We start from the raw sequence: 56,526 nt of genomic DNA, 5'->3' as shown, positions 1-56,526 counted from the left end.
CGAGGCCGTCCTGATCCCGACGGGACTGTGGTGCGAGGACGCATGGCTCACCGCCGCGCTGCTGGCCGACGCCACCGACGAGCTCAAGTTCCTCGTGGCGCTGCGGCCGGGCCTGACCAGCCCGCTCCTCGCCGCCCAGATGGCGACCACGCTGCAGTGGCAGACCGGCGGCCGCGTGCTCCTCAACGTGGTCACGGGCGGAGAGTCCTCCGAACAGCGTGCCTACGGCGACACGCTCACCAAGGACGAGCGGTACCAGCGCTGCGGCGAGGTGCTCGACATCACCCGCCAACTGTTCGACGGTGCCGGCCCGGTGAACGTGGCCGGGAAGTACGCCTCCGCCGAGAACGCGCTGCTCGCGCGCCGCCCGGATCCCGCTCCCCCGATCTTCTTCGGCGGCAGTTCCCCCGCCGCCGGCGATGTCGCGGCGAAGTACGCCGACACGTACCTCACCTGGGGCGAGCCGCCCGCGCAGGTGGCGAAGAAGCTGGACTGGATCCGCGGTCTCGCCGCCGCACAGGGCAGGACGCTGACCTACGGCATCCGCCTGCACGTGATCTCGCGCGACACCTCGGAGGAGGCGTGGGCGGAGGCCAACCGCCTGCTCGGCAACCTCGACCCCGCGGCGGTGCGCGCGGCGCAGGCGAACCTGGCCCGGAGCGAGTCCGAGGGGCAGCGCCTCATGCGTGAATTGCACGGCGCAGGAGCGGCCTTCGACGAGGCCGCCGACGCCCGGTCGCTGCAGGTGTACCCGGGCCTGTGGACCGGCGTGGGCCTCGTTCGCGGTGGTGCGGGCACCGCGCTCGTCGGCTCGCACGATGAGGTCGCCGACCTCATCGCCGAGTACGCCGCCCTCGGCCTCGATCACTTCATCCTCTCCGGGTACCCGCACCTGGAGGAGGCGTACCACTTCGGCGAGGGCGTGCGCCCCCGCCTCGCGGCCCGCGGCCTGCTCGGCGCCTCCGCCGCACCGTCGGAGCCCGTGCGCGGCGCCTTCCTGCCCGACCTCTCCCCCACCTCCTGATCCCAGCTCCCCAGCTCTCACCCGAAGGACGAACCGTTGACCACTGAGAAGATCGCCGATGAGATCAAGTTCGCCTACTGGGTCCCCAACGTCTCGGGCGGACTGGTCACCAGCGACATCGAGCAGCGCACCAGCTGGGACTTCGAGTACAACAAGAAGCTGGCGCAGACGGCCGAGCGCGTGGGTTTCGAGTACGCCCTCTCGCAGGTGCGGTACATGGCCAGCTACGGCGCGGAGTACCAGCACGAGTCGACCTCGTTCAGCCTCGCACTGCTCGGCGCGACGGAGAAGCTGAAGGTGATCGCGGCCGTGCACCCCGGGCTGTGGCACCCCGCCGTGCTGGCCAAGTTCGGCGCGACCGCCGACCACCTGTCGAACGGGCGGTTCGCCATCAACGTGGTCTCGGGCTGGTTCGCGGGCGAGTTCAAGGCGCTCGGCGAGCCCTGGCTCGAGCACGACGAGCGCTACCGGCGCAGCGCCGAGTTCCTCGAGGTGATCCGCAGGATCTGGACCGAGGACAACGTCGACTTCGGCGGCGATTTCTACCGGATCCGCGATTTCACCCTCAAGCCCAAGCCGCTGAACACCCAGGAGCGCCCGAACCCGGAGCTCTTCCAGGGCGGCAACTCCTCGGCCGCCCGGGTCAACGGCGGCAAGTACGCCGACTGGTACTTCTCGAACGGCAAGGACTTCGACGGCGTCACCGACCAGCTCGACGACCTGCGCCGCGTGGCCCGGGAGGCGCAGCGCGAGGTCAAGTTCGGGCTCAACGGTTTCATCATCGCCCGCGACACCGAGAAGGAAGCGCGGGACACCCTCCGCGAGATCGTCGAGAAGGCGAACAAGCCCGCGGTCGAGGGCTTCCGGGACGCCGTGCAGCAGGCCGGCAAGTCCACCTCGGACGGCCGCGGCATGTGGGCGGACTCGTCGTTCGAGGATCTGGTGCAGTACAACGACGGTTTCCGCACGCAGCTGATCGGCACGCCCGAACAGGTCGCGGAGCGGATCGTCGCCTACAAGGAGCTGGGCGTCGACCTCATCCTCGGCGGTTTCCTGCACTTCCAGGAGGAGATCGAGTACTTCGGCGACAAGGTGCTGCCGCTGGTCCGCGAGATCGAGGCGAGCCGCTCCGGGGCACTGGTGTGACCCTCGCCTCCGCGATCGACTCGGCCGAGGCGGCGATCGCCACGGCGCGCGAGCTCGCGACGCGGTTCGCCGACGGTGCCGCGGAGCGCGACCGGGAGCGGCGCCTGCCGCACGCCGAAGTCGAATACCTCTCCGACGCCGGGCTGTTCTCGCTGACGGTGCCCGCCCGCTTCGGCGGGCCCGACCTGCCGCCATCCGTCGTCGCCGAGGTCTTCCGCACCCTCGCCACCGCCGACGGCTCGCTCGCGCAGATCCCGCACAGCCACTACGTGTACCTCACCGCGCTGCGCCTGGCGGGGCCGGAGGGGCTGCAGCGCAGGATCTTCGAGCAGGTGCTCGACGGGGCCCGGATCGCCAACGCGCAATCGGAACGGGGCGGGCGGACCGTCGCCGACGTCGCCACCACGCTGACCAGGACGCCGGACGGCGCACACCTCGACGGCGAGAAGTTCTACTGCACGGGCTCGCCGTACGCACACCTCCTCGCGGTGCTCGCCCGCGACGCGGACTCCGGCGAGCAGGTCATCGCCTTCGTGCCTGCGGACACCCCCGGTATCGCGATCGCCGACGACTGGAACGGGCTGGGCCAGCGGACCACCGGCAGCGGCACCGTCCGCTTCGACGACGTCGCCGTGCCCCTGGACGCGGTGTTCACCCGCTCCCCAGCGGTGGCCGAACCCACCGGCTACGGCGCGTTCGCCCAGCTGCTGCACGTCGCCATCGACGCCGGGATCGCGCGGGGAGCGCTCGGCGCCGCGGCCGAGTTCGTCCGCACGACGTCCCGGCCCTGGTTCGAGGCCGGCGTCGACCGGGCGCAGGACGATCCGCTCGTGATCCAGCGTTTCGGCGAGCTGACGGTGGCGGTCCGCGCCGCGGAGGCGGCACTCGTCGTCGCCGCACAGGCCGTCGACGCAACCTTCGACGCTCCCGGCCCGGACACCGCCGCCGAGGCGTCGCTCGCCGTCGCCACCGCCAAGGTGCTCGCGGACCGCGCGGCGACCGAGGTTCCGTCGGCGCTCTTCGAGGTGAGCGGCACCCGGAGCGCCGCGGGCGATGCGGGCCTCGACCGGTATTGGCGGGACGCGCGCACGCACACGCTGCACGACCCGGTGCGGTACAAGGTCCGCCACCTGGGCCGCTTCACCCTGAACGAGGAGCGTCCGCCGCTGCACGGCGTCGTCTGACCGACCGGAATAGATTCGGACTTCAGTCCGTTTGCATCGGTACTATGACTGACATGAAGATTCCCGAGTTCGGTGTGGACACCTTCGGCGGCGTCACCAAGGACGCGCAGGGTGAGCCGCTGCCCCATCCGCGGGTGATCCGCGACCTCGTCGAGGAGGCCGTCGCCGCCGATGAGACGGGTCTCGACTTCTTCGGTGTCGGTGAGCATCACCGCGCGGACTTCGCCGTCTCGAGCCCGGAGATGGTGCTCGCGGCGATCGCGTCGCGCACCGAGTCCATCCGGCTCGGCTCGACGGTGACCGTCCTCAGCTCCGACGATCCGGTGCGGGTCTACGAGCGGTTCGCGACGCTGGACGCGGTCTCGAACGGCCGCGCCGAGATCGTCGCGGGCCGTGGCTCGTTCACCGAGTCCTTCCCCCTGTTCGGCTACGACCTGCAGGACTACGAGGTGCTCTTCGAGGAGAAGCTCGAACTGCTCGCCGCGCTCCTGAAGGAGGAGCCGGTCACGTGGTCCGGCACCACCCGCGCCTCGCTCACCGAACAGCGGGTCTACCCGACAACGGCGAACGGCGTCCGCGCATGGGTGGGCGTCGGCGGCAGCCCGGAATCGGTCGTCCGCACCGCCCGGTACGGCTTCGGCCTCTTCTTGGCGATCATCGGCGGGCCGGCGGAACGGTTCGGGGCGTACACCGACCTGTTCCGTCGAGCCGAGAACGAGTTCGGCGGTGCGCCGCAGCCGATCGCGGTGCACTCCCCCGGCCTGGTCGCCGAGTCCGACGAACAGGCCCGCGAACTGGTTCACGACGGTTGGCTGCGGATGCGCCGGCGCATGGGCGCCGAGCGGGGCTGGCCGCCGCCCGCACCGGGCGACTTCGAGCGAGAGGTCGAGACGGGCTCGCTGTACATCGGCTCCCCCGAGACGGTCGCGCGGCGGATCGCCGCCACGATCCGCACGCTCGACGTCGACCGGTTCGACCTCAAGTACGACCAGCCGGTCACGCACGCCGACCTGATGCGGTCGATCGAGCTCTACGGCGAGAAGGTGGTCCCGATGGTCAAGGACATGCTCACCGCCTGACGCGCGCGATCACCGGGTCGCCGCCCAGCTCGACCGCGGACCGCACGTTCTCGCTCAGCGGAACTCGGACCCGGCCCCAGCGGGCGAACCGCACATATCCTGGTCCGGTGCCCCCACCTCGCGCCCTGCGCGGCGCCCCACGGCGCCCCCTCCTCATCGGAACGGCCCTCGCCGCGGTCGTCGTCATCCTGGCCGCGTTCGCGGCGTGCGGCCCGATCGGGCGGGGCGGCGCACCGTCGGTCCAGCGCACCGACCAGATGCTCGACGGGGCCGGGGTGCGCCTCGACACCTCCTTCTTCCGGCCCGACGGTGCCGGGGCCTCGCCCGCGGTGCTCCTCGCCCACGGCTTCGGCGGGTCCAAGGACGACGTGCGCGACGAGGCGGAGCAGCTGGCCCGGCACGGATACGCCGTCCTCACCTACACGGCTCGCGGATTCGGGACGTCGACCGGACTCGTCGGTCTCAACTCCCCCGACGCCGAGGTAGCGGACGCGAGCAAGCTCGTCGACTGGCTCGCGACCCGCTCCGAGGTGCGCCAGGACGCACCCGGCGACCCGCGCGTGGGCGTCGCCGGCGGCAGCTACGGCGGAGCGCTGGCCCTGTTGCTCGCCGGCCACGACAAACGCGTCGACGCGATCGCCCCGCGGATCACCTACTGGAACCTCGAGCAGGCGCTCTTCCCCGGCGGGGTCTACAAGAAGCAGTGGGCGGGCATCCTGTTCACCATGGGCGGCGGCTGCGCGAAGTTCGAGCCCGCGGTCTGTGAGATGTACACGCGGATCGCGCAGGGCGGTGCGCTGAACGACGCGGACCGCGCACTGCTCGCCGCCCGCAGCCCGGCGTCGGTGGGCGCGGACATCCGCGTCCCCACCTACCTCGCGCAGGGCGAACTGGACTCGCTCTTCCCGCTGGAGCACGCCGACGAGGCCGCGAAGCGCATCTCGGCCAACGGCGCCCCGGTCGCGGTCGACTGGATCGCGGGCGGGCACGACGCCGGCAGCGCCGAGGACGCGCGGGTGAACGCCCGCACCGTGGAGTGGTTCGACCGGTACCTCAAGGGCACCGACGCCCCCGCCCTTCCCGCCTTCCAGGTGTCCCGCTCCGGCGGCGTCGACAGGGAGACCGGCGAACGGACGGTGCGCTCGTCGAGCGCCGACGCCTACCCCGGGCTCTCCGGGAGCAACACGCGCACCGTCGGGCTCGACGGTGCGCCGCGGACCGCCGATAACCCGGCCGGCGGCACGCCACCGTCGATCTCCGGCGTCCCCGGGCTCGGCGCGCTCGCGTCCTCCGCCGCCGCACTCGGATCGGGCGGGCTGTCGCGCGACCTGCCCACGCAGGCAGCGGTGTTCGACTCCGCGCCGCTCGCCGGCCCGGTCACCGTCACGGGCACCCCGACGGTGACGATCAGGGTCGACTCCCCCGCGCCCGACGCCGTGCTGTTCGCCAAGCTCTACGACGTGGGTCCCGAGGGCTCACAGGTGCTGCCGCAGCAGCTCGCCGCACCGATCCGCATCCCACTCACCGGCGGCACCGCCACGACGACGGTGCGCCTGCCCACCATCGACCACGAGTTCGCGGCCGGGCACCGGATGCGCGTCGCGTTCGCCACCACCGACCTCGCCTACCTCTCGCCGTCCGCGCCCGCGACGTACACGATCGCGCCCACGAGCCCGCTGACGATCCCGGAGGTTCCGGGGCTGAGGACCGCCCCGCTGCCCTTGCCCACGTGGGTGTGGGTGCTGCCGATCATCGCTGTCGTCGTCGCAGCAGCGCTGCTGGCCGTACGGCGACGGCGCACCGTCGGACCCGCCGACCCGGAGCTGGCCGACGTGGCCCTCCAGGTGACGGGGCTGTCGAAGAAGTACGCCGGCGGCGACGGGTACAGCGTGCGGGACGTGACCTTCCGTGTCGAGCGGGGCCAGGTCCTGGGCCTGCTCGGGCCGAACGGCGCCGGCAAGACCACGACGCTGCGGATGTTGATGGGCCTCATCACGCCCGACGAGGGCGGGATCCGGGTGTTCGGCCACCCGATCCGGCCGGGTGCGCCGGTGCTCTCCCGGGTCGGCGCGTTCGTCGAAGGCGCTGGCTTCCTGCCGCACCTGTCGGGTCGGGCGAACCTCGACCTGTACTGGCGCGCCACCGGGCGACCGGCTGACGAGGCGCATCTCGACGAGGCCCTCGCGATCGCCGACCTCGGCTCCGCGCTGGAACGGCCGGTGCGCACCTACTCGCAGGGCATGCGGCAGCGGCTCGCCATTGCGCAGGCCATGCTCGGCCTGCCCGACGTTCTCGTTCTCGACGAGCCGACCAACGGGCTCGACCCGTCGCAGATCCGGGAGATGCGCGACGCGATCGTCCGGTACGGGGCGACCGGGCGCACCGTGATCGTCTCGAGCCACCTCCTCGCCGAGGTCGAGCAGACCTGCACGCACGTCGTCGTGCTGCGCCGGGGTCGGCTGATCGCGGCGGGCACGGTCGAGGAGATCGTTGCGGCCGGGACCGGGAACCTCGAGGACGCATTCCTCCAACTGACGGGAGACGGGCGATGACCTCCACCGCCGACTCGGTGACCGCCGGCTCGGGCGCGGCCCCGGGGTACTCGCCGGGACGCACGCTGACGGTACGCGTCGAACTCGCCCGGCAGCTGCGGCGCCGGCGCACCCTGGTGATGGCGGCGCTGCTCGCGGCGCTGCCGATCGTCCTGATCGTCGCCCTCGCCGTGGGCACCGACGACAGCGGCCGCGGCAGCGGGCGTCCCTCGATGTTCGACGTCGCCACCGCGTCGGGGCTGAACCTCACCGCGACGGTACTCATCGCGGGGACGGGGTTCCTGCTGGTGATCCCCGTTGCCCTGTTCTTCGGCGACGCCGTGGCCTCCGAGGCGGACTGGTCGTCGCTGCGGTACCTCCTGGCCGCGCCCGTGCCCCGTACTCGGCTGCTGGTCACGAAGGCGATCGTCGCGCTGATCCTGTCCGTCGGTTCCGTCGCCCTGCTGATGGGCGTCGCTCTCGCCGCCGGCACGCTCGCCTACGGCTGGGGGCCGCTGCAATCCCCGACGGCCGTATCGCTGCCCGCGGGGGAAGCACTGTGGCGGCTGCTGCTCGCCGCGGGCTTCATCATCGTCTCCGAGCTCGCCACCGCCGGCCTCGCGCTGTGGCTCTCGACCCGCACCGACGCGCCGCTCGCGGCGGTCGGTGGGGCCGTCGGCCTCACCGTGATCGGCAGCGTGCTGGACCAGGTCACCGCGCTCGGCGGCCTCCGCGCCGCGCTGCCCGCGCACTGGCAGTACGCGTGGACCGACCTGCTGCAGCCGAGCATCGAGTGGTCGGCGATGGCTCAGGGCGTCTCACTGTCGGTGAGCATCGCCGTCGTCTTCTTCGCCCTCGCGGTGCGCGGCTTCCGGACCAAGGACGTCGTCAGCTGACAGCGGGCTTCCGAAGCGCCGCTATTTGTCGCGAAGCGCCTGCCACGACAAATAGCCCTCCCAGACTTCTGACATAATTGACGCTCGATGGGATCCGAGCCAAGTTGAAGAGGGAGCCGCCGTGGCGTATCGCACCCTGAAGTCGGTGTTCTACCAGCGCGATGCCGCAGGGGCCGACTCGGAGGAGAGAGCGCGCCGAACGTCGCCCGCTGCCATCAGTTGGGACTTCGAGCTCAGCAAGAACCAGCTGTTCTGCATGACGACTCCCTATCTGTCGGTGGTCACCGAACGAATCATGTCGCTCAACGCGAGGGCGGAAGCCATCTGGGCGACGATCCCCCCCATCGCACAGAGCCACTACTTCTCGACGATGATTGTGGAAGAAATCCAAGCGACGAACGAGATCGAACAGGTCAACTCGAGCCGGCGCGAGATCACTGACGCGCTCCGCTCACTCAAGCATGACTCCGCGCGCGACCGTCGATTCCGCGAGATGGTCCGTCTATACGCCGCGCTCGGCGACCGTACGGCCGCCGCACCTACAACCCTCGACGATATTCGAGCGGTCTACGACAACGTGACGCGTGGCGAGGTCGACCCCAAGGACTCACCGGACGGTGACCGATTCCGAGCAGGCATCGTCGAGATCACATCAGGCCAGAGAGTGCTTCACAGAGGGTTGGTCCCGGAACAGGCGATCGCTTCCGGGCTGACGGTGATGCTCGCGCAGCGCCGCGACGACGGAGTCCCTCACCTGATCCGGGCAGCCGTATCCCATCTCATCTTTGAGGTCGTCCACCCGTTCTACGACGGCAATGGCCGGACCGGCCGCTTCCTCTTGGCACTGGACCTTGCCGAACAACTCTCACCAGTTTCGTGGTTCTCATTGTCCGCGACCATCTTCGAGAACCGGGACCGGTACTACCGAGCGTTCACCGACCTCGAACATCCGCTCAATCGCGCGGACGCGACGCCCTTCATCGAGGTGATGCTGGAAATCATCGCAGAGTCACTCCACAGAGTGACCGTCGACCTGAGCACGAGGCGCGAATCACTTGAGAGACTGCACCTCGGCGTGCGCGATATCGACCTCAGCAACTATGCGATCACCGCGGATGACGACCTTCGCGACATCCTCTTCGCACTCGGGCAGGCTGCGCTGTTCGATATCGACGATGCCTTCACGCTCAACGATCTCACCGCAGCCGGAAGCCGCTCAAAGCGCTACATCCGAGATAAGGCACAAACGCTCGTCGACGCCGGTCTAGTCGACATCGTCTCCCGCAAGCCCCTCCGATTCCGGCTCAGCACGGCGGGGAGAGCGGTCTGCGCCATCGACGACCTCTCAAGCTGAAAGCGAGCGCAACACCCAGGGCGCGTCCGGCACCTCGGCACCGCCGGCAACTGACCGCCGACTCTTGCCTCCCCCGGCCCGAACGGCCCGGGCGCCTGTCAGGCCCTGGAGAGAATGGATCTGCTGTCGCCGCGGAACTCGGCCACGACCTCGTCGCCCAGCCGGACGGTGACATCGTAGATACCACTGCGCCCGAACCTGTTCCGCTCGACGGCCTCCGCCACGAGCGCGTCGCCCGCGCGGGTGGGGCGCAGGAACCGGATGTCGCCTCGCGCGGCCACCGCGGGCACCCCGTGCCCGTTGCACGCCACGGCGAACGCGGTGTCGGCGAGGGTGAAGACATAGCCGCCGTGGGTGATCCCATGGCCGTTGACCATGTCCTCCCGCACCGTCATCGCCACCACGGCGCGGCCCGGCCGGAGCTCGGTCAGCTCCATCCCGAGCGCCTGGGAGGCGACGTCGGCGGCGAACATCGACTGCGCGGGTTCGCACGCCTCGATGGTCATGCGCCCGCTCCCCCGTCGAGGGTCTTGGCGACGAGGGTGAGCACGTCGTAGGTGGCCACGGGCGCGTCGTCCTGGTTGGTCACCACCGCGTCCCAGCGCACCTCGCCGTACTCCGCCCCCGACCGCGGCGTAATCTGCTTCGCGGTGAGCGTCACCGTCAGCGCGTCGTCGGCCTTCACCGGGGTGAGGAAGCGCAGCGAGTCGACGCCGAAGTTCGCCAGCACGGGCCCCGGAGCGGGGTCCACGAACAGGCCGGCGGCCAGCGAGACCACCAGATAGCCGTGGGCGACGATGCCGCCGAACAGCGGGTTCGCCGCGGCCGCCACCGGATCGGTGTGGGCGTAGAAGGTGTCGCCGGTGAACTCGGCGAAGTGGTCGATGTCCGCGAGACGCACGGTACGCGGGCCGCCGACGATGGTGTCGCCGATCTGCAACTCCGCCAACGACTTCCGGAACGGGTGCACGCCCGACGCCGTCCGCGGAGCGCCGGCCAACCACTGGCCCGTCGTGGCCGCGAGGATCGCGGGCGTGCCCTGGATCGCGGTGCGCTGCATGTGGTGCAGCACGCCGCGGATGCCGCCGAGCTCCTCGCCGCCGCCGGCGCGGCCGGGCCCGCCGTGCACCAGCATCGGCAGGGGCGAGCCGTGGCCCGTCGACTCGCGGGCGTCCTCGGCGTTGAGCACCAGCAGGCGGCCGTGGTACGGCGCGATGCCGAGCAGGACCTCGCGGGCCAGCGCGCCGTCGGCCGTCACCAACGACGCCACCAGGCTGCCGCCGCCGCGCCTGATCAGCCCGACGGCGTGCGCGGTGTCGCGGTAGCCGACCACCGTCGCGACCGGGCCGAAGGCCTCGATCTCGTGCACCTCGGGGGCCTCAGGATCGGTGCTGCGCAGCAACATCGGGGGCAGGTAGGCGCCGACCGTCGCGTCACCGCCGACCACCTCGAAGTCCTGCGGGTCGCCGACCACGAGCTCGGCCGAGGCGCGCAGCTTGTCCACGGCCGCCAGCACGTCGGTGCGCTGGGACAGGGAGACGACGGGGCCCATGGTGACGCCGTCGGCGAGGGGCGCGCCCACAACCACCCGGTCGAGCCGGGCGCGGGTCGCGTCGATCACGGCGTCGACCATGCCCTCCGGCACCAGGGCGCGCCGGATCGCGGTGCACTTCTGGCCGGCCTTGGTGGTCATCTCCGCCACCAGCTGCTTGACGTACAGCTCGAACTCCGGCGCGTCGGCGGCCACGTCGACCCCGAGCACCGAGGCGTTGAGCGAGTCGGCCTCGGCCGTGAAGTGAACGCCGCGCTCGACCAGGACCGGGTGGGACCGCAGGACGGCCGCGGTGCGCGCCGATCCGGTGAAGGCCACCGAATCCTGCCCACCCAAGGACGTCAGCAGCTGCTCGGGATCGCCCACCAGCAGCTGCACGGAGCCCTCGGGGAGGATGCCGGACTCGATGATCCGGCGGAAGACCAGCTCGGTGAGATAGGAGGTCTGGGTGGCGGGCTTGACGATCGTCGGCACGCCCGCGATGAACGCCGGCGCGAGCTTCTCGAGGAAGCCCCAGACCGGGAAGTTGTAGGCGTTGATCTGGACGGCGACGCCGCGGCGGGAGGTGAAGACGTGGCGGGCGACGAACGTGCCCTTCTTGCCCAGCTGCTCCACCGGGCCGTCGAGGTGGATCACGTCGTTGGGCAGTTCGCGCTTGGCCTTGCCGGCGTAGCTGAGGAGGGTGCCGAAGCCGCCGTCGATGTCGACACCGGAGTCCCGTTCGGTGGCGCCGGTGCGGGCGGATTCGGCGTAGAACTCGGCCTTGCCCGCCATCAGTGTCATGGCGAGGGTCTTCAGCGCGGCGGCGCGTTCGTGGAAGGTGAGCGCAGCCAGGGCCGGGCCGCCGACCTCGCGGGCGTAGGTGGCCATCGCGGCCACGTCCAGACCCGTCGAGGACACCCGCGCCACCTCGGCACCGTCGACGGGGCTGTTCACCGGCCGTCCCTCGTCGGCCGCCCGGTACCACCGGCCGCACGCGTAGCTCTCGAGCATCCTGCTGTCCATGATTCCACTCCTGATTACCGTCTATTCGGTCGGTAATCAGAGTGGCCGGAATCGTCGGCCGTGTCAAGGGCACGACCGGATCAGCTCCGACGGAGCCCGGAGAAGGCGATGGTCACGAGCGCGTCCGCCACTTCGTCGACCGGATGATCGGAGCGCGGGCGGTACCACTCGATCAGCGAGTTGACCATGCCGAACAGCAACCTACTGGTGACGGCGGGGTCCGCGTCCGCTCGCACATCGCCCTCGACCACCGCGCCCGCGACAAGATCGGCGATGACCGCGTCGAACTCGCGACGGCGCGCCAGCGCCCGTCGCTCGACCTCCGAATTGCCCCGCACGCGCAACAGCAGGGTGACATACGGCAGCTCCGCGACCAGCACTTCGACACTCCGGCGCAGGACATACTCCAGTCGATCCACGGACCTGCCGGTGATGGCACGCTCCTCGGTGGTCACGGCGAACAGCCCGCTCAGCGCGCGACCCAGGGCCAGGTCGAGCAGTTCCTCCTTGCCCGAGACGTGGTGATAGATCGACGACTTGGTCAGGCCCAGATTCTTCGCCAGGACGTCCATGCTCGTGGCGTCGTAGCCGCGCTCGTTGAACACGCGGACCGCGACCGCGAGCAGCGAGTCGAGGTCGTAACCGGGACGGCCCGGGGCACCGGTGCGCCTACGGACGGGAGTGGCAGCCATCCCCCGATTCTTCCACCTGTCGACGGATTCCCCGGGACCTCTTGATACCAACCGAATGATCGGTTAGTATTTCCCCACAGCCGAGACGAGAGAAGACCGATGACCGAGGTATTCGTGATCACCGGGGCCCGCACGCCCCAGGGCCGCCACGGGGGCGCTCTCGCCACCGTGCGGCCGGACGATCTGGCCGGGCACGTCGTCCGCGAGGCCGTCGCCCGCGCCGGAGTCGACGGGGCCCGGATCGACGAGGTGATCCTCGGCGCCGCGAACCAGGCGGGTGAGGACAACCGCAACGTGGCCCGGATGGCGACCCTCCTCGCGGGCCTGCCCGACGAGGTGCCCGGCTACACCGTCAACCGCCTGTGCGCGAGCGGCCTCACCGCCGTGGCCGCCGGCACCGGTGCCATCCACGCGGGCGACGCGGATGTCGTCGTGGCCGGCGGCGTCGAGTCCATGACCCGCGCCCCCTGGGTGATGGCCAAGCCCGGCACCCCCTGGGCCAAGCCCGGCGAGATCGCCGATACCGCCCTGGGCTGGCGGTTCACCAACCCCGCGTTCACCGCGCACGACGCGGGCGTCCCCGCCGGGTCGGGCCCCGAGCAGCGGAAGATCACGCTCTCCATGGGCGAGACCGCCGAGGAGGTGGCGCAGCTCATGGGGATCGACCGCGAGGCGAGCGACGCCTTCGCGCTGCGCAGCCAGGAGCGCGCGGCCGCCGCCATCGCCGCGGGCCGGTTCGCCGCCGAGATCGCGCCGGTCACCGTCCCCGGCAAGCGGGGCACGAGCACCGTCGTCGATACCGACGAGCCGCCGCGCCCCACCACCGCGGAGAAGCTGGCGGCGCTGAAGCCGGTCTTCCGGGCGGACGGCATCGTCACCGCCGGCAGCTCATCCTCGCTCGCCGACGGTGCGGCGGCGCTCGTGCTCGCGAGCGGGGAGGCCGTCGAACGGTACGGCCTCACGCCGCGCGCCCGTATCGTCGGTTCCGCCGCCGCCGGGATCGCACCGAACATCATGGGCCTGGGCCCCGTACCCGCCACCCGCAAGCTGCTCGACCGGATCGGCTGGACCGTCGACGATCTCGGCGCGATCGAGCTCAACGAGGCCTTCGCCGCGCAATCCCTCGGTGTGATGGCCCAGCTCGGGCTCGACCCCGAGATCGTCAACGCCGACGGCGGCGCGATCGCGCTCGGGCATCCCCTCGGCTGCTCCGGCGCCCGGATCCTGCTCACCCTGCTCGGCCGGATGGAGCGCGAGGGTGCCCGGCGGGGCCTCGCCACCCTCTGCATCGGCGTCGGCCAGGGCCTGGCGCTCGCCGTCGAGGCGGTGTGACGTGACCACCGCGACCCTCCTGGACACGGTCACCGTCGAGCGCACCGCCGACCGATACGTTCTCACCCTGAACCGGCCGCAGGCGCGCAACGCCATCGACGCGGCCATGATCGCGGACCTCCACACGGCATGCGGCATCGTCGAGGACGACCCGGCGCCCGTGCTGTTCACCGGCGCCGGCGACCACTTCGCCGGCGGCGCAGATATCGGCGAGCTCCGCGAGCGGCGCCTGTCCGAGGCGCTCGCGGGCATCAACCGGAACCTGTTCGACCGGGTCGCCGCGCTGCCCCTGCCGACCGTGGCCGCGGTGAGCGGCTACGCCCTCGGCGGCGGCGCCGAGCTCACCTACGCGTGCGACATCCGCATCGCCACCGAGACCGCGGTCTTCGGCAACCCCGAACCGGGCCTGGGCATCATGGCCGCAGCGGGCGCCACCTACCGCCTGCCCGACCTCGTGGGCCGGTCGGTCGCCAAGCAGGTCCTGCTCGGCGGCCACCTGCTCGACGCGGCCGCCGCGCTCCGCTCCGGGCTGGTCATCGACGTGGTCCCCGCCGGTGAGCACCTCGCCTCCGGGCACCGCGTCGTCGACCGCATCACGGCCTCCTCGCCGCTGGCCCTCCGGCTCACCAAAACCATCGTCGACGGTGCCGGTGCCCCCGGCCGAGTGGACGACATCGTCCAGGCGGTGCTCTTCGAGACCGCCGACAAGCACGACCGTATGACCGCCTTCCTGGAGAAGAGGAACCTCCGATGAGCACAGCACCGTCGACCGTGCGCGTCGTGGGCGGAGGCCGGATGGGCGCGGGCATCGCGCAGGTCTTCGGGACGCTCGGCGCGGACGTGACCATCGCCGAGAGCGGCGATCGGGACGCGGCGCGGGACCGCGTCGCCACCGGGCTGCAGCGCGCCGCCGAGCGCGACAAGCTCGGCGGCGCGAGGCCCGAGGAGGTGCTCGCGCGCCTGACCGTCGTCGCCGAGATCGAGGAGCTGCCCGACGCCGACGTGGTGATCGAGGCCGTGCCCGAGATCGCCGGCCTCAAGGTCGACGTGCTGCACCGGATCGAGCGCGCGGTCGGCCCGCACGCGGTGATCGCGAGCAACACCAGCTCCCTCTCGATCGCGGGCCTCGCTGCGGCACTGGAGAATCCCGCGCGGCTCGTGGGCATGCACTTCTTCAACCCGGTGCCCGCGTCCACGCTGGTCGAGATCGTCCGGGCCCCGGACACCGATGCGGCCGTCGTGGAGCGGGTCCGCGGCTGGGTCTCGCTGCTCGGCAAGCAGGAGGTGCTGGTCAACGACTCCCCCGGCTTCGCGACCAGCCGCCTCGGCGTGTGCCTCGGGCTCGAGGCGATCCGCATGCTCGAGGAGGGCGTGGCCGACGCGGAGTCCATCGACCGGGCCATGGAGCTCGGCTACCGCCACCCGATGGGACCGCTGCGCTCCACCGATCTCGTCGGCCTCGACGTCCGGCTCGCGATCGCCGAGCACCTGGCGTCGACCCTGGGCGACCGCTTCACGCCACCGCAGTTGTTGCGCGACAAGGTCGCGAGCGGCGAGCTCGGCCGCAAGAGCGGCCGCGGCTTCCACACCTGGTCCTGACCCGCCGACATCGATCCGAGGAGAACAGATGGATAGCACCGCACCGCTCACGGTGACCGACGGCCTCGCCGTCCTGACCCTGAACCGCCCGCACGCCGCGAACGCCCTCGACGTCGCGCTGAAGACCGCGTTGCTCGACGGTGTCCGGGCGATCGCCGCCGACGACGCCGTCCGCGCCGTTCTGATCCGCGCAGAGGGCCGCAACTTCTGCGTAGGGCAGGACCTGGCCGAGCACGCCGCCGCGCTGGCCCAGTCGCCCGAGCGGTCGATGGACACGGTGGCCGAGCACTACAACCCGCTGATCTCGGCGATCGCCGGCCTTCGGGTCCCTGTCGTGGCGGCCGTGCAGGGCGCGTGCGTCGGTGCCGGCCTCGGCATCGCGCTGGCCGCCGACGTGGTGATCGCCGCCGAGAGCGCGACCTTCGCCACCGCCTTCACGGCCATCGGCCTGGCCTCGGACTCGGGGCTCACCCGCTCGCTCGTCGACGCGATCGGTGCGGTCCGCACGCGCGCGTTCCTGCTGCTCGGCGACCGGATCTCGGCTGCGCAGGCCGAGGGCTGGGGGCTCATCGCGAAGGTGGTGGCCGACGACGAGGCCGCCGCGGCAGCGGAGGCAGCGGCGCGGCGTCTCGCGGCCGGCCCCACCGCGGCGTTCGCGGCCGTGAAATCGCTCGTCGCCGCCTCGCTCCCGCCGCTCGACGAGGCGCTCGAGCGCGAGCGCGCCGGAGCGGTCCCCCTCGCCGCCACCGCCGATCACACGGGCGCCGTCGCGGCGTTCCTCGACAAGCGCCGCCCCGAATTCACCGGACACTGACCAGCCCCGCCGGAGAGGAATCGACCATGACCGACACCACGGACGACCTGGAGACCCAGTTCCAGCAGATCGTCGACGCCGACCAACGGATCGAGCCGCGCGACTGGATGCCCGAGGGCTACCGCAAGACCTTGATCCGGCAGATCGCGCAGCACGCGCACTCCGAGATCATCGGCATGCAACCCGAGGGCAACTGGCTCACCCGCGCGCCGTCCCTGCGCCGCAAGGCCATCCTCATGGCCAAGGTCCAGGACGAGGCCGGCCACGGCCTGTACCTCTACTCGGCCACCGAGACCCTCGGCGCCGACCGTGCGGAGCTCACCGAGAACCTCATCGAGGGCAGGCAGAAGTACTCGTCGATCTTCAACTACCCGACCCTCTCGTACGCCGACGTCGGCGTCATCGGCTGGCTGGTCGACGGTGCCGCCATCTGCAACCAGGTGCCACTGTGCCGCAGCTCGTACGGCCCCTACGGCCGGGCGATGATCCGGGTGTGCAAGGAGGAGTCCTTCCACCAGAGGCAGGGCTTCGAGCTGCTGATGACCATGATGACCGGCACGCAGGAGCAGCGGGACATGGTGCAGGAGTCCGTGAACCGCTGGTGGTGGCCCGCGCTGATGATGTTCGGCCCGCCCGACGACAAGTCGCCCAACTCGGCGCAGTCGATGGCCTGGCGGATCAAGCGGCACACCAACGACGAGCTGCGGCAGCGCTTCGTCGACATGTCCGTCCCGCAGGCCGACATCCTGGGCGTCACCTTCCCGGACCCCGACCTGGTGTGGAACGACGATCGCGGGTCGTACGACTTCGGTGAGCCCGACTGGGACGAGTTCATGCAGGTGGTCAAGGGCAACGGCGCCACCAGCGTGGAACGGCTGCGCAACCGCCGCGCCGCCCACGAGAACGGCGCCTGGGTCCGCGCCGCCGCGACGGCCTTCGCCGACCGCGCCACCACCACTGAAGGAGCAGAACGATGAGTGAGCAGATCCGCGCCGACTGGCCGCTGTACGAGGTCTTCCTGCGGGGCAAGCGCGGCCTCAACCACGTGCACGTCGGCTCGCTGCACGCCGCCGACGACGCGATGGCACTGCGCAACGCCCGCGACGTGTACACCCGCCGCAACGAGGGAGTCAGCATCTGGGTGGTCCGCTCCACCGACATCCTCGCTTCGAGCCCGTCGGAGAAGGATCCGTTCTTCGCCCCCAGCGGCGACAAGGTCTATCGCCACCCGACTTTCTACGACATCCCGGACACCGTCCCCCACATGTGACCCGGGCCCACGTCCCGAGCCCTGCAATCCGCCTCGACCACGGACACCGTCCCCCACATGTGACCACCGGTCACGCCTCTCAGCCCGCGAACAGGAACTCAGCCATGATCGATCACGACAGCGTCTACGAGGGCCTCGTCGACTCGGACAGCCACGGTCAGTGGGCCTTCGGCACCAGCTTCGACGAGCCGCTCGCCGGCGTCGACACGACGGTCCCCGACGACGTGGACCCGCACCAGCTGGCCGTCTACTGCCTGATGCTCGGCGACGACGCTCTGATCTCGGCGCAGCGCCTCGCCGAGTGGAGCACCCGCGCCCCCGAGCTCGAGGAGGAGGTGGCGCTCGCCAACATCGGCCTCGACCTCATCGGGCAGGCCCGCCTGCTCCTCGCACGGGCCGCGGCCGCCGATCCGGCAGTCGTCCCGGCACTCTCGGCGACCTCGCCGGTCCCCGACGAGGACGCCCTCGCCTTCTTCCGCGACGAGCAGGACTTCCGCAACGTGCGGCTCGTCGAGCTCGACAACGGCGACTTCGCGGTCACCGTCGTGCGGCTGCTGGCCTTCGCCACCGTGCGTCTGGCCCTGTTCGACGCGCTGCGCACCTCCCGCGATCCGGTGCTGGCCGCGGTCGCCGCCAAGGGGGTCAAGGAGCTGACCTACCACCGGGACTACGCGGCCCGCTGGGTCGTGACGCTGGCGCAGGGCACCGACGAGTCGCGCCGCCGCACCGAGGAGGCCCTCGCCCGGGTGTGGCCGTACGTGCCGGAGCTCTTCGAGCCGGCGGCCGAGGAGGCCGCGCTGGCCGCGATCGGTATCGGTGTGGATCCGGGCACACTGCGGGCCGAGTTCGACGCCGTCATGGCGCTGACCTTCGGCGCCGCCGGGCTACCGGTGCCCACCCCTCCCGGTGTCGCCCGGGTCGGCGGTCGCGCCGGCCGGCAGGGGCTGCACACCGAGGAGCTCAGCCGCATCCTCGCCGAGATGCAGTCCGTGGCGCGCGCTCATCCCGAGGGGAAGTGGTGACGATGTCCGCCGCCGTCACCTCCCGCGCCCACGACGTGGTCGCCGCCGTCCTCGATCCCGAGATGCCCTCCGTCACGCTCGACGACCTCGGCATCGTCCGCCGGGTCGACGAGCTCGCCGACGGCGCGGTCGCCGTGACCATCACGCCGACCTACTCCGGCTGCCCCGCGATGGGCACGATCCGGGCCGACATCGAGTCCGCGCTGCGCGGCGCCGGTTACACCGACGTCACGATCCACACGGCGCTCTCCCCCGCGTGGACCACCGACTGGATCACCGAGGCGGGCCGTGCCAAGCTCCGGGCCGCCGGCTACTCCACCCCCGGCGCGGCACCGAAACGCACAGCTGGCCCCGTACCGCTCACCCTGCAGGCCAAGCCCCGCAGCGTCACCTGCCCCGCCTGCGGATCCACTGCCACCCGGCTCGACTCCGAGTTCAGCGCGACGCCGTGCAAGGCGCTCTACCGCTGCCTCGACTGCCGCGAACCCTTCGACCACGTCAAGGAGATCTGATGACCGCCGCAGCCCCCGCCACCGAAGCCGCGTCGCGCGGCCGGGCGTTCCACGAGCTCACCGTCGCCGGCGTCGAGTCCCTGTGCGACGACGCCGTCGCGGTCACGTTCGACGTCCCCGACGCGCTGGCCGGCGAGTTCGCCTTCGCGGCCGGCCAGTCGCTCACGCTGCGCCGCACGGTCGACGGTGTCGAGCACCGCCGGTCGTACTCGATCTGCTCGCCCGTGGGCCAGCGCCCCCGGGTCGGGGTCCGCGAGGTCACCGACGGGCTGTTCTCCACCTGGCTCGTGCACGACGTCCGGGCCGGCGACACCGTCGAGGTGCAGGGCCCGACGGGCGCCTTCGCCGCGGACCCCGATACGGCAGGCGTGCACGTGCTGATCGCCGCGGGCTCCGGGATCACGCCGATGCTCTCGATCGCGGGCACCGTGCTCACCAACCCCGATTCGCGCGTGATCCTGATCTACGGGAACCGCCGCACCCGATCGGTGATGTTCGCCGACGAGATCGCCGACCTCAAGGACCAGTACCACGACCGGCTCGACGTGATCCACGTGCTCTCGCGCGAGCCGCGCGACGTGAAGCTCTTCACCGGCCGCGTGGACGGGGAACGACTCCGCGAGCTGCTGCGCACCGTGGTCCCCACCGCAGACGCCGACCACTTCTGGCTGTGCGGCCCGCACGGCATGGTGACCGACGCCGAGGCCGTGCTCCGGGAGCTGGGCGTCGACCGCTCCCAGGTGCACCGCGAGCTGTTCTACGTCGACGACGGCACCCCGCCGCCCCAGGAGAAGCACCGCGAGCCCGGCGTCGAAGGGCCGAGCAGCGCGGTCACCGTCGTCCTCGACGGCCGCAGCGTGACCGGCACGATGTCGCAGGACGACACCCTGCTCGACGGTGCCGAGGCCTTCCGGTCCGACCTCCCCTTCGCCTGCAAGGGCGGCGTCTGCGGCACCTGCCGCGCCCAGGTGCTGTGCGGCACCGTCGACATGCGACGCAACTACGCCCTCGAGGACGACGAGGTGGCCGCCGGCTTCGTCCTCACCTGCCAGACCTACCCCACCAGCGACGACGTCACCGTCGACTTCGACGCGTAGCCCCCGCCCCGAGCCCGAGGAATGCAGCCATGACCACGGCAGTCCCCACCGACGACATCGAATTCGCCTCCCGCGACCGGATCGCGACGCTCCAGCTCGAGCGCCTGCGCTGGTCCCTCGCGCACGCCTACGAGAACGTGCCGCATTACCGCAGGGCCTTCGACGAGGCCGGCGTGCACCCTTCCGACCTCACGGACCTGAGCGACCTCGCGAAGTTCCCCTTCACCACCAAGGCCGACCTCCGGGCGAACTACCCCTTCGGCATGTTCGCGGTTCCGCGCGAGCGGGTCTCACGCATCCACGCCTCGTCCGGCACCACGGGACGCCCCACCGTCGTGGGCTACACCGCCGACGACATCAGCATGTGGGCCGACATGATCGCCCGGTCCCTGCGCGCCGGGGGCGTCCGCCCCGGCGACCGGGTGCACGTGGCCTACGGCTACGGCCTGTTCACCGGCGGGCTCGGCGCGCACTACGGCGCGGAGCGACTGGGCGCCACCGTCATCCCGATGTCCGGCGGGCAGACCGAGAAGCAGATCCAGCTGATCCAGGACTTCGAGCCCGACGCGATCATGGTGACCCCGTCGTACATGCTCACGATCCTCGACAAGATGACCGAGCTGGGCATCGACCCGCGATCGACCTCGCTGCGGACCGGCGTCTTCGGCGCGGAGCCGTGGACCGAGAAGATGCGGACCGAGCTCGAGCAGGACGCGGGCATCGACGCCGTCGACATCTACGGGCTCTCCGAGGTGATCGGCCCCGGGGTGGCGATGGAGTGCGCGGAGACCAAGGACGGCCTGCACATCTGGGAGGACCACTTCTACCCCGAGATCATCGACCCGATGACCGGCGAGGTGCTGCCGGACGGGGAGCACGGCGAGCTGGTGTTCACCTCGCTCACCAAGCAGGCCGCGCCCATCATCCGGTACCGCACCCGCGACCTCACCCGGCTGCTGCCCGGAACTGCTCGCACCATGCGGCGGATGGAGAAGGTCACCGGACGCACCGACGACATGATCATCCTGCGGGGCGTGAACGTCTTCCCGACCCAGATCGAGGAGCTGATCCTGGGGATCGGCGAGCTGGCGCCGCAGTTCCAGTGCGTGCTGGACCGTCCGGACCGGATGGACCGGCTCACCGTCCGGGTCGAGCACCGCCCCGACGGGCGGATCGAGCCCGCCGCGGGCGAGCGGCTGCGCAAGCAGATCAAGGACAAGATCGGCGTCAGCGTGATCGTCGACGTGGTGGAGCCGGGCGGGCTCGAGCGTTCCGTCGGCAAGGCCCGCCGGCTGATCGACAACCGGCCGAAGGACTGAGGGGCCGGACATGCAGGAACGCCACGATCTCGCACGGTCCCGGACGGAGGTGGCGGAGTCGGGCGCCGCAACGGCCTTCGCGGCGGCCCGGCGGCGCGCGCTCGACGGCGCGGACCTGGGCGCGTTCGTCGCCCTCGCCGAACCCGCGGACTCGGCGGACGCCATCCGATCCGCGGGTCCGGCCGGCGCACCGGGGACCGGAGCCCTGGCCGGGATCCCCTTCGCGGTCAAGGACAACATCGATACCGAGCAGCTCACCACCGGTGCCGGGACGCCGGCGCTGCGCGCATCCCGGCCTGGCAGGGATCATCCCGCTGTCGCCCGGCTGCGCGACGCCGGTGCTGCGGTCCTCGGGAAGACGAACATGCACGAGCTGGCATTCGGGATCACCTCGAACAACGCCGCCTGCGGCCCCGTGCGCAACCCCATCGACCCGGGCCGGAGCGCGGGGGGCTCGTCCGGCGGGTCCGCCGTGGCGGTAGCGACCGGCGCAGTGCCGTTCGCTCTCGGCACCGACACCGGCGGATCGGTGCGGCTGCCGTCAGCCTACTGCGGTGTGGTGGGGTTCCGGCCGACCGTCGGCCGCTGGGGTGACGGCCGGCGCTGCGTGCCGCTGTCACCGACCCGCGACACCGTCGGGGTGTCCGCGTGGACCGTCGCCGACGTGGCCCTGATCGACACCGTCATCACCGGCCACCGGGACGACCGGAGAGCGCCGCAGCGACTGCGGCTGGGAGTGCCGCGGAAGGGCTTCCACGACGATCTCGATCTCGATGTCGCCGCGGTGACGGCCCGCGCCCTGGACCGGCTCGCCGACGCCGGCGTGGAGCTGGTGGACATCGACTTCTCACAGGCCCACCCGGTGGACGCCGAGTGCGGATTCCCGATCGTGCTGTACGAGGTGGCGCGGGAACTGCCGCGGTACCTGGCATCCCTTCCCGGCCCGGAACGCGATCTCACCGCCGCCGACGTCCTCGCCCGGGTGGCGTCGCGCGATGTCGCGGAGCTGCTCGGCGCTGCCCTCGCCGGGGCCTACACCGAGGAGCAGTACCGCGCCGCGCTCGAGATCCGGGACGTGCTGCGCGGGGCGTACCGGGCGGCGCTCAGCGGCGAGCAACCGATCGACGCGCTCGTGTACCCGACCTCACCGATCCTTCCCCCGCCACTCGGCGACGACACGGTGACCGCGTTCCGGGGCCGAGAGGTCCCGGTGTTCGCGACCGTCGCGCGCAATACTCTGCCGGGTTCCGCCGCGGGCATGCCCTCGATCACGCTGCCGGCGGGCACGGCACCGTCGGGCCTGCCGGTCGGACTGTCCCTGGAGTCATTGCCACACAGCGACGGTCGGCTCCTCGCCGTCGCGGGCACCGTCGAAGGGCTGCTGGCGGTCACTGGGTGACGGACCGCCTCAGTGCGCCGCGGCGAAACCGGAGGGAGTGACGCCGAACTCCCGCTTGAACGCGCGGGAGAAGGTATCGACGTCGAGGAATCCGCTCCGGTGGGCCGCCTCCGCCACAGTGCACCGTCGACGGAGCAGCTCCTGCGCGCCCTCGAGTCGACGCGTCCGGATGTACGCCGCCGCCCCGGTGTCGAAGTACCGCTCGAATACCTTCTGCACGTGCCGCAGCGAGACGTGGAACGTCGCGGCGAGGCCGGCCGGAGTCAGCTCCGGGTCCATCGCGCGCTCGTCGATGAACAGTCGCAACGCCATCGCGAGCAGTTCCGCCTCGATCGGCGGTTCCGCTCCAACTCCCCCGAGCTCCAGGCTGGCCCGCAGGAGCGGGGCGACCGACTCGGCGATCAGCTCGTCCTCCGCGCCGTCACGGCGATCCGCCGCCATGTCGACCGAACTCACGAGCGCGGAGAGCGCGCGCAACGGCGCGCTGGGCCGCAGCACCCGCGCCGTCAGGTCGGTGAAGCCGTTCCCGACCCGCGCGATGGTCTCTCGCGGGACCTGCAGGACGAACTCGCTCATCTGGCCCGGGAACGCGAGCGTGTACGGCGTGGAGGCGTCGTACAGCACGCAACCGCCCGGTGACAATCGGGCCTGCCTGCCGTTCTGCGTGACCACGCCGGTGCCGCGCCGGTGGAAGGACATGAGCACGTCCTCGCGGGGACTCGTCGCGATCGACGCGGCGTCGCGCATCACCGACGAGGCGCGGGAGGTGACGGCCGCCAGCGTGATCCCGGGTGCCAGACGCACCTGGCGCAGGCTCGCCCGGAAGTCCGGGGCCGCCGCATCGACGCGCAGCGGAACGAACGCACTGCTGCAGGCGCGCGTCCATTCCCTGGCGGATCCGACTTCCGCGAACACGAGGGCATGGACTTCCTCGTCGCCGAGGGGGCCGCGATCGGCTGTCTGGACAACCGGTACATGACGGTGCTCGACGATCAGGATCGGCCCACCGACCGGACCTTCGGGATGAGCTGGTGGAACGAGCTGAGCGCGCTCGAGGAGTGGGCGGCGTCGCACCCGTCGCACCTGAAGATCTACGGGGCGGGGATGCGGCATCTCTCCGGCTTCGGCGCCGACACCCGGCTGCGGCTGTACCACGAGGTGACCGTGCCGTCGGCAACCGAGCAAAGGTTCGTGTACTCCGGCTGCCACGACGGCACCGGCATCCTCAAGGCCGTGCGCTAGTCTCCCGCGCGGCCGCCGAGGTACCGCGCGAGGAAACGCTCCGTCGCACGGAACATGTCGATCGTGTTCTCCGGGTTGACGAAGCCGTGACCCTCGTCGGCCTTGAGCAGGTACTCGACCTCCACGCCGCGGGCCCGCAGCGCCGCCACCAGGTTGTCGGACTCGGCCTGCACCACCCGCGGGTCGTTGGCGCCCTGCACCACGAGCAGCGGCGTGCGGATCTTCTCGACGCGGGTGATCGGTGACCGGGCGAGCATGTCGGCCAACTGATCCGGGTCCGACGGGTCGCCGGCGTACCGGTACCAGTTGTTGGCCAGGTAGGGCCGGGCGATCTCCGGCAGGGTGGCCATGAAGTCCGGCAGACTCGAGATGCCCACGTAGTCGATCGCCGCGGCGAAGACCTCCGGGGTGAAGGTGACGCCGACCAGCGCCGCGTACCCGCCGTAGGAGCCGCCGAAGATCCCCACGCGCCGCGGATCCGCGATGCCCTCCGCTACGGCCCAGTCCACCGCGTCGATGAGGTCGTCGTGCATGGCGCCGGCCAGTTCGCCGATGCCGGCCTGCATGTGGGCTTTGCCGTAGCCGGTCGATCCGCGGAAGTTCACCTGCAGCACGGCGTAGCCGCGGTTCGCGAGCAGCTGGACCTCGCCGTGATAGCCCCAGGTGTCGCGGAACCACGGCCCGCCGTGCACGAGCAACACCAGGGGCAGATCCTCGGCCGACACGCCCACCGGCAGCGTGAGGTACGAGGGCAGGTCCCGGCCGTCGCGCGCGCGGATGGTCACGGGCCGCATCGGGGCGAGCATCTGCGGATCCAGGTGCGGGAAGGGCCGGAACAGGGGCCGCGACTCGCCCGTGCGATGGTCGTAGAGGTAGGTGACACCGGGGTCGCGGTCGTGGACGAAGGACACCACCCAGCGGTTCCCGTCCAGGTCGGACGAGAGGGCGCCGAGGTCACCGTCGGACAGGTCGCGCAGGGCCCCGAGCACCTCCCCGAACCGCGCGTCCAGAGCCCGGATCTCCTGGCGCTCACCGAGGTACCGGACGCCGAGCAGCGCGCCGGTGCGCGGGTCGACGATCAGCGGCTGCGGCATCGTCGGCGCGACGAGGCCGGTGGTGTCGAGGTCGAGCACATCGTGCGCGTCGGCCTCCGTCTCCTCGCCGGTGACCCCGTCGAGGTGGACGACCCGCGTGCGGTCGGTGCCGCGGTTGCTGCCGAGCCAGAGGCCACCGTCGGGCGACGGGACGATCGGGAAGACGCCCAGCGGGTAGTCGAGCCCGTCGAACGCAGCGATCGGGAGCAGCGCACGCGCCGCGGAGTCCCAGCGGCAGATCGCGATCGCGCCGGTGGCGTCCTGCGTGGACGCGAACAGCGTGCCGTCGGCGCCGTACACCCAGCCGGCCACGGTGCCGGGGTTGCGCTCGATCTCGGTGAGCCCGCCGGTGGCGATGTCGAGCTCGAAGACGTCGAACTCGTCGACCCTGCGCGGGTTCATGGAGACGATCGCGATCCCGGGCCGCGCGATCGGCAGGTCCATGAGGAAGGCGGTCGCGCCGTCGAAGGGCGTGAGGTCGACGGCGGGTGCGTCCGGGTCGTCGACGTCGGCACGGAACAGGTGCCACCGCTCGTCGCCGCCGTTGTCCTGCAGGTAGACCAACCAGCGCGGATCGGTTGTCCAGGAGAACATCTGGACGCTGCGAGTCGCGTCGGCGGTGACGGCCCGGGCGGGCGCGTCGTCGTCGAGGCCCTCGACCCACACGTTCAACCGCCCGTTCGACGGTGCCAGGAACGCGATGCGGGACCCGTCCGGCGAGATCTTCGCTCCCGCCCGGACGGGCGAGTCGAAGAACTCCTCGACGGTGATCATCGGAGGCAGGGGCACGGCGCCGCGATCAGGAGAGGATGCGGGCCAGGAAGGGCGTCGAGTCCTTCATGGATTCGAGGACCGCGCCGCTGTGATCGGCGTCCGGGTACTGATGGAGTTCGACCGCGGTACCGCTCTTCTTCAGCGCCGCCGCCAGGGCGATCGAGGACTGGACGGGGACATCGGTGTCCTTGAGCCCGACCCCCAGGAACACCGGCCGGTCGTACCCCGACGTGGGCGTTCCCATGTAGCGGTCGAGTGCCTCGCCGGCGCCGGGAACGGTACCGACCTTGGCACTGACGAAATCCGTCGGCTTCTGTCCCGTCAGCGTCTCGCTGAGCTGTTCGTAGCACTGCACCTCGGCCTTCGCGGCCGCCTGCTTTCCGCGCGGCGTGAGCACGGAGTCGAAGTCCACGCCGGGGTTGGCCTCGCGAATCCCGGCCAAGATGTACGCGGTGTAGACGGTCGCCGCGGAGCTGAGTCCACCCGGCAGGCTCGTCGTGGGTCCGACGTTCTTGACGACCTCTTCGATCTTGAACGGCGTACCCGTGGCAACGACGCCGCGGTAGTCCAGCCCACTACCGGCGCTGAACGCGGTCGCCCATCGCGCGCTGTTGACGGCGGCGCCGCCGCCCTGCGACTGGCCCACGATGGCCCACTTCTTCGACAGATTCAGCGACCCGTCGGTGTGCGCGGCGACTACGGAATCGACGACGTTGTGCGCGGTCGAGACGCTGTTGAGGTAGCTCATCAACCCGGGCGTCCCGAGGCCCGCGTAGTCGGACGCGACGATCGCGTACCCCTGCGACAGGAAGTGTCCGAGGTACTGTTTATCCCGGTCCGACCGGGGGTTCGCCGAGGGCGCACAGGCATCGCCCAGACCGACCGTGCCATGGGCCCAGGCGATCACCGGCCACCCACCGGCGGGCGGGTTCCCCTTCGGCAGGAAGACGGCACCCGTGCTCGTGGCCGGCTTGCCATGCTGATCCGTCGTCGAATACAGCACCCGCTTCGCCGTCCCGGCTCCCGGTAGGGACAGCGCCGGGTCGAGCGGGACCGACCGGATCTGTACGCCACCCTTCGCCGGCACGGGGCCGGCGTAGTTCGCGGCGTCCAGGCCGGACCAGTCCGGCGCGGCGGCGGCGGGCGCCACCACCAATCCGGTGCCCAGCAGGGCAGTGATTCCGGCGACCGCGAACCGCGTGATCCTCATACCAGGGACTCTATCGTCGGCCCGCGCGCCGCACCGGGCGACCGCCAATTGGTCCGAACAGAGGATGTCGGTCGGGACGGATCTGTGGATAGCGTGCGAACCATGATCAGAACCGCCCGAATCGGCCTCCGGAACACCCTCGCGGTGCTCATCACCGTCCCGGCGCTCGCGAGCGCAACGGCATGTTCCTCGGCGTCGTCGGTCGATACCGCCATCGCGCCGACGGAGTCCGTGCCGACATCGAATTCGGCCACCACCTCGGCCGCGGATCCGCTGGCGGAAGGTTGTGTTCTCAGCCTTGCGGAGGTGCAGGAAGTCGTAGCCCGGGAACTACCGTCCGCCACCGTGACGATGACCCCCTACAAGAAGTGCGATGACTTCACGGTGGAGGGCTATTCGATGTCGACGGCGAACGGCTCCGAGAAGATCACGAGCCTCACGATCCACGTGGACCGATACGACGGCGATGGCTTCACCTGTAGTTCCTCCGCGGGCGAGGAGCACATCGGAGGCGCGACGCCCACTGCGGTGGTCGACAGCGTCATGGCGGCTCGAAAGATCTGCACGGATCCGGAAGGCACACCGGCGAAACGGTATCCGGACATCGGCCTCGGCGCCGCGACCTACGGCAGCGGGTGGAGCGCCGTCGTCGCAGGCCGCGGGCCCTACTGGTACACCGTCGAGTTCGGTGGAGAGCACCATCGGACCAGCGACGACCGATACCTCGTACCGTTGGTGAAAGCTGTTGCCGCCGCGGATCAAAAGTACTTCGGGTAGCAGCCTTCACGCCAACGCGTACCGCTGCCGCGGCCGGCCGGTGGCGCCGTACTGCAGCGCCATCGTCAGCGTGCCGTCCCGCACCAGGTCGGCGAGGTAGCGGCGCGCGGTCGCGGGTGAGATCCCCACCTGGCCTGCGATGTCGTCGGCCAGCAGCGGCCCCGACGCCGCCCGCAACGCCTCGACGATGCGCCGCTCGGTGACCGAGCCGCCGTCGTCGCGGCGCGGGGCCGGGCGGTCGCTGCGCAGCACCGACGCGGCAGCGTCGACCTGGTCCTGGGTGACCTCGGCACCGGTGAGAATCCGCCGGTACGCCGTATACGCGCCGAGGCGTCGCGCGAGCTCCGTCGCCGGGAAGGGCTTGATGAGGTACTGCAGGGCGCCCGCGGCGAAGCCCGCCCGGACGCTGGCCGCATCGTCCGCGGCACCGAGGATGAAGGCGTCGCACCGCATCTCACGCACCAGGTCGATGCCCGAGCCGTCCGGGAGGTAGACGTCGACCAGCGCCAGGTCGATCCGCTCGCGCTCCAGGATCGCGCGCGCCTCCGACAGCGTCCGCGCGGAGCCGACCGTGGCCAGCCCGACCATGGTGTCCACGATCGTGGCGTGCAACCCCGCCACCCGGAAGTCGTCGTCCACCACCAGGATCCGCAGGTCACGGGGCATCGTCGCGCACCCCCTGCGGCAGGGTCGCCATGACGGTGGTCGGCTCGTGCGCGCCGGGACCGCCCCGCCCGACGACGGTGACCTCTCCCCCGTGCCCGCGCGCCACCTGCCGCGCGATCGCGAGGCCCAGGCCGCGCCCGCCGGGCACCGTCGGATCGGTGCGGGTGCTGACGCCCTCGACGAAAGGATCCGCGACGGTGAATCCCGGCCCGCTGTCGGCGACGATGATCGCGAGGTCGTCGCCGTCGCGGAGCACGTCGATCTCCACCTCGCGGGGCTCGTCCCCGTCGGCCGCGGCGTCGATGGCGTTGTCGAGGAGATTGCCCACCAGCGTGGTGGTGTCGACGGGGTGGGTGAGCACGCCGACCAGTGCGGTATCGGCGCCGACGCGCAGCACGACGCCCCGCTCGCGGGCGCGCGCGGCCTTGGCCGAGACGAAGGCCTTCAGGTGCGGCTCGTCGAGGCGGTCCAGCCCGGAGACGGGGAGAACTCCGGCCCGACCGGAGACCTCGTCGAGGTAGGCGATGGCCTCATCGGTGCGGCCGTCGCGGAGCAGTCCGGCGACGACGTGCACCCGGTTCGCCGACTCGTGCCGCTGTGCGCGCAGCGCGGAGCTCATGGCCTGCACGGAGTCGAGCTCGCGGGTGAGGGCCTCGACGTCCGTGCGGTCGACGGCCGTGAGCACCGTGCCGAGGTCCGTCCCCCCGCGGTGCACCCGGCGCGCGGCGACGAGGACCACCCGCTCGTTCACCGCGGCCGCGACGGGCGTCTCGGTGGGCGACGCCACGACGGACGAGACCCGTTCCGACAGGCCCAGATCCGTCAGCGGTGTGCCCGCCTCGGCGGTCACACCGAGCAGTTCACGGGCACGGTCGTTGATGACGCGGACGATCCCCTTCGCGTCGATGGCGATGACGCCCTCCGATCCCGAGTACAGGACGGCGTTCTGCTCCCGGATCAGCTCCGCCATCTCCTCCGGCTCGAGCCCCAGGGTCAGGCGCCGCCACCGTCGGGCCAACAGGCCGGAGCCGACGATCCCGACGGCGAGTGCGAGAGCCGCGAGCCCCGCCAGCAGGAGCAGGGTGCGGCGCGCGGCCTCGGCGACCGTCTCGGTGGAGATGCCCACGCTGACCAGGCCCACCACCGTCCCGTCGGGACCGAGGACCGGGGCCTTGGCGCGGACCGAGTCGCCGAGGGTGCCGCGCTGCTGGGTGAGCTCGACATCACCGCCGAGCGCGGTCGACGGGTCGGTGCTCAGCGGCGCGCCCAGCTGGGACGGGTCGGGGTGGGCGATCCGGTATCCGGCGTCGTCGGCGATGACCACGAACAGCACCCCGGTGCGCTGGGTGATCGCGACGGCCTGGCGCTGCAGCGGCGCGGCGGCGAGTTCGTCCCGCGTGGCCGGACGGCCCGCGCGCCGGGCGGCGGACTGCGCCGCGGCGCCGGCCCGGACATCGGTGTCGGAGGCGACCGTCTCCGCGATCGCCTCCGCCCGGTGCCCGTACTCGGTGCGGGTGTCGGCGTCCACGCGGTGCACGACGATGCCGAACCCGGCCGCCAGGCTGACGATGATGATCACCACCTGGAGCAGGAGGATCTGCGTCCGCAGCCGGATCCTGGGCATCGCATCAGCCTAGTCATCCGGTCCGCGCTCAGAACGGGATCTGGCCGAGGAGCACACCGACCACGAGCATGACGATCGAGACGACGACCGCCCGCCACAGCACCTTTTTGTGGTGGTCGGCCAGGCCCACGCCCGCCAGCGCGACGAGGAGCAGGATGGCCGGGACCAGAGGGCTCTGCATGTGGAAGGGCTGACCGGTGATCGAGGCGCGGGCCATTTCGGCGGCGCTGATCCCGTAGTGGCCCGCCGTCTCCGAGAGCACCGGCAGGATGCCGAAGTAGAAGGCGTCGTTGGACATGAGGAAGGTGAACGGGATCGAGAGGATGCCGGTGATGACGGCGAGGTGCGGCCCCATCGACGCGGGGATGATGCCGGTGACCCAGGCCGCCACCGACTCGACCATGCCGGTGCCCTTGAAGACACCCGTCAGAACCGCTGCGGCGAAGACCATTCCGACCACCGAGACGATCGACTTCGAGTGCCGCGTGATGGCCTCCTGCTGCTCCGCCACCTTGGGGAAGTTCACGGCCAGCGCGATCGCGGCGGCGATCATGAACAGCACCGGGATCGGCAGCAGGTCCAGCGTGAGCACCGCGAGCAGCGCGATGGTGATCGCGGCGTTGAACCACAGGAGCTTCGGGTTGCCGTGCACGCCGAGGGCCGCGGTCAGCGCGCTGTCCTTGGTGCCCGACGCATCCTCGTCGGTCCCGCCGGTCCCCGCGTCGCCGCCGATGGTGCCGCCCCCGCCCCCGGCGCCCACGCCGGAGAGGACCCGATCGCGGATCACGATGCTGCCGATCCGCTTGCGCTCCATGAGCCCGAGGTGCCAGGCGAAGGCGAGCACGACGACCATCCCCGCGATGAGCGAGGGGATCATCGGCACGAACACCTCGGACGGCGAGATCTTCAGCGCGGCAGCGGCGCGGGCGGTGGGCCCGCCCCAGGGCAGGATGTTCATCGTGCCGTTGGCCAGGCCCGCCACCACCGTGAGCACGACGGGGCTGACGCCGAGCTTGAGGTACAGCGGCAGCAGCGCGGTGGTGGTGACGATGAAGGTCGTGGAGCCGTCACCGTCGAGCGAGACGACCGCGGCCAGAACGCCCGTGCCGAGAACGAGCTTGGCCGGATCCTCGCCGACGACGCGGACCACCGCGCGGATGACCGGGTCGAACAGGCCGACGTCGATCATCACCCCGAAGAAGATGATCGCGAAGAACAGCATCGCCGCGGTGGGGGCGAGATCCTTGATGCCGTCGGTGATCATCTTGCCGATGCCGGTACCCGCGCCGGCGAGCAGGCCGAAGACCACCGGGACGGCGATCAGCGCGACGATGGGCGTCGCGCGGCGGGTCATGATGACGACCATGAACGCCGCGACCATGGTCAGTCCCAGGACTGTCAACATGGGATTCTCCTCGTGGATGAGTGATCGGGGTAACACGAGAAGCATGGACGTGACGGGGTTCACAGCGCGCTCTTGTGCGTGTTAGTCGCACTTCTGCGCGTTTCGCGCGGTGGCCGCGCCGGTCAGCCGAAGGTGAACGAGTAGGCCGTCAGGCCGGGACTCAGGGCGACGGTGACGGTGCCCGCCCCCGAGGCCGGGCGGTCGACGACGGTGCGGATGTCCGGCGGACCGTCGACGGCGATCGTGCGGGCGGCCCCGCCCTCGGTGACGGTGAGGGTGCCGGTTCCGCCCACGTCGAGGTACACGCGCTGCGCGGTGTAGGCCAGGGTGAGGCTCGCCCCGCTCCCCGCGCGGATGTCCTCGGCGCCGACCGTCCACGTCCCGGCGAGCGCGAACATGTTGGGCTGCACCGCCTCCGGCCGATCGAACACGCGAGTGCCCGCATCGTAGCCACCGGTTCCGCCGTACCCCTGCTGCTTCTCGGCGCCGAGGTAGAGCTCGGGCGTACGGTCGGCGTTGCGCGGGGTCGTGTCCGGGACGTCGGTCGCGGTCGGCAGTACCGCGCCGGGGTGCGCCGCGAGCAGCAGGGACCGGATCGCCGTCTCGGTCCGGTCGTAGTGCCCCTCGCCGAGGGTGACCAGCCGGACGGATCCGGTCGCGTCGACGAGGTAACCGGCGGGCCAGGCGACGTTGCGGTAGGCCGCCCACGTCGCGGACCGGTTGTCGACGGCGACCGGAAAGGTCACGCCGAGCCTGCGAGCTCCGGCGGTGACGTTCCCGACGTCGTGCTCGAAGGCGTACTCAGGGGTGTGCACGCCGACGACCTCGAAGCCGAGCTCACGATAGTTCTTCCACCAGGCCTCGGCGTGCGGCAGTTCGCGCTGGCAGTTGATGCAGGAGTAGGCCCAGAAGTCGACGAGCACGACCTTGCCGCGCAACCCCTCCATCGTTCGGGGCGCACCGCCGATCCACGGGTCGATGCCCGCGAACTCCGGCGCCCGTCCGCAGTCGGCGAGCTGCGCGGTCCCCGTGAAGGCCGCCTGCTGACACTGCTGCAGGGACCCGGTGCCGGAGACCTGCGGCGCGATCGCCGCTGCCCCGAGCCGGTCGCCGACCGCCTGGGTGTAGTCGGGCACCCGGCGCTGGATGAGGTCGGTGACGTTCAGCGCCAGCGCGACGGCGAGCGCGATCACCAGCACGCCACCGACTGCGCGGATGGTCCGCTGGCGCCGCTGCAGCGCGCGGACCCGGTCGGCGAGGCGGTGCCCGGTGAGGGCGATGGCGAGCAGCGGGATCGCGGTGCCCACGGCGAAGGCCGCGGTGAGCACCAGTGTGCGGGGTCCGATGGTGTCCGTCGCCCCGGCCAGCGCGATCGCCGCGAGGACCGGGCCCGCGCACGGCACGTACACCGCGCCGAGCGCGACGCCCAGCACGAAGCCGCCCACGGCACCGTCGCCCTTGAGACCCGGGACGCGCTGCGGGAGGCGGGCGAAGGGCCGCTCGAGCAGACGCTCCAGCGGCGGGACCAGCATCGCCGCGCCGAGCAGGAGCAGCGCGCCGATGCCGACCCAGCGGATCAGCCCGGAGGGCAGGTGCAGGAGCGCGAGGACGACGGTGCCGAACAGCGTGAACAGCGAAAAGCTCAGGACCAGACCGGCGACGATGGCGATGGGCCTGGCTCGCGAGGTGGGGGCACCGTCGGGCCCTGTCCCGGCGCTGCCGAGCAGGACGACCGGGAGCACGGGGAGTACGCAGGGCGAGACTCCCGCGAGGACGCCGCCGACCAGACCGACCAGCGGCAGCGCGAGGTCGGTCACGTCACCAGGTGGTCCCGTTCATGCCCGGGATCACGCAGTGACCCCACTTGTCGACCCGGCCGATGATCATCGCGTCGTAGCCCGTACAGCTCGAGTTGACCGTCGCGCACGTGTGGATGTCGGTGATCACCTTGTTCTCACCGGGTTTGCCACACTGGGATCCGACCGGCGGCGGCGCGGGCGTAGGAACGGCCGACGCCGTCCCGCCGCTGCCGAACAGTGCCACCGCACACGCCGCGACCGCGACGATCCGTACTGATCGCTTCATTCGAGCACCTCCTGTGAGGCCCCCACGTCCAGTGCTGATCGTAACGCCGCGCACCGGGTGTAGGACACCCCATTTCACCCGATTTCCGCAGGTCACATCCTGTACGCGTACGCGGTGCGGAGCGCCGTGATAAGCGCCCCCGGCAGGAATCGAACCTGCGACCTAGAGATTAGAAGGCTCTTGCTCTATCCAACTGAGCTACGGAGGCTGGTGGTGCGGTGGTCATCCTATCGGCACCCGGGGTCGCTACGCCGACCTGTCCACACGGGCGATCCGATCGCGTTCCGTCCCTTACGCCGGTTCCACATGACACAGTGCTGAGGAGGTCGAAGCACAAGGGGGTTGTCATGGTCACAGAAGCACCGCTGATGTCCGGTCCGGTCACCGGGGGCGCCCACGGGTGGCCCTTCGGTGTCCCCATCGGCGATCCGGCCGATCACGGCTACCGCCAGGACGAGTACTTCGTCGAGGGGGTGGCCACCGCGTATCGCCCGGTGCCGGGCACCGAACTCGGCCCCGACGGGCAGTGGGAGACCGAGCCCGCGAGTGCCGCCACCTACCGGACCCGGATCGTCGTGCACCGTCCGGTCGATCCGGCGCGGTTCTCGGGCACGGCCTATGTCTTCTGGAACAACGTCAGCGCCGGGTTCGACATCTACGACGGTGCCGACGCCCCGGGCCTGATCGCGCGGGGCGATGTCTTCGTCGCGGTGACCTGCCAGCGCGCCGGCGTGCACGGGACCTCACAGAACCTGGGGTTGCGGACCTGGGATCCGGAGCGCTACGGGACCCTCTCCCTTGCCAGCGACGACTACTCGTTCGATGTCTTCGCGCAGGTGGGCGCCGCGATCCGGGGCAGCCGCTCCCCCGGCTCCGTCGACCCCCTCGACGGACTCGTTCCCCGCAGGGTGATCGCGGAGGGCGCCTCGCAGTCGGCGGGAAGGCTCGCAACCTTCATCAACGCCGTCGCGGCGCACACGCCGGTCTTCGACGGCTACCTCCTCACGGTGTACATGGGCTTCGGGCTCCCGCTCCAGGTCGGCGACGAGGTGATCGACCTCGCCGGCCCCGGGCGCAACCCCGGACCGGCGCTCGTCGCCCGCAACTACATCCGCGCGATCGAGCAGAAGGTGATGGTGGTCGAGTCCGAGTTGGAGGCGCGCGTCGCCGCACCCTTCCGGCAGAGCGACACCGACACCTACCGCTGCTGGGAGACGGCGGGCACCTGCCACGCCTCGGTGCAGGGGTCCGCTGCCCGCGGGCCGCGACTGGCGCGGGACTTCGCCCAGCTCACCGGGTTTCTGACCCAGGGGGCGGGTCGCGAGCTGCCGCCCGGGGTCACGGCGAATCAGGTACCGCTGGCGCCCGTGATCGACGCCGCGAAGGCCGCCCTGGTGCGCTGGATCGACGGCGCGGACGCGCCCGCCTCGTCGCCCAGGGTGGAAGTGTCCGACGGTGCGGTGGTCCGGGATGCGGACGGCATCGCCCGCGGCGGGATCCGGCTGCCGCAGGTCGCGGTCCCCGTCGCCGTCAACGGCTCGGCGCCGCTGGGCGACGATCTGATGGCCGAACTGCAGGGGTCGTGCGTTCCGTTCACCGCCGGGCAGCTCGCCCAGCGGTACGCGGACGGTGCCGACTACCTCCGCCGGTTCCGCGCGGCGGCCGACCGCGCCGTCGCGGAGGGCTTCCTCCCCGCCGCGGACGCCGACGCCCTGTCCGGGGAGGCGGCCGCCCGGGCCCAGAACCTGTTCGGGTAAGGCGAATCGCGCCCTCGGCGGGACCGCCCGTCAGGAGACCGGGATCGCGAGGTCGCCGGACACCGCGAACGGGGCTTTGCCGGGCTGCACCATGACGACCGGCCGGCCCGACTCCTCGATCAGCACCGCCACCATGCCGCCCTCGGCGAACTGCGCGACCAGCCCGCGGGGGCTGCGTCCCACGGCGATCGCGACGGCGTCGACACGATCCGCGAACCGGACCAGGGTCTTGCCCACCGCCGCGAGGTCGCCGACGCTGGTGAGCAGGAGCCCGCTCGCCTCGATCCCGAGGCCGTGCAGGTGCTCGACGTGATGCCGCACCGCAGCGTGGGCGTGCTCCGAGTCCTCAGGCGCGATGGCCATGCCCTCCACGACCACCGTCTCCTGGATGTGCACGATCTCGAGTGGGGCGTCGATCCGCAGCGCGAGGTCGGCTGCCGCGTCGACGTTGGCCTCGACGATCGCGTTGGAACTGACCGCCATCACCAGGGGGCGCCGGCCGGACGTGATCCGCTCGCCGATCCGCTTGATCGTCGGCGCCGAGACTGCGGCACCGTCCTTGATCTCCTCGGCTCCCGAGCTCTGCTCCGCTGCCGTCACCAGCTTGGCACCCGAGGCGAGCACCAGAATCGCGAGAGCAAAGGCCGCGGCGCCCAGGTAGAAGGGCCAGGACAGCCCGAAGTGGTTGGCGAGGATGCCCGCGACCAGCGGGGCCAGGCCGCCGCCGATGAACCGCAGGAAACCGTAGGCCGACGACGCGACCGAACGCTCGACGGGGGCGACCAACATGACCGCCTGGGTGGTGAGGGTGTTGTTGATGCCGATGAAGGCGCCACTGACGACCACCGCCGCCACCACGACGCCGGGCGTGTCGACGCCCGCGCCGATCACCGCCATGACGACGGTGAGCGCGGCGAGGTTGCCGTACAGCACGCGGACGGTGCCGAACCGCGACTGCAGGCGCGGCGCGAAGAACACGCTGAACGCGGCGACCAGGATGCCCCAGGCGAAGAAGACCAGGCCGAGCTGGTGCGCGTTGAGCTTCATCGGATACGGGGCGTAGCCGAGCATCGTGAAGAAGCCCCAGTTGTAGAGCAGTGCCATGATGCCCATGGTGAGCAGCCCGCGGTGACGGAGTGCACGGATGGGCTCACCGAACCGTTCCGGCTTGGCGGGCTTGGGCAGCGCGGGAACGAACAGCAGGGTCGCGACGAGCGCCACCAGCATCAGCGCCGCGACGCCGAAGAAGGGACCGCGCCAGCTGATCGCGCCGAGCTCACCGCCGAGCAGCGGGCCCACGGCGATGCCGAGGCCGAGCGCCGCCTCGTACAGGATGATCGCGCCGGCGAACCCACCGCTCGCGGAGGCGACGATCACCGCCAGGCTGGTCGCAATGAACAGGGCGTTGCCGAGGCCCCACCCGGCGCGGAAGCCGACGATGCCGTTGATCGAGTCCGTGGACCCCGCCAACGCCGCGAACGCCACGATGAGCGCGAGTCCGAGCAGCAGGGTCCGCTTCGAGCCGATCCGGCTGGACACCCAGCCCACGAACAGCATCGCCACCGCGGTCACGACGAGGTAGCTGGTGAACAGCATGGACACCTGGCTCGGCGACGCGTGCAACTGCTCCGCGAGCGCCGGCAGGATCGGATCGACCAACCCGATGCCCATGAACGAGATCACGCAGGCGAAGGCCACGGCCCACACCGCCCGCGGTTGCCTGAACGCTCCTGATCCGCCGCCGTGCGCCACGATGCACCTTTCTACGAAGTTCTAAGTAAATATATATTATATTCCCTCGCCGTGAAGATCAACCCTCGCTCGAGACTCGCCGGAACCATGTGCGTTATGCATCCTCACGCAATGCACCTAATTGCATATCGAAGAGTGCGGTAGTAGCGTCGCCGAGGTGGCCCTCGAACACGCATTGCTCGTCTCCCTGAGCGAACGATCGGGCACCGGGTACCAGCTCACCCGGCGCTTCGACCGCTCGATCGGGCACTGGTGGCGGGCCTCACACCAGCAGATCTACAAGACCCTGGCGCGGATGACGACGAGCGGCCTGGTCACCTACGTCGAACAGGCGCAGGACGGCAAGCCGGACAAGAAGGTCTACTCGATCACCGACACCGGGCGGAAGACGCTCTCGGAATGGATCCGCACCCCGGGGAAGGATTCGACGGACCAGCGCGAGCTGGCCGTGAAGATCCGCGGGGCGGCACCGTCGGACCTGCCCGACCTGATGGCCGAGGTCCGGCGCGTCCGCGACCGGCACGCCGAGCGGGCCGAACTCTTCCGCACCCTCGAAGGACGGGACTACCCGACTCCCTCCACCCTCACCGGCACCGACCTGCAGCAGTACCTCGTACTGCGCGGCGGCGTGCTGTCCGAACAGGGCACCGTCGACTGGCTCGACGAGGTGCTCGCAGCCCTGCCCAGCCCTTCCATCGCCTCAGCCGAATAAGGATCAACCCATGTCAGCCAAGTACCCCCACCTGTTCGAGCCCCTCGACCTGGGCCACACCACACTCAAGAACCGCGTGGTCATGGGCTCGATGCACACCGGGCTCGAGGACATGCCCTGGGACATCGGGAAACTCGCCGCCTACTTCGCGGCGCGCGCCAAGGGCGGCGTCGGCCTCATCATCACGGGCGGCTACTCCCCCAACATCACCGGCTGGCTACTGCCCGCCGGCGCGAAGATGTCCAGCCCGATCGATGCGATCCTGCACAAGCGGGTCACGGACGCGGTGCACAAGGAGGGCGGCAAGATCGCGATGCAGCTGCTGCACGCGGGCCGCTACTCCTACAACCCGCTCAGCGCCTCCGCCAGCGCGATCAAGGCGCCGATCAACCCGTTCAAGCCCCGCGCGATGTCCGGGTTCGAGGTCCGCAAGACCATCCGCGACTTCGGCAACGCGGCGCGGACCGCGCAGAAGGCCGGCTACGACGGCGTCGAGGTGATGGGCGGCGAGGGATATCTGATCAACCAGTTCCTCGCGGCGCACACGAACAAGCGCACCGACTCCTGGGGCGGCTCGGCCGAGAACCGGCAGCGGTTCCCCGTCGAGATCGTCAAGGAGATCCGGAAGCGGTGCGGTAAGGATTTCATCGTCGTCTTCCGGCTGTCGATGGCCGACTTCGTCCCGGACGGGCAGACGCGCGACGAGATCCTCACTCTCGCGCACAAGTTGGAGGACGCCGGCGTCGACATCCTCAACACCGACATCGGCTGGCACGAGGCCCGCGTGCCCACGATCGTGACCTCGGTTCCCCGGGCCGCGTTCGCCGCGTTCACCGCGGACGTGACCCGCGCCGTGAACATCCCGGTCTGCGCGGCCAACCGGATCAACATGCCCTCGACCGCCGAGGAACTCCTCGAGCGCGGCGACGCGCAGCTGGTCCAGGTCGCCCGCCCCCTGCTCGCCGACCCCGAGTGGGCGAACAAGGCGCGTGACGAGCGGGCCGACGAGATCAACACGTGCATCGGCTGCAACCAGGCCTGCCTGGACCACGCCTTCGTGCACAAGAAGGTCTCGTGCCTGGTGAATCCCCGCGCGGGGCGCGAGACGGATCTCGTTCTGGCGCCGACCCGTTCGGCCAAGCGCGTGGCGGTCGTGGGCGCGGGGCCGGCGGGGCTGTCGGCGGCCGTCAGCGCCGCGGAGCGCGGGCACAAGGTGGAGCTGTTCGAGGCCTCGGAGAAGATCGGCGGCCAGTTCGGTTACGCCGCGAAGATCCCGGGCAAGGAGGAGTTCACCGAGACCATCCGGTACTTCACGACGATGCTGGACCGGAACCAGGTGACGGTGCACCTGAACACGCGCGCCGACGTCGAGGCCCTGGCCGGCAAGTTCGACGAGGTGATCATCGCGACCGGCGTCGTGCCGCGCGTGCCGTCCTTCCCCGGCGTGGACCACCCGAAGGTGATCACCTACGCCGAGGCGATCAGTGGCGCCAAGGAGATCGGCGACACCGTGGCCATCATGGGCGCCGGCGGCATCGGCTTCGACGTGGCCGAGTTCGTCACCACCGACAAGTCCCCCACCCTGCACCTCGACGAGTGGAACGCCGAGTGGGGCGTCACCCGCCAGGGCGACGTGCCCGGCTTCATCACCAAGCCTGCCCCGGCACCGTCGACCCGGTCGAAGGTGTACATGCTGCAGCGCAAGAGCACCCCGCAGGGCATCGGCCTGGGCAAGACCACGGGCTGGGTGCACCGCGCGACCGTGAAGATGAAGGGCGTCGAGCAGCTGCGCGGCGTGAACTACGAGAAGGTCGACGACGCGGGCCTGCACATCACCTTCGGTGAGGAGCGCACGGACGCGCGCGTGCTCGACGTGGAGACCGTGATCCTGTGCACCGGCCAGGAATCGGTGCGCGACCTCGACACCGCGCTCGCGGAGCGCGGCGTGAAGACCCACGTCATCGGCGGCGCAGCGCTGGCCGCCGAGCTGGACGCCAAGCGGGCGATCCGGCAGGGCACCGAGCTCGCCGCGTCGCTGTAGCCCGGCCGACGAGCGATTCGACCGCGGTCAGCAGGCCGCACGGCCCGACAACCGGACGGGACGCACCGCGATCTTCACGCGGCGCGCCGCGTCCTGCGGGACGTGCGGCCCCTCGCCGTAGTGCTCCGACAAGCGCGAATGGAAGGAACCCGTGGGATCGGGCTCGATCCGCTCGACCACGCCGCGTACCTCGAGGTAGTACTGCGGGTCCGCCGGGTCGGCAAGGGCGATCGCGACCCGCGGCTCGTGCTGCAGACTCCGATACTTCTGCCGGGTATCGGTGTGGGAGAACCAGATCAGACCGTCCTCGAACAGGAACCACATCGGGTTGACCTGAGGTGCGCCGTCCGGGCGGACCGTCGCGAGGTCGACGATCAGCGGGCGTTCGAGGAGCGAGCGGGCGGAGTCCGGTATCGGTACGGTCACACCGCAGACTCTGCCTGATCCCTGGCCTCGGCACGGTCGGACGCGACGATCACCTCGTCGCGATCGCCTGCTCGGAGGCGGCCGATCACAGCATCGACACTGATCGGACCGGCTCCGGTGAAGCCGAAGAGCAGCAGTACCCAGCAGTACAGGACCGACAGTTCGCCGTCGTTCGCGAGCGGCGACAGGCCATCGCCGGCGTGGAACGCGAAGTAGGCGTACGCCATCGATCCGGACGTGATGATCGCTGCGGGGCGAGTACCGGCGCCGGCCGCGACGAGGAGACCGCCCACGAGCTGGATCACGGCGCCCCACCAGCTGGGCCAGGCGAAGACCTCCGGGCTGGACTGCCTCCCACCGAAGAGGCCCCAGAAGGCAGCGGCGCCGTGGAGCGCGAACAGCACGCCGATCACGATGCGGAGCACGGACAGGTACACGGGGGCCCAGCGGTTCATCATCGTCACCTCGAAGCGGATCAATATTGATGGTGAGGCTAACCTAAATCACTCGCGCCGGGTGCGCCATCCGAGTCGCGACCTTTGAGATGGAGCTCACGCCAGGGCACTGCCGCTCACCAGCCAGGACCGTCGTCGTCACAGCGCGATCTTCGCGATACGGCATTGCCGACGCCCTCCCGTACGATCTTCCCCATGCCTGTACCCGCACCCAACACGTCCGCCCGCGCCGTCGTCACCGGTGGCTCCTCCGGCATCGGTGTCGCCCTGGCCACGGAACTCGCTCGACGCGGCCACTCGGTGATCCTGGTGGCCCGCAGCACCGGTCCCATGGAGGAGTTGGCTGCGAAGTTGCGCGCCGAGTTCGGCGTCGAGGCCGAGGTCCGCGGCGTCGACCTGTCCGACCACGCCGCCCGCGACGTGCTCTGCAAGGAGCTCGCCTCCCGCGAGATCTCGATCCTGTGCAACAACGCCGGCACCGCGACCTTCGGGCGCGTCATCGACCTGGACTTCGACTACGAGCGCGCGCAGCTCGAGCTCAACGCCAACGCCGTGCACGACCTGACGCTCGCGGTGCTCCCGCAGATGGTCGAGCGCGGCAACGGCGGGATCATGATCACCGGCTCCGCGGCCGGCAACATGCCGATCCCGAACAACGCCACCTACGCCGCGTCGAAGGCCTTCGCCAACACCTTCTCCGAGTCGCTGCGCGGCGAGCTGAAGAACACCGGCGTGCACGTCACCCTGCTGGCCCCCGGCCCCGTGCGCACCGAACTCCCCGATCCCGAGGATCGCTCCACGGTGGAGAAGGTCGTTCCTGAGTTCCTCTGGGTCAACACCGAGTACACCGCGCGGGTCACCCTCGACGCGCTGGAGCGCAACAAGATGCGCGTGGTCCCAGGGCTGCTGTCCAAGGGCATGTCCATGGCCGGCCACTACACCCCGCGCGCGATCATGGCCCCGATCGTCGGCCAGATGTACAAGAAGCTCGCCGGCAACTGACCCCCTCCCGATTGAACACTGTTACCGACAGGAAAACCGCAGGTCGGACCGTGCCGTAACAGTGTTCAATCGGGGTTCAGCGGCGACGCTTCGTGCCGAAGATGCTGCGGGAGAGCTCGCGACCGGCACTGGACGCGGCGGAGCGGAGGAAGGACTTCACCGCTGGGTTGCTCATCACGTCCGAGACCCAGGAGGATTCCTCCTCCTGCTTCTTGGGCGCGGGCGGGGGCGGCGGGGCCTGCTCGGCGGGCGTGTTCTCCTGCTGCGCCTGCTGGGCATTGGCGGACAGCTTCTCGAACGCCGAGAGGTTGTCGACGGTCTGCGCGTACTTCGCCCACAGCGGCGATGCCTGCGCGGCCGAGCGGATCGCGTCGTCGCCGATCGCGGACATCAGCGAGCGCGGGGCCCGCAGACGGGTCCACGCCACCGGCGTCGGGGCGCCCTTGTCGGAGAGCACGGTGACGATCGCCTCGCCGATGCCGAGGCTGGTCAGAGCCTCGTCGAGCTTGTAGGCGGGCGAGGTCGGGTAGGTCTTGACCGTCTTGGACAGCGCGGCCTGATCCTCGGGAGTGAAGGCGCGCAGCGCGTGCTGGATACGGGCGCCGAGCTGGCTGAGCACCGGGTTCGGGATGTCGGTGGGCAGCTGCGAGCAGAAGAAGACGCCCACCCCCTTCGAGCGGATCAGCTTGACCGTCTGCTCAACCTGATCCTTGAACGCCTTCGACGCATCCGCGAACAGCAGGTGCGCCTCATCGAAGATGAACACGAGCTTCGGCTTGTCCAGGTCGCCGGCCTCGGGCAGGTACTCGAACAGGTCCGCGAGGACCCACATGAGGAAGGTCGAGAAGAGCGTGGGCCGCGCGGCCTGATCCCCCAGCTCGAACAGCGTGACCACGCCCTGACCACCCGCGGTGCGGATGAGATCGCCCATGTCGATCTCGGGCTCGCCGAAGAAGGTGTCGCCGCCCTCCGCCTCGAGGTTGACCAGGGCGCGCAGGATGACGCCCGCGGTCTGCTTGCTGACGCCACCGATGCCCTCGAGATCCGCCTTGCCCTCGGCCGAGGTGAGGTACGCGATGACCGAGCGCAGGTCCTTGAGGTCGAGTAGCTCGAGCTGGTTCTGGTCGGCCCAGTGGAAGATGAGGCCGAGCGTCGACTCCTGGGTGGCGTTGAGCCCCAGAACCTTCGACAGCAGGATGGGACCGAAGGAGGAGATGGTCGCGCGGATCGGAACGCCGACGCCGTTCGTGCCGAGGGAGACGAACTCCGTCGGCACGTTCGCCGGCTTCCAGTCGTCGCCGGTATCGACGGCGCGGGCCGCGGTCTTGTCGCTCGCCTCGCCGGGCTTGGACAGGCCCGCGAGGTCGCCCTTGATATCGGCGAGCACCACGGGCACGCCGTTGGCGGACAACTGCTCGACGATGAGCTGCAGCGTCTTCGTCTTACCGGTGCCGGTTGCGCCGGCGACGAGGCCGTGCCGGTTCATCATCGCCAGGGGGATCCGTACCTTCGCGGACGGGTCGACGGTGCCGTCCACCAGAACGGTGCCGAGCTCCAGCGCGGGGCCCGGGAAGTCGTAGCCGGCCGCGATGGTCTGCGCCGGGGAGTTCGCGTTGTCAGTCACGGGGGAAACACTAGCTTGGATACGCTGAACCGCGTGGACGACAAACTCGTATGGGTCGATTGTGAGATGACCGGCCTCGACCTGACCTCCGACCGCCTCATCGAGATCGCCGCGCTGGTGACCGACGGGGACCTGAACATCCTGGGTGAGGGCGTGGACCTGGTGATCCACGTGGACGACGACGCCCTGGCGGCGATGCCGCCCGTGGTGCAGGACATGCACGCCCGCTCCGGCCTGACCGACGAGGTCCGCAGGTCGACGGTGACCGTGCGGGAAGCCGAGGAGGCCGTGCTGGCGTACCTGCGCGAGCACATCGAGGCCGGCGCGGTGCCGCTCGCGGGCAACTCGATCGCCACCGACCGCAGGTTCATCGCTCAGGAGATGCCCGAGCTCGACGGGTTCCTGCACTACCGCATGGTGGACGTCAGCTCGATCAAGGAGCTCTGCCGGCGCTGGTACCCGCGGATCTACTTCGGCCAGCCCGACAAGGGCCTCGCGCACCGCGCGCTGGCCGACATCCGCGAGTCGATCCGGGAGCTCAAGTACTACCGCGGAACGGCCTTCGTTCCCGCGCCGGGACCGTCGACCGACGAGATCTCCGCGGTGGTCTCGGAGCTGGGCCCGGCTTGATCCTGCAGGTCAGGTAGCCCGCCTGAGCGGAAGCCATACCGATTAGCTTCCACCGGAGCCGTCGGGTAAAGTTCTTCGAGCCTGGCGATCCCAGGCACCTGGTGGGTGTAGTTCAGTTGGTAGAGCACCAGATTGTGATTCTGGCTGTCGCGGGTTCGAGTCCCGTCATCCACCCCAACCGGTGAAGGCCGGTTGATCAGCAGAAATGCCGATCAGCCGGCCTTCTCCGTCTCACGGCAGTCCCCGACGGGCAGTCGACGGCATTGGTCGACACGGTCGGCACGCTGTCGGGGGCGCTCTCGGTTTACCTGGGCGTCTTCGCCTGCGCCACACTTGCGATCGGCCTAGCGACTCTCATGTTCCACTCCGCCCACATCGAAGACCATGGCGTTCTTGTTGGCGCGTGCATCACAGCCGGGGCACTCGGCGTTCTCGTGGTCGGCACTCTCGCCGGAGGGATTGCGGCATCCGTCGTCACAATCGTCACCGCTGGCGATATCGCGTGGAACTACGCGCTGAATCTGACCATGCCACCGGCCATCGTCGTGATGGGCATGGTCATCGCCGCAGCCCTGCTCCGTCAACCAGCGCTCCGCTCGACTCTGGCGACTCGATGGCGACGCATGGTCGCTGACCTGAAGTGGATGCCCTGGTACCCGCAGCACCGACGCGCGCAGCGGCCGCACCGCGCTGGGCAGGTCCCGGATCCCCACAACAGTCGGCATTCGGCGAGCCCAGTTCGCCGGTGCTACGCGTCGACGAGAGGGAACCACCCGGCCGTGGTGCGCACCATCTCGTCCAGTCCCGACGGGATCCGGTGTTGTTCGGCCGACTTCCCGGTATCGAACGCCGTCACGAGGTCACGCTCACGCCCGTCGCCGAGGAGCTGCACCCAGTCGGGGTTGAGAACGATGCCTCGCCCGACGGCCACCGTCGTGAGGCCGAGGTCCAGGGCGTCCCGGGCCCGGGCCGGGGTCAGCATCGCGCCGGCGGCCGCCACGGGGACCCGGCCCGCCACGCGGTCGACGATCTGCCGGGCGATCGGCGCACCGTCGGGGTCCGACATCGGGCGGCCGTCGACGGCGTCGTACAGGGAGGCGTGCAGGTAGTCGACTCCGCCGGATTCGAGCAGCAGATCGACGAATCCGAGCGACTCGGCGAAGGTCAGCCCGCCCTCCTCGGGCTCCTCCGGGGAGACGCGGTAGCCGAGGACGAACGGCCGGTCGGCATGCGCGTCGATGACGCGCCGCACCTCTCGGACGGTTTCGAGTCCGAACCGGCTGCGACCCTCGAGCGAACCTCCCCACGAATCGGTGCGGGTGTTGTACCGCGGCGAGAGGAACTGCTGCTGCAGGAAGCCATGGGCGCCGTGGATCTCCACGCCGTCGAAGCCCGCCTCGATCGCGCGACGGGTCGTCTCGCCGAAGGCGCGGATCGCGTCGTGGATCTCGGCGTCGGTGAGCGCACGAGTGATCGTTCCACCCGGCGCCTGGCTGCTGGGCGGCGCGACGAAGGAACTCGCGCTGACCACCGCACCGTCGGGCAGGCGGCTGGCGATCGCCTTGCTGCCGGCGTGGAAGATCTGCAGGACGGCGGCATTGCCGCCGCTCTTCGCGGCCTGCGCGAGCGCCGTCAGGCTGGGGATGAAGCGGTCGTCGTAGGCGGCGAACTCCTCGATGAAGCCGACGCCGTTGGGCTGGACGTGGGTGCAGCCCGTCAGGAGCAGGCCCGGCCCCTCGGCGCGGGAGCGGTAGAAGTCGAGCTCGCTATCGGAGACGGTGCCGTCGGCGTCGGCCGTGTACATCGTCATGGGGGCCATCATCACGCGGTTGCGCAGGCGCAGGCCGGCGATCTCGACGGGCTGCAGAAGGGGGTCGCTCACGGCGTTCATGAATCCTCATCCGTACGAAAAATATATTCTTCCGTACCTCAGCGCCCCGCGGCGCCCCGTTCATTCCACGCTATGGCGAGCGTCACTCGGCCGGGAAGACGATGACCACCTTCCCGCGGACCTCTCGGGTGCTCAACCGGGCCGCCGCGTCGGTGTGCCGGTCCAGCGGGTACACGCTGTCAATCACGGGGCGGACGCGACCGTCCGCGACCGCCGGCAGGACGTCGGCCGCGATCGCCGCGAACACCTCCGCCATCGTCTCGGGCCGGCTCGAGCCGAACGAGACGCCGCGGAGGGTGAGCCGACGGCGGCCCAGGTCCCACACGTCGACGGTGGCGTCGCCGGCGAGGCGGCCGATGTTGACGACGGTCCCCTCGTCCGCGGTCGCGGACAGGCCGGCGGCGAGCACCGGACCCGCGATGTGGTCGAGCACCAGGTCCACCCCGCGTCCGTCCGTCGCCTCACGAACCGCCGTGGCCAGCCCCTCCGCGCCGCCGACGATCACCACGTCGGCACCGACACCCGCGACGAGGTCGCGCTTGTCCTCACTGCGCGTCGTCCCGATCACCAGCGGCGCACCGAGCGCCTTCGCCACCTGGACGCCGGTCATGCCCATGGCCGACGATGCGCCGGTCACCAGAACCGATTGGCCCGGCACGAAGCCGCCGGCCAGCATGGCGCCGTAGTCGGTCACCAGGCCGACCGGCAACGCGACCGCCTCAGCCTCGGGCAGGTTCTCCGGCACGGCGATCAGGTGCCGGTGATCGACGGTGACGTACTCGGCGAACGAGCTCGGCGCGGTACCGGCGACGCGCGCGCCGATCGCGGGCGCGTTCACACCCGGGCCGTGGACCGCGACGGTTCCGGCGAACTCGAATCCGGCGATTCCCGGCTCCCCCGCGGCGGCGAGTTGATCCGCATCGCCGTTGTTCGTGGCCACCGCCGCCACCCGCACGAGTACCTCGCCCGGGCCGGGCTCCGGCGTGGGCGCCGTGGTGAGTTCCCACGACGATCCGTTGCCGTACTGGAGGGTCTGCATGGTCGAAGGCGTTGCGCTCACGCGCCCAACCGTACGCGCACACCGACTCTGCGCGGCAGCACTCACTTCGCCGCGAGCGCGACCGCCTCGTCGAACTCGGCGTCGACGGCACCGTCGGTCTTGAAGGTGGCGAGGCTGACGCCGATGGCGACCACGAGGTTCGCGAGGAAGCCCGGGACGATCTCGTAGAGATCGAAGGGCGGCCACTGGCCCCAGACGAAGGCGACGGCCGCGCCGACGATGAGACCCGACAGCGCGCCCGCGGCGGTGTGCCGGCGCCAGAAGAGCGCCAGGATCACGATCGGGCCGAACGAGGATCCGAAACCGGCCCAGGCGAAGCCGACGAGTTCGAGGATGCTGTCGGACGGGTCGATGGCCAGCAGCACCGCGATCACCGCCACGATGAGCACCCCGAGGCGGCCCAGCAGCACGTAGGCCTTGTCGGAGATCTGCGTGTCCCGGCCGGTCTTCTCGGCGAAGATCTTGAACAGGTCCTCCACCAGCGCCGACGAACACACGACGAGCTGCGAGGACACCGTCGACATGATCGCGGCGAGGACGGCGGCCAGCACCAGGCCCGCGACGAACGGGTGGAACATGATCTGGGCGAGCACCAGGAACACGGTCTCGGGGTCTTTCGGCGCCTTCTCCGGATGCAGGGCGAAGTACGCGATGCCGATGAAGGCGGTGGCGATCGCGCCGAGCGCGGTGGCGACCATCCAGCTGATGCCGAACCGGCGGGCCGTCGTAGCCTCCTGCGGCGTGCGCAGCGCCATGAACCGCACGATGATGTGCGGCTGGCCGAAGTAGCCGAGGCCCCACGCGGCGGCGGAGACGATGCCGAGGGCGGTGCCGCCGGCGAAGAGGCTGAAGAAGTCGGGGTTCACCGAGTCGACGGTGTCGACGGTGATCGACGGTCCGCCGACCTTGATGAGCGCGACGATCGGGACCGCGACGAGCGCGGCCAGCATGAGCAGCCCCTGCGCGACGTCGGTGAGCGTGGCACCCAGGAAGCCGCCGAACAGGGTGTAGATCATCGTGACCACGGCGACGATCAGCATGCCGTGCATGTACTGCACGCCGAAGGTGCTGTCGAAGAACTTGCCGGCCGCCACCATGCCGCTCGAGACGTAGAACGTGAAGAACACCAGGATGATCAGGCCGCACACGATGCGCAGGGCCCGGGACCGGTCGCGCAGCCGGTGCTCGAGGAAGCTCGGGATGGTGATCGAGTTGCCGGCGACCTCGGTGTACGAGCGCAGGCGGGGCGCGACGAATCTCCAGTTCAGCCAGGCGCCGATCGTCAGCCCGATCGCGATCCACGCCTCGACGAGCCCCTTGGCGTAGACGGCACCGGGCAGGCCCATCAGCAGCCAGCCCGACATGTCCGAGGCACCTGCGCTCAGCGCCGCGACCCACGGCTTGAGGCCGCGTCCGGCGAGCATGTACTCGTCGAGGTTGTCCTTGGTCCGCCGGTAGGCGCTCCACCCGATGTACAGCATCGCGGCGAAGTACAGCGTCACGGCGATCGTCTGATAGGTCTGGTCCGACACGGGTGTCCCCTCTTTTCCGAGAACCGGAACTGGCTGTTCGTGCATGGTTTTGCCGGTGACGAAAGCCCAGTTCGGCACACTGATCTCGTTCGAATCGGTGCACCGGGAATGGTAGGCTCGGCGACGATTTTCTGCGGCGCTTTGCCACGCGCGCCGATTCACGACTGGAGACCGAGACCCTAGGAGGGTTCGACCTTGGCCGACGGGACGCGCAACGGTGCGGCACTGCGACGCGGAACGATCGGGGTGGTCACCGTTCTGGTATCGGGAGCCCTACTGATCCCGGCTACGGCGACCGCGGCTCCCGCCCCGTCTCCGGCGGTTCCGTCCTCGCCCACGCCGAGCGCGCCCGCGAAGCCGACTGCGCCTGCGAAGCCGCGCACCTCTGCAACGCCGAAGCCCACGGCCCCCTCCGCACCGAGGACGAGCGCACCGTCGACCCCGAGCACCGCACCGACGCAGACCCCCGCCCCGAAGTCGGTGGCGCCGGGCGACCGCATCGACATCCTGCAGCGCTCGCTCGGTGGCGGCCGCTTCGAATCCCTGCAGTGCACCATGGGTTTCGCGGTCAACGCATCGAACGGCGAACGCCTCGGCGTCACCGCGGGGCACTGCGGCGCGCCGCAGCAGCCGGTCGGTGTGAAGAAGTGGATCGTCGGCGAGGTCGTCCAATCCCAGGCCCCCGAGGTCAAGGAGGACCCGAATCGCCCCGGGCACTACTCCCCCGTCGACCCGTTCGCCCCGGACTGGGGCACCTTCCGGCTCACCGACCCGCAGGTGAAGCTGCTGGCGGCCGCGCCCGGCATGGCGCCGCGCTCCGTCGGCACCGCCCGCGTGGGTGATCCGGTGTGCCAGCTCGGTTCCGTGAACGGCCGACGGTGCGGCAAGGTCACCAAGGTCATGAACGACTGGGTGGTCTCGGACATCGTCACGACGCAGGGCGACAGCGGCGGGCCGCTGGTGCGGACCTCCGACAACGCGGCGATCGGGATCATCACCGACGCCGTGACCCTGACCGACAGCGACTCCGGCCAGGTGACGCAGTACTACTCGCTGAACGCGGTGCTCCGCGCCGCGGGCGGCGCCCAGCTCGCGACGCGCTGACACGCCGATCCCCGCGCGGCGGCGCTCGGATGTCACTACACTGCCGCCATGGCGATCCTGGACGACCTCAAGACGCGGTTCCTGCGGCTCGGCAAGCACAAGGCGGTGTCCCGCATGGTGCGCGCCACCGTGCCGCTGGACAAGGCCGTGACCCGGATCAGCGGCGGCGCAGTGCATCTCATCCCCGAGGCGCTGCTCCCCCAGCTCACACTGACCACGGTGGGCAAGCGGAGCGGACTCGCCCGCACGGTGCCGCTGCTGTACGTGCGCGACGGCGAGGACTACGTGGTGATCGCGTCCAACTTCGGCCAGAAGCACCACCCGGCGTGGTCGTACAACCTCGAGGCGAACCCCGACGCGGAGGTCCTGCTGGGCACCCGCCGCACGCCGGTGCGGGCCCGGCGGGTCTCGGAGGCGGACCGGAAGCGGCTGTGGCCCAGTATCGTCGCGGTGTGGCCCGCGTACGACGACTACGTGAACTGGGCGGGTGGCCGCACGATCAAGCTGTTCCGGCTCACGCCTCGCTGAGGGCGCTCCTACCGGCGGTCAGGAAGGGCGTCACGATCTCGGGTTCGACAGTGCGCGCCGTGGCCGCCGCCCGGGAGGGGGTCACGTCCACGGCCCCGAACGCACCCGCGGCGGTGGCGACGGTGAGTGTCGCGACGCGAGCCCGGCGCTGGAAGAAGGTCTCGGTGGTGACGAAGCCGATCACCCCGTCGAACTCGAGCGCGGTCCGGGTGCGCGCCAGCGTGCCCGCCCCCACGATGACCAGGCGCTCGTCGGTGACGCTCCCCAGGTTCGCGTAACGCACGCGCGCGCAGAGCACCGCCAGCCCGAGAGTCAGGACGACACCCACCCCCGGCAGCGCGGCCCAGGCGCCCGGTGCCGCGACGGCGAGCGCGACGAACACGACCACCGGCGCGATCGACGCGAGGAGCGCCCGGGTGTACCTGCGGCGCAGGGCCATCGGACCGTGCGCGACGAGCGGCGTCTCGACCGCACCGGGCCGGCCCAGGATGGCGTCCGCGACGTGCACCGCCTCTGCGCGCGGCGCGGGCGGGAGCAGCGTCGGGTTGCGGTCAGTGCCCGTCGCGACGGCGCGCAGCTTCGCCCCGCCGGGGATCCGCATGAGCACCGGCTCGTGCAGCTGCACGCCGCGCACGCGCTTGCGCTCGATCGTGGCCGCCACGGTGGAGATGAGCCCCCGGGTCGTGTGCAGCGCACCGTCGGGGCGGCGGACCAGGCGGAAGCCCCAGAACGCGAGCACGTAGGCGACGACCGACACGAGGATCGACAGCACGACGATCAGCACGATCGCGCCCGGAATGATCACGGCCGCGCCGAGATCGAGGATCCGGGCGAACCAGGACTCCGCAAGCTGCGAGCCGCGCTCGCGCAGGCCCACCTCGTCGACGATGCGGAAGCCGATGCCCGCGCCGGCCGCCACCACGGCGAACCCGGTGAGCGAGAAGGGCGCGAAGCGGATCCAGCCCGGGCGCAGGCGCGCGAGCTCCTCCTCGGGCGGCTCAGGGGCCGCGACGGGCGCGCTGTCGCCGTCTGCGTGCGTGTCCGGGTTCGACGGTGCTGACGGCACCGCCGTGCGCCGCAGCAGGTCCCGACCCAGCTGCTCCGCGAGCGCGGTCGGGATCGGGTCGAGCACGAGCGCGGACTCCTTGCCGCCCACGCCCGTGCCGACGACCACCTTGCGCAGCGACAGGGCGCGCTCGATCGGGCCGGCGGTGACGTCGACGCTGCGGATCCGGTCGCGGCGCGCGGTGGCGGAGATCTTGCGCACCAGCCCGTGTCGTAGCTCGAGCTGGTCCTCGGTGACGCGCCATCGGGTGGTGAGCCACGGCAGGAGGCCGACGAGGAGACTGATGACGATGCCCGCGAGCACGAAGAAGACAGGGCCGGCGGCACGGCCGAGGAAGAAGACGCCGATCAGGGCGGGGATGAGCGACGGGATCGACTTGATCACCCGGGTCGCGATCCCCCACGGGGACAGCCGGTTCCACTCGGTCTCGTCAGGTCGCGTCATCAGCGTCCTCCGCCGCGCTGACGGTCAGACCCGCCGCGATGGACTGCGCGGTCTCGGTCGGCAACCCCGAGATCCGCACGGTGCCCGCCGACGATGCCGTGGTCACCGTCACCGTCGAGAGGCCGAAGGCGCGCTCCAGCGGGCCGGCGACGGTGTCGATCACCTGCACGCGCGAGACGGGGATGAGTACCCGCGTGCGGGTGAGCCAGCCCGCCTGCGAGTACACCGCGACCGGGTTGATCTCCCAGCGGTGGAACGCGTACCGGAACCGCGGCATGACGATCAGGTGCGCCGCCGCGCCGGCTGCCAGGACGAGGAAGGCGAGGACCGCGACGAACCACGGCACGGCCGGGATGACGGCGAGAACCACTGTGACCACGGGGATCACGACGACCCAGCGGATCGCGCCGCGTACCGTCCACCACGTCTTCGCGCGGGGCGAGACCTGATGGGCCGGTGGTCTGAGCGCCTCAGCGGCGCCCGTGGCACCGCCTGTGCTGGTGGCACCGGCGGTGCCGGTGATACCCGCGGCTCCGGGGTCGGCGGGGGTTCCGGGGACAGTCATGTGCTCAGCTAAGCAGAGGGCCCGGCGCGGTGCCAGCGCCCGCGCGGTGGGCCGGCGCGCAAGGTCGGGCGACGAGCGCAGAAACACCACCTGAACAGCCGATTTCATATTTCCCGTTCCGTCTTGCTAGAGTACTTCAGCACGCAGCGAGCGAGAGCGCGAGGCGAGCAAGTACGCGCCATTAGCTCAATTGGCAGAGCAGCTGACTCTTAATCAGCGGGTTCGGGGTTCGAGTCCCTGATGGCGCACAATCGATGCAGGTAGAGACCCCGGAGTGAATCACTCCGGGGTCTCTGTCGTACCCAGCCCACCTGAAACCCACCGGAAACGATCCGGGCGTGGAGTTGCACGAATCGTTGCGTCGATCCCTGCCGTCGGCTCCACTGACACTGGCGCCGACTTGGCGCGGCACGCTGATGTTCTCAGCTGCGTGGCCCGACGGCGAGCACGTCGCGGTCGAGATGAAGGCCGGGTTCGAAATGTGGCGCGGCGCCGAACAGCCGAAGGACTGGGCTGCCTATCGCCAAGCGACTACGACGTCGCGGCCTGCACGGTTCCGAGCCCCGCGGATACTAAGCGCCAGCACGGCGCCCAGGACTGCGACGCGGAGGCACCTGACGCTCCCCACGGTGACGAGCCAGCACAGGGACCTTGAATGCAAATACCTGCCCATCTCGATCTCGCTCCTCGCGTTCACCGTCTCGATGCTCAACTACCGCACCGCCCGCCAGAACATGTCCACGAAGGCCCTCGACGACATGTTCAAAGAGCACCGTGGTGACGCCCTCGGGTCCGCACGACGATTCGTGGACGCCGAGGTGAATGCCGACGCCTCCCCTCCTTGGCGCAGATTCGCCGGCTTCCTCGACCGTGAGCAGGAAGTCCGTGGTCGCCTCCGGACATATCCCTGCAGGGCACCTGGCATGAGCGGCGCGCACGGCGAACCCCACGTGCCGTTGCAACCAAGCATCGAGCCCGAAGCGCCGAACTCGAATGACAACCCGTTTCGGGCGACGAGGCGAACGAAGGAGCATAAGATCTCGCGCGTAGCGGACATTTGGGGAGGATTCATGACCATGCCTGATCGGCTTCGAGCGCCAGCGCGGTGCGCAGGTGCTGCTGTCGAGCCTCCAGACGCTGACGGGCCGGAGGGCGGCGCGTGAGCCACTTCGACGACGAACGTCCAGAGCACGAGCGATCACGGGTGGACACCGGTGGCTGCACCTGGCACGAGTCTCGACCATACGTCAATGAGCGCACGAAGCTCGAGAGTGAGCGGAACCCGGCTACGCCTGACGACGAAGACCCCTGGGACTTCACGGTTCTGGACTATCTCACTGAACTAATCGAGCTGATACAAGGGAACGGTGTAGCGCCTGGTTCGTACTTTGCACCCATGGGCGAGCGCGAAGCTGTGGCCATGAACCCGAAGCCTTGGATGGGCGAGTTCAAGGTCACAGGAATCGCCCGCAAGCAGGAGGGCGGGAAGCGCAAGTACCGGCTGTACTTCGCAGAACCCGACATGGACACCAAGGCTGTGCTAGGAGCGCACCTCTCGCACAAGAAGGCGAATCACCTCAAGGGGACCGTGGCGGGCACCAAGGTCCCCCTAACCTCGGCTGGCCAGACCAGCGAGGTAGTCGCCGCCATGGGGATCGTGAAGCGATGGTGCAAACAGTCGAATGTGGGATTCCGCACGCATCCGTGACGGACTGTTGCGGGATGTGCAACACTGTTGCCATCGAGCCGACGCCGGGGCGGCTCTCGCGCCACGCACGAAGGAGGGCAATTATGGTGACGTCTATCAAGCGAACCGCAGCTCGCCGGTCCGCTCGCGAGGAGTTCGCGTTCAAGCGGGAAATGACCCAGGCGCGGATCGATGCTGGCCTGAACCAATCGCAGCTGGCCGATCGCCTTGGCGTCCATCGGAGCACCATTTCTCGGATTGAACGCCTCGATAGCGACCCTCGTCTCTCCGACATCCGCACCTACCTTGCGCACTGCAGCGCGGCACTGTCGATCTCCGTCGTTACAACCTGCGATCTGATGCAAGCCGACGTATCGCACGGTCATGAGGCCGCTATAAATAACGTCCGACGGGCGCGGATCCCTATGCGCGCAGGCAAACTCCACAACGACGGCGAAGAAGACTTCGTCGAGACCGGAAAGACCTCGCCTAACTGGCATTATGCCACCGCGCGGCAGCGATAACAATGAGTGACGCCCTGGATCTCGCGGACCACGTCGACGACATTCAAACGCGCTGGCACGAGCGTTCCTTCGCACGCCGCTGGAAGGAAGCTGGCGCGCCTCCCTGGGATTCCCAGGGCGCATACCTCCCGTGGCCTGACGATGATAATGAAACCGCAACGGAGGGCGGGATCCAGGTTCGCCACCAAGGAAGCGAAACAGCCACCTCCGGGGTTTCGATCCGATCTGCACTCCGATACAGCGACTCGCGTTTTCGTGCCCGCCTCGATTTCGAAGTGTTGTTTACCTTCACTGAAGAGATCGCCGATGCCACCGTCTCGGACGCTGAACCGCATTTCCTCGAAACCGACGGAATACCGACCTCCTTAGGCTTCTTACTTGCCGCGCTAGCAGACGGAGCGAGGAGCTTCGGGATTCCCGCGCCGACGCTTACTCCGGCCGACCGCCGATACTTCATCGAGGAGGCGGTTGCTGCCGCGTCCAGTGATACAGGCGACACAGACGATTAACAAACATGTAGCTCCAGGTCAGGGACATTTTCTGTCGACCCTGGCATGTTGAACGTCCGGTATGACCAGAACGAAGCCGATGTGGCATCCGTGGCGTGAGGCGCGCGCCCGCGGGCACCTGCGGATCAGCTTCACCGCGCCCACCACGGTGCGTGGCAGACACGGACGCGGCGGTCGGATCGAGCTGCATCCGACGATGACGCACACCGAGCGCCGGTCGACGATCGCGCACGAGCTCTTCCACGATGAGCTCCGCCTGTACCCGCGCTACGTCGTGTTCGCCGCGAAGGAGGGGCGCACCGGCGAGATGATCGCGGCAGAACCTCGCACGCCGCAACACTTTCCGACATCACCACCAGTCGCCGATAGGACGGAACGCGGTCAGCGGATTCGGGGTTCGAGTCCATGATGACGCACAATTGATCGAGGTCAGACCGGATTCCTTACCCGGCTTTTCTCGTTTCTGGGGGGTCGACGGGTCGAATACGGGGCATATACCGCGCCAGTGCCTCTCAGTTGTCAGGGGCGGCTTGACGCAGTGCTGGCGCGTCGTCTCCGGCTGGCGTAGCCGAGCTGCCGCTGCGCCGCCTCGCACCCTTCGCCTCGAAGACCTCTTCCGCATCGTCGTCGGCACGATCCAGTCCATGTCGCCTGCCTGTGCTTTACCGGCTCTTCGAAGTTGAGCGGGCAACTCCATTAGCAGTGGAATTGCTGGATGCTGGCCCGCTGGGCGCGGGTGCAGTGGAATCGTATCCTTCGGCGTGAATTCTCGGTGTTCCGGAATCCGCAGGCGACGCGTTTGACCTGCTTGACCAGGCGGTTCATCCCTTCGGTACGCGCGTTGGTGATGCCGGTGTCGATGAACGCCAAGATGGCCGGCCACCACGCCTCGATCGTCGTTGCGAGGCGGGTGAGCTCAGGCAGGTCGGCGTCGGCGCACCAGGTGTAGAACGCGTAGAGCCGGGTCCGGACCTCGTGCGTGTCGGCGCCGTCGCGGGCGGCGGCGAGCAGGTGCCGCAACTGCTCCTTCGCGATGTTGGCAGTGAGGATCTGGTCGGTGGTGTCATGCTCGATCAGATCGTTCCACATCCGCGCGAAGGGACCTGTCCGACAAGCGTTCCCGGCCGGTCAGTAGTCTGCGGCGGTTCGCCCATTCCGGATCCTGCTTGCGGCCGCGGCGGCCTCGGGCATCGAAGGTCACTCGCCGCCGCACCGCGGTGACCGCGTCACCTGCGAGCTTGACCAGATGGAAGTGATCGACCACGAACCTGCGCGTTCGGCAGTACCGCGGTGGCCGCCGCTGCGTAAGCCGCGGCCGGGTCGATCGCGACGTGCGTGATCGACTCCCGGAACGCCTCGCTCTGCGTTGTCAGCCACCCGGTCACCGCAGCGGTGGTGCGGCCCTCGACCTGCCCTAACCTCGGCCTTTCACCGGCGAGTTGATCAAGGCTGCGTGTTGGCATGAAGAAAGGTGCTCTGAGCTGGAAGAATAGGGGTTACCACACACCTTATT

At 70.2% G+C, this 56,526-nt stretch carries 54 protein-coding genes, 3 tRNA genes and 1 pseudogene (1 of these 58 only partly in view); 33 read left to right on the top strand and 25 right to left on the bottom strand.

Translation table 11 applies throughout. From position 1 onward, the window contains the following. The 7 genes from ABZX10_RS02520 to ABZX10_RS02490 form a co-directional block, all read left to right on the top strand. Positions 1-1,024, top strand: partial view of an LLM class flavin-dependent oxidoreductase gene (locus tag ABZX10_RS02520; protein WP_355534832.1) — the 3' portion only. 95 nt of this gene lie to the left of the window's left edge; 1,024 of the gene's 1,119 nt are visible here — the last part of the coding sequence; its start codon lies beyond the left edge, outside the window; its stop codon occupies positions 1,022-1,024. A gap of 36 nt (positions 1,025-1,060) precedes the next feature. Beyond that, complete coding sequence (gene sfnG / locus ABZX10_RS02515) at positions 1,061-2,170, top strand: dimethylsulfone monooxygenase SfnG (protein ID WP_355534201.1); 1,110 nt, start codon at positions 1,061-1,063, stop codon at positions 2,168-2,170. Continuing rightward, positions 2,167-3,354, top strand: a complete 1,188-nt coding sequence (locus ABZX10_RS02510) for an SfnB family sulfur acquisition oxidoreductase (RefSeq protein ID WP_355534199.1) — start codon at positions 2,167-2,169, stop codon at positions 3,352-3,354. The genes sfnG and ABZX10_RS02510 overlap by 4 nt, the downstream gene beginning before the upstream one ends. Before the next feature lie 53 nt (positions 3,355-3,407). After that, a complete protein-coding gene (locus tag ABZX10_RS02505) occupies positions 3,408-4,433 on the top strand; it encodes an Atu2307/SP_0267 family LLM class monooxygenase (protein ID WP_355534197.1) in 1,026 nt (341 codons plus the stop codon). 107 nt (positions 4,434-4,540) lie between these two features. Further along, positions 4,541-6,985, top strand: a complete 2,445-nt coding sequence (locus tag ABZX10_RS02500) for an alpha/beta fold hydrolase (RefSeq protein ID WP_355534195.1) — start codon at positions 4,541-4,543, stop codon at positions 6,983-6,985. Next, entirely contained in the window at positions 6,982-7,860 is an 879-nt protein-coding gene (locus tag ABZX10_RS02495; RefSeq protein WP_355534193.1) for an ABC transporter permease subunit, read from the top strand. Before ABZX10_RS02500 ends, ABZX10_RS02495 begins: the two co-directional genes overlap by 4 nt. Before the next feature lie 121 nt (positions 7,861-7,981). Then, positions 7,982-9,214: a Fic family protein gene (locus ABZX10_RS02490; protein WP_355534191.1), complete on the top strand. Its 1,233-nt coding sequence runs from the start codon at positions 7,982-7,984 to the stop codon at positions 9,212-9,214. A gap of 98 nt (positions 9,215-9,312) precedes the next feature. Here the strand turns inward: ABZX10_RS02490 and paaI are convergent, their stop codons facing one another. The 3 genes from paaI to ABZX10_RS02475 all read right to left on the bottom strand — a co-directional run bounded on the left by paaI (position 9,313) and on the right by ABZX10_RS02475 (position 12,463). Next, on the bottom strand, positions 9,313-9,720 hold the full coding sequence (gene paaI / locus ABZX10_RS02485) for a hydroxyphenylacetyl-CoA thioesterase PaaI (protein ID WP_355534189.1): 408 nt from the start codon (positions 9,718-9,720) through the stop codon (positions 9,313-9,315). Continuing rightward, positions 9,717-11,771: a phenylacetic acid degradation bifunctional protein PaaZ gene (gene paaZ / locus ABZX10_RS02480; RefSeq protein WP_355534187.1), complete on the bottom strand. Its 2,055-nt coding sequence runs from the start codon at positions 11,769-11,771 to the stop codon at positions 9,717-9,719. Before paaZ ends, paaI begins: the two co-directional genes overlap by 4 nt. A gap of 80 nt (positions 11,772-11,851) precedes the next feature. Then, the gene (locus ABZX10_RS02475) at positions 11,852-12,463 is read right to left on the bottom strand and encodes a TetR/AcrR family transcriptional regulator (protein ID WP_355534185.1); all 612 of its coding nucleotides are present in this window, start codon (positions 12,461-12,463) and stop codon (positions 11,852-11,854) included. A gap of 99 nt (positions 12,464-12,562) precedes the next feature. Between ABZX10_RS02475 and ABZX10_RS02470 the strand changes: the two genes are divergently transcribed. The 11 genes from ABZX10_RS02470 (at position 12,563) to ABZX10_RS02420 (ending at position 22,827) form a co-directional block, all read left to right on the top strand. After that, positions 12,563-13,795 (top strand): acetyl-CoA C-acyltransferase, encoded by a 1,233-nt coding sequence (locus ABZX10_RS02470; protein WP_355534183.1) that lies wholly within the window; start codon positions 12,563-12,565, stop codon positions 13,793-13,795. Between the two features lie 19 nt (positions 13,796-13,814). Beyond that, positions 13,815-14,549 (top strand): enoyl-CoA hydratase/isomerase family protein, encoded by a 735-nt coding sequence (locus ABZX10_RS02465; protein ID WP_355534830.1) that lies wholly within the window; start codon positions 13,815-13,817, stop codon positions 14,547-14,549. Beyond that, on the top strand, positions 14,546-15,394 hold the full coding sequence (locus tag ABZX10_RS02460) for a 3-hydroxyacyl-CoA dehydrogenase family protein (protein WP_355534181.1): 849 nt from the start codon (positions 14,546-14,548) through the stop codon (positions 15,392-15,394). The genes ABZX10_RS02465 and ABZX10_RS02460 overlap by 4 nt, the downstream gene beginning before the upstream one ends. 28 nt (positions 15,395-15,422) lie before the next feature. After that, positions 15,423-16,208 carry an enoyl-CoA hydratase-related protein gene (locus ABZX10_RS02455; protein ID WP_355534179.1) on the top strand — a complete coding sequence of 262 codons (786 nt, stop codon included), beginning with the start codon at positions 15,423-15,425 and terminating at the stop codon, positions 16,206-16,208. A 26-nt stretch (positions 16,209-16,234) separates the two neighbouring features. Then, on the top strand, positions 16,235-17,185 hold the full coding sequence (gene paaA, locus ABZX10_RS02450) for a 1,2-phenylacetyl-CoA epoxidase subunit PaaA (protein ID WP_355534177.1): 951 nt from the start codon (positions 16,235-16,237) through the stop codon (positions 17,183-17,185). Then, positions 17,182-17,478: a 1,2-phenylacetyl-CoA epoxidase subunit PaaB gene (gene paaB, locus ABZX10_RS02445; RefSeq protein WP_355534175.1), complete on the top strand. Its 297-nt coding sequence runs from the start codon at positions 17,182-17,184 to the stop codon at positions 17,476-17,478. Before paaA ends, paaB begins: the two co-directional genes overlap by 4 nt. Before the next feature lie 104 nt (positions 17,479-17,582). Beyond that, the gene (gene paaC, locus ABZX10_RS02440; RefSeq protein ID WP_355534173.1) at positions 17,583-18,500 is read left to right on the top strand and encodes a 1,2-phenylacetyl-CoA epoxidase subunit PaaC; all 918 of its coding nucleotides are present in this window, start codon (positions 17,583-17,585) and stop codon (positions 18,498-18,500) included. Between the two features lie 2 nt (positions 18,501-18,502). Continuing rightward, positions 18,503-19,012, top strand: coding sequence for a 1,2-phenylacetyl-CoA epoxidase subunit PaaD (gene paaD, locus ABZX10_RS02435; RefSeq protein WP_355534828.1), 510 nt, complete (start codon positions 18,503-18,505; stop codon positions 19,010-19,012). Beyond that, positions 19,012-20,109: a 1,2-phenylacetyl-CoA epoxidase subunit PaaE gene (gene paaE / locus ABZX10_RS02430; RefSeq protein WP_355534171.1), complete on the top strand. Its 1,098-nt coding sequence runs from the start codon at positions 19,012-19,014 to the stop codon at positions 20,107-20,109. Before paaD ends, paaE begins: the two co-directional genes overlap by 1 nt. A gap of 29 nt (positions 20,110-20,138) precedes the next feature. Next, entirely contained in the window at positions 20,139-21,428 is a 1,290-nt protein-coding gene (gene paaK, locus ABZX10_RS02425; protein WP_355534169.1) for a phenylacetate--CoA ligase PaaK, read from the top strand. Between the two features lie 10 nt (positions 21,429-21,438). After that, positions 21,439-22,827: an amidase family protein gene (locus ABZX10_RS02420; protein ID WP_355534167.1), complete on the top strand. Its 1,389-nt coding sequence runs from the start codon at positions 21,439-21,441 to the stop codon at positions 22,825-22,827. 9 nt (positions 22,828-22,836) lie between these two features. Here ABZX10_RS02420 and ABZX10_RS02415 read toward each other — a convergent pair whose 3' ends face one another. Next, positions 22,837-23,742 carry a helix-turn-helix domain-containing protein gene (locus tag ABZX10_RS02415; protein WP_355534165.1) on the bottom strand — a complete coding sequence of 302 codons (906 nt, stop codon included), beginning with the start codon at positions 23,740-23,742 and terminating at the stop codon, positions 22,837-22,839. 6 nt (positions 23,743-23,748) lie between these two features. Here ABZX10_RS02415 and ABZX10_RS02410 point away from each other — a divergent pair, with 6 nt between their 5' ends. Then, positions 23,749-24,069: a phenylacetaldoxime dehydratase family protein gene (locus ABZX10_RS02410; RefSeq protein ID WP_355534163.1), complete on the top strand. Its 321-nt coding sequence runs from the start codon at positions 23,749-23,751 to the stop codon at positions 24,067-24,069. Here ABZX10_RS02410 and ABZX10_RS02405 read toward each other — a convergent pair. Then, the gene (locus tag ABZX10_RS02405; RefSeq protein ID WP_355534161.1) at positions 24,066-25,952 is read right to left on the bottom strand and encodes a S9 family peptidase; all 1,887 of its coding nucleotides are present in this window, start codon (positions 25,950-25,952) and stop codon (positions 24,066-24,068) included. The two genes, ABZX10_RS02410 and ABZX10_RS02405, sit on opposite strands and share 4 nt — an antisense overlap. Before the next feature lie 10 nt (positions 25,953-25,962). Continuing rightward, positions 25,963-27,147, bottom strand: a complete 1,185-nt coding sequence (locus ABZX10_RS02400; protein ID WP_355534159.1) for a prolyl oligopeptidase family serine peptidase — start codon at positions 27,145-27,147, stop codon at positions 25,963-25,965. A 102-nt stretch (positions 27,148-27,249) separates the two neighbouring features. Between ABZX10_RS02400 and ABZX10_RS02395 the strand changes: the two genes are divergently transcribed. Beyond that, the gene (locus ABZX10_RS02395; RefSeq protein WP_355534157.1) at positions 27,250-27,924 is read left to right on the top strand and encodes a hypothetical protein; all 675 of its coding nucleotides are present in this window, start codon (positions 27,250-27,252) and stop codon (positions 27,922-27,924) included. Between the two features lie 6 nt (positions 27,925-27,930). Here the strand turns inward: ABZX10_RS02395 and ABZX10_RS02390 are convergent, their stop codons facing one another. The 6 genes from ABZX10_RS02390 to ABZX10_RS02365 form a co-directional block, all read right to left on the bottom strand. Further along, positions 27,931-28,590 (bottom strand): response regulator, encoded by a 660-nt coding sequence (locus ABZX10_RS02390; protein ID WP_355534155.1) that lies wholly within the window; start codon positions 28,588-28,590, stop codon positions 27,931-27,933. Continuing rightward, positions 28,580-30,214: a sensor histidine kinase gene (locus ABZX10_RS02385; RefSeq protein ID WP_355534153.1), complete on the bottom strand. Its 1,635-nt coding sequence runs from the start codon at positions 30,212-30,214 to the stop codon at positions 28,580-28,582. Before ABZX10_RS02385 ends, ABZX10_RS02390 begins: the two co-directional genes overlap by 11 nt. Positions 30,215-30,242: 28 nt before the next feature. Beyond that, positions 30,243-31,619 (bottom strand): citrate:proton symporter, encoded by a 1,377-nt coding sequence (locus tag ABZX10_RS02380; protein WP_355534151.1) that lies wholly within the window; start codon positions 31,617-31,619, stop codon positions 30,243-30,245. Positions 31,620-31,741: 122 nt separating this feature from the next. Beyond that, positions 31,742-33,436, bottom strand: a complete 1,695-nt coding sequence (locus ABZX10_RS02375; RefSeq protein WP_355534149.1) for a cytochrome c biogenesis protein CcdA — start codon at positions 33,434-33,436, stop codon at positions 31,742-31,744. 1 nt (position 33,437) lies between these two features. Beyond that, on the bottom strand, positions 33,438-33,704 hold the full coding sequence (locus ABZX10_RS02370; RefSeq protein WP_355534147.1) for a hypothetical protein: 267 nt from the start codon (positions 33,702-33,704) through the stop codon (positions 33,438-33,440). A gap of 134 nt (positions 33,705-33,838) precedes the next feature. Beyond that, positions 33,839-33,912, bottom strand: a tRNA-Arg gene (locus ABZX10_RS02365). Between the two features lie 139 nt (positions 33,913-34,051). Here ABZX10_RS02365 and ABZX10_RS02360 point away from each other — a divergent pair. Beyond that, the gene (locus ABZX10_RS02360; RefSeq protein WP_355534145.1) at positions 34,052-35,461 is read left to right on the top strand and encodes an alpha/beta hydrolase domain-containing protein; all 1,410 of its coding nucleotides are present in this window, start codon (positions 34,052-34,054) and stop codon (positions 35,459-35,461) included. 549 nt (positions 35,462-36,010) lie between these two features. On the opposite strand, the pseudogene ABZX10_RS02355 reads toward ABZX10_RS02360, so the two are convergent. After that, positions 36,011-37,213: pseudogene (locus ABZX10_RS02355) on the bottom strand (MFS transporter); the annotation flags it as partial. Between the two features lie 157 nt (positions 37,214-37,370). On the opposite strand from ABZX10_RS02355, the gene ABZX10_RS02350 reads away from it, so the two are divergent. Together ABZX10_RS02350 and ABZX10_RS02345 are read left to right on the top strand one after the other, a co-directional pair. Continuing rightward, a complete protein-coding gene (locus ABZX10_RS02350) occupies positions 37,371-37,925 on the top strand; it encodes a PadR family transcriptional regulator (protein WP_355534143.1) in 555 nt (184 codons plus the stop codon). A 10-nt stretch (positions 37,926-37,935) separates the two neighbouring features. Further along, on the top strand, positions 37,936-39,966 hold the full coding sequence (locus tag ABZX10_RS02345) for an NADPH-dependent 2,4-dienoyl-CoA reductase (RefSeq protein WP_355534141.1): 2,031 nt from the start codon (positions 37,936-37,938) through the stop codon (positions 39,964-39,966). 27 nt (positions 39,967-39,993) lie between these two features. Here ABZX10_RS02345 and ABZX10_RS02340 read toward each other — a convergent pair whose 3' ends face one another. Together ABZX10_RS02340 and ABZX10_RS02335 are read right to left on the bottom strand one after the other, a co-directional pair. Then, complete coding sequence (locus ABZX10_RS02340) at positions 39,994-40,392, bottom strand: PPOX class F420-dependent oxidoreductase (protein ID WP_355534139.1); 399 nt, start codon at positions 40,390-40,392, stop codon at positions 39,994-39,996. Continuing rightward, positions 40,389-40,847: a DoxX family protein gene (locus ABZX10_RS02335; RefSeq protein WP_355534137.1), complete on the bottom strand. Its 459-nt coding sequence runs from the start codon at positions 40,845-40,847 to the stop codon at positions 40,389-40,391. Before ABZX10_RS02335 ends, ABZX10_RS02340 begins: the two co-directional genes overlap by 4 nt. 195 nt (positions 40,848-41,042) lie before the next feature. Here ABZX10_RS02335 and cmrA point away from each other — a divergent pair, with 195 nt between their 5' ends. Further along, a complete protein-coding gene (cmrA, locus tag ABZX10_RS02330; RefSeq protein ID WP_355534135.1) occupies positions 41,043-41,849 on the top strand; it encodes a mycolate reductase in 807 nt (268 codons plus the stop codon). A gap of 76 nt (positions 41,850-41,925) precedes the next feature. On the opposite strand, the gene ABZX10_RS02325 is transcribed toward cmrA, so the two are convergent. Continuing rightward, positions 41,926-43,473 carry a helicase HerA-like domain-containing protein gene (locus tag ABZX10_RS02325; protein ID WP_355534132.1) on the bottom strand — a complete coding sequence of 516 codons (1,548 nt, stop codon included), beginning with the start codon at positions 43,471-43,473 and terminating at the stop codon, positions 41,926-41,928. Positions 43,474-43,506: 33 nt separating this feature from the next. On the opposite strand from ABZX10_RS02325, the gene orn reads away from it, so the two are divergent. Together orn and ABZX10_RS02315 are read left to right on the top strand one after the other, a co-directional pair. Further along, positions 43,507-44,103 carry an oligoribonuclease gene (orn, locus tag ABZX10_RS02320; protein WP_355534130.1) on the top strand — a complete coding sequence of 199 codons (597 nt, stop codon included), beginning with the start codon at positions 43,507-43,509 and terminating at the stop codon, positions 44,101-44,103. A gap of 101 nt (positions 44,104-44,204) precedes the next feature. Next, a tRNA-His gene (locus ABZX10_RS02315) sits at positions 44,205-44,280 on the top strand. A gap of 571 nt (positions 44,281-44,851) precedes the next feature. On the opposite strand, the gene ABZX10_RS02310 is transcribed toward ABZX10_RS02315, so the two are convergent. From ABZX10_RS02310 to ABZX10_RS02295, 4 genes are all read right to left on the bottom strand, one after another. After that, complete coding sequence (locus ABZX10_RS02310; RefSeq protein WP_355534128.1) at positions 44,852-45,985, bottom strand: NADH-dependent flavin oxidoreductase; 1,134 nt, start codon at positions 45,983-45,985, stop codon at positions 44,852-44,854. 91 nt (positions 45,986-46,076) lie between these two features. Beyond that, on the bottom strand, positions 46,077-47,054 hold the full coding sequence (locus ABZX10_RS02305) for a zinc-binding dehydrogenase (protein WP_355534126.1): 978 nt from the start codon (positions 47,052-47,054) through the stop codon (positions 46,077-46,079). 41 nt (positions 47,055-47,095) lie between these two features. Further along, on the bottom strand, positions 47,096-48,586 hold the full coding sequence (gene putP, locus ABZX10_RS02300) for a sodium/proline symporter PutP (RefSeq protein WP_355534125.1): 1,491 nt from the start codon (positions 48,584-48,586) through the stop codon (positions 47,096-47,098). 179 nt (positions 48,587-48,765) lie between these two features. Continuing rightward, positions 48,766-49,086: a hypothetical protein gene (locus ABZX10_RS02295; protein ID WP_355534124.1), complete on the bottom strand. Its 321-nt coding sequence runs from the start codon at positions 49,084-49,086 to the stop codon at positions 48,766-48,768. On the opposite strand from ABZX10_RS02295, the gene ABZX10_RS02290 reads away from it, so the two are divergent. Beyond that, entirely contained in the window at positions 49,067-49,690 is a 624-nt protein-coding gene (locus ABZX10_RS02290; protein WP_355534122.1) for a S1 family peptidase, read from the top strand. The genes ABZX10_RS02295 and ABZX10_RS02290 overlap by 20 nt on opposite strands. Before the next feature lie 48 nt (positions 49,691-49,738). Continuing rightward, entirely contained in the window at positions 49,739-50,218 is a 480-nt protein-coding gene (locus ABZX10_RS02285; RefSeq protein ID WP_355534120.1) for a nitroreductase/quinone reductase family protein, read from the top strand. Here the strand turns inward: ABZX10_RS02285 and ABZX10_RS02280 are convergent. Both ABZX10_RS02280 and ABZX10_RS02275 read right to left on the bottom strand, forming a co-directional pair. Next, entirely contained in the window at positions 50,205-51,728 is a 1,524-nt protein-coding gene (locus tag ABZX10_RS02280) for a PH domain-containing protein (protein WP_355534118.1), read from the bottom strand. The two genes, ABZX10_RS02285 and ABZX10_RS02280, sit on opposite strands and share 14 nt — an antisense overlap. After that, positions 51,715-52,293 carry a PH domain-containing protein gene (locus ABZX10_RS02275; protein WP_355534115.1) on the bottom strand — a complete coding sequence of 193 codons (579 nt, stop codon included), beginning with the start codon at positions 52,291-52,293 and terminating at the stop codon, positions 51,715-51,717. Before ABZX10_RS02275 ends, ABZX10_RS02280 begins: the two co-directional genes overlap by 14 nt. 175 nt (positions 52,294-52,468) lie before the next feature. Between ABZX10_RS02275 and ABZX10_RS02270 the strand changes: the two genes are divergently transcribed. The 5 genes from ABZX10_RS02270 (at position 52,469) to ABZX10_RS02250 (ending at position 55,013) form a co-directional block, all read left to right on the top strand. Further along, positions 52,469-52,541, top strand: a tRNA-Lys gene (locus ABZX10_RS02270). A gap of 381 nt (positions 52,542-52,922) precedes the next feature. Further along, complete coding sequence (locus tag ABZX10_RS02265; protein ID WP_355534113.1) at positions 52,923-53,456, top strand: hypothetical protein; 534 nt, start codon at positions 52,923-52,925, stop codon at positions 53,454-53,456. Beyond that, positions 53,453-54,001, top strand: coding sequence for a hypothetical protein (locus ABZX10_RS02260; RefSeq protein WP_355534111.1), 549 nt, complete (start codon positions 53,453-53,455; stop codon positions 53,999-54,001). The genes ABZX10_RS02265 and ABZX10_RS02260 overlap by 4 nt, the downstream gene beginning before the upstream one ends. Before the next feature lie 86 nt (positions 54,002-54,087). Continuing rightward, entirely contained in the window at positions 54,088-54,504 is a 417-nt protein-coding gene (locus tag ABZX10_RS02255; RefSeq protein WP_355534109.1) for a helix-turn-helix domain-containing protein, read from the top strand. 2 nt (positions 54,505-54,506) lie between these two features. Then, positions 54,507-55,013 carry a hypothetical protein gene (locus ABZX10_RS02250; protein ID WP_355534107.1) on the top strand — a complete coding sequence of 169 codons (507 nt, stop codon included), beginning with the start codon at positions 54,507-54,509 and terminating at the stop codon, positions 55,011-55,013. A gap of 696 nt (positions 55,014-55,709) precedes the next feature. On the opposite strand, the gene ABZX10_RS02245 is transcribed toward ABZX10_RS02250, so the two are convergent. The 3 genes from ABZX10_RS02245 to ABZX10_RS02235 are packed head-to-tail and all read right to left on the bottom strand — an operon-like array spanning position 55,710 to position 56,476. Continuing rightward, positions 55,710-56,102 (bottom strand): transposase, encoded by a 393-nt coding sequence (locus ABZX10_RS02245; protein WP_355534105.1) that lies wholly within the window; start codon positions 56,100-56,102, stop codon positions 55,710-55,712. Beyond that, positions 56,077-56,226 carry a hypothetical protein gene (locus tag ABZX10_RS02240; RefSeq protein ID WP_355534826.1) on the bottom strand — a complete coding sequence of 50 codons (150 nt, stop codon included), beginning with the start codon at positions 56,224-56,226 and terminating at the stop codon, positions 56,077-56,079. Before ABZX10_RS02240 ends, ABZX10_RS02245 begins: the two co-directional genes overlap by 26 nt. A gap of 13 nt (positions 56,227-56,239) precedes the next feature. Next, the gene (locus tag ABZX10_RS02235; protein ID WP_355534103.1) at positions 56,240-56,476 is read right to left on the bottom strand and encodes a transposase; all 237 of its coding nucleotides are present in this window, start codon (positions 56,474-56,476) and stop codon (positions 56,240-56,242) included. Positions 56,477-56,526 lie beyond the last annotated feature (50 nt).

Origin of the sequence: Tsukamurella sp. NPDC003166 (assembly GCF_040611135.1) — a bacterium.
GTDB lineage: Bacteria > Actinomycetota > Actinomycetes > Mycobacteriales > Mycobacteriaceae > Tsukamurella.
Note: the sequence above shows the minus strand (reverse complement) of the source record. Positions and strands in the feature narration are given on the sequence as shown.

Excerpts from the sequence above, each read along its gene's own strand:
- ABZX10_RS02390 (WP_355534155.1), bottom strand. The coding sequence starts at position 28,590 with ATGCCCCGTGACCTGCGGATCCTGGTGGTGGACGACGACTTCCGGGTG.
- ABZX10_RS02360 (WP_355534145.1), top strand. The coding sequence starts at position 34,052 with ATGGTCACAGAAGCACCGCTGATGTCCGGTCCGGTCACCGGGGGCGCC.
- ABZX10_RS02250 (WP_355534107.1), top strand. The coding sequence starts at position 54,507 with ATGAGTGACGCCCTGGATCTCGCGGACCACGTCGACGACATTCAAACG.
- ABZX10_RS02285 (WP_355534120.1), top strand. The coding sequence starts at position 49,739 with ATGGCGATCCTGGACGACCTCAAGACGCGGTTCCTGCGGCTCGGCAAG.
- ABZX10_RS02380 (WP_355534151.1), bottom strand. The coding sequence starts at position 31,619 with ATGTTGACAGTCCTGGGACTGACCATGGTCGCGGCGTTCATGGTCGTC.
- ABZX10_RS02420 (WP_355534167.1), top strand. The coding sequence starts at position 21,439 with ATGCAGGAACGCCACGATCTCGCACGGTCCCGGACGGAGGTGGCGGAG.
- ABZX10_RS02400 (WP_355534159.1), bottom strand. The coding sequence starts at position 27,147 with ATGAGGATCACGCGGTTCGCGGTCGCCGGAATCACTGCCCTGCTGGGC.
- ABZX10_RS02235 (WP_355534103.1), bottom strand. The coding sequence starts at position 56,476 with ATGCCAACACGCAGCCTTGATCAACTCGCCGGTGAAAGGCCGAGGTTA.
- paaI (WP_355534189.1), bottom strand. The coding sequence starts at position 9,720 with ATGACCATCGAGGCGTGCGAACCCGCGCAGTCGATGTTCGCCGCCGAC.
- ABZX10_RS02295 (WP_355534124.1), bottom strand. The coding sequence starts at position 49,086 with ATGCGGTCGCCCGGCGCCACCGACTTCGGGGCGGGGGTCTGCGTCGGT.
- paaZ (WP_355534187.1), bottom strand. The coding sequence starts at position 11,771 with ATGGACAGCAGGATGCTCGAGAGCTACGCGTGCGGCCGGTGGTACCGG.
- ABZX10_RS02395 (WP_355534157.1), top strand. The coding sequence starts at position 27,250 with ATGATCAGAACCGCCCGAATCGGCCTCCGGAACACCCTCGCGGTGCTC.
- paaE (WP_355534171.1), top strand. The coding sequence starts at position 19,012 with ATGACCGCCGCAGCCCCCGCCACCGAAGCCGCGTCGCGCGGCCGGGCG.
- ABZX10_RS02385 (WP_355534153.1), bottom strand. The coding sequence starts at position 30,214 with ATGCCCAGGATCCGGCTGCGGACGCAGATCCTCCTGCTCCAGGTGGTG.
- ABZX10_RS02455 (WP_355534179.1), top strand. The coding sequence starts at position 15,423 with ATGGATAGCACCGCACCGCTCACGGTGACCGACGGCCTCGCCGTCCTG.
- ABZX10_RS02410 (WP_355534163.1), top strand. The coding sequence starts at position 23,749 with ATGGACTTCCTCGTCGCCGAGGGGGCCGCGATCGGCTGTCTGGACAAC.
- ABZX10_RS02335 (WP_355534137.1), bottom strand. The coding sequence starts at position 40,847 with ATGAACCGCTGGGCCCCCGTGTACCTGTCCGTGCTCCGCATCGTGATC.
- cmrA (WP_355534135.1), top strand. The coding sequence starts at position 41,043 with ATGCCTGTACCCGCACCCAACACGTCCGCCCGCGCCGTCGTCACCGGT.
- ABZX10_RS02275 (WP_355534115.1), bottom strand. The coding sequence starts at position 52,293 with ATGACTGTCCCCGGAACCCCCGCCGACCCCGGAGCCGCGGGTATCACC.
- ABZX10_RS02505 (WP_355534197.1), top strand. The coding sequence starts at position 3,408 with ATGAAGATTCCCGAGTTCGGTGTGGACACCTTCGGCGGCGTCACCAAG.
- ABZX10_RS02280 (WP_355534118.1), bottom strand. The coding sequence starts at position 51,728 with ATGACGCGACCTGACGAGACCGAGTGGAACCGGCTGTCCCCGTGGGGG.
- ABZX10_RS02245 (WP_355534105.1), bottom strand. The coding sequence starts at position 56,102 with ATGTGGAACGATCTGATCGAGCATGACACCACCGACCAGATCCTCACT.
- ABZX10_RS02370 (WP_355534147.1), bottom strand. The coding sequence starts at position 33,704 with ATGAAGCGATCAGTACGGATCGTCGCGGTCGCGGCGTGTGCGGTGGCA.
- paaA (WP_355534177.1), top strand. The coding sequence starts at position 16,235 with ATGACCGACACCACGGACGACCTGGAGACCCAGTTCCAGCAGATCGTC.
- paaD (WP_355534828.1), top strand. The coding sequence starts at position 18,503 with ATGTCCGCCGCCGTCACCTCCCGCGCCCACGACGTGGTCGCCGCCGTC.
- ABZX10_RS02475 (WP_355534185.1), bottom strand. The coding sequence starts at position 12,463 with ATGGCTGCCACTCCCGTCCGTAGGCGCACCGGTGCCCCGGGCCGTCCC.
- ABZX10_RS02495 (WP_355534193.1), top strand. The coding sequence starts at position 6,982 with ATGACCTCCACCGCCGACTCGGTGACCGCCGGCTCGGGCGCGGCCCCG.
- ABZX10_RS02345 (WP_355534141.1), top strand. The coding sequence starts at position 37,936 with ATGTCAGCCAAGTACCCCCACCTGTTCGAGCCCCTCGACCTGGGCCAC.
- ABZX10_RS02460 (WP_355534181.1), top strand. The coding sequence starts at position 14,546 with ATGAGCACAGCACCGTCGACCGTGCGCGTCGTGGGCGGAGGCCGGATG.
- paaB (WP_355534175.1), top strand. The coding sequence starts at position 17,182 with ATGAGTGAGCAGATCCGCGCCGACTGGCCGCTGTACGAGGTCTTCCTG.
- paaK (WP_355534169.1), top strand. The coding sequence starts at position 20,139 with ATGACCACGGCAGTCCCCACCGACGACATCGAATTCGCCTCCCGCGAC.
- paaC (WP_355534173.1), top strand. The coding sequence starts at position 17,583 with ATGATCGATCACGACAGCGTCTACGAGGGCCTCGTCGACTCGGACAGC.
- ABZX10_RS02470 (WP_355534183.1), top strand. The coding sequence starts at position 12,563 with ATGACCGAGGTATTCGTGATCACCGGGGCCCGCACGCCCCAGGGCCGC.